The sequence below is a fragment of the Nocardioides xinjiangensis genome (assembly GCF_017916455.1).
GTDB classification, from domain to species: domain Bacteria; phylum Actinomycetota; class Actinomycetes; order Propionibacteriales; family Nocardioidaceae; genus Nocardioides; species Nocardioides xinjiangensis.
Window position 1 is genome coordinate 909499 of the sequence record NZ_JAFMSY010000001.1, and the last position, 57671, is coordinate 967169.

At 69.4% G+C, this 57671-nt stretch carries 46 protein-coding genes and 1 pseudogene (2 of these 47 only partly in view); 22 read left to right on the forward strand and 25 right to left on the reverse strand.

Translation table 11 applies throughout. The annotated features are described in order from the left end of the window. The 3 genes in view from J3P38_RS04360 to nagA are tightly spaced (at most 1 nt apart) and all read left to right on the forward strand, a layout consistent with a single transcriptional unit that may run on beyond the window. A protein-coding gene (locus J3P38_RS04360) for a GntR family transcriptional regulator (RefSeq protein ID WP_210502773.1) crosses the window boundary here: on the forward strand, positions 1-164 show its final stretch. The gene continues 607 nt to the left of window position 1, outside the view; the window shows 164 of its 771 coding nt (coding positions 608-771); its start codon lies beyond the left edge, outside the window; it ends in the stop codon at positions 162-164. Continuing rightward, the gene (locus tag J3P38_RS04365) at positions 161-1405 is read left to right on the forward strand and encodes a PTS transporter subunit EIIC (protein ID WP_210502774.1); all 1245 of its coding nucleotides are present in this window, start codon (positions 161-163) and stop codon (positions 1403-1405) included. Before J3P38_RS04360 ends, J3P38_RS04365 begins: the two co-directional genes overlap by 4 nt. A gap of 1 nt (position 1406) precedes the next feature. Further along, complete coding sequence (gene nagA / locus J3P38_RS04370) at positions 1407-2537, forward strand: N-acetylglucosamine-6-phosphate deacetylase (RefSeq protein WP_210502775.1); 1131 nt, start codon at positions 1407-1409, stop codon at positions 2535-2537. Positions 2538-2556: 19 nt separating this feature from the next. On the opposite strand, the gene J3P38_RS04375 is transcribed toward nagA, so the two are convergent. After that, positions 2557-2790 (reverse strand): hypothetical protein, encoded by a 234-nt coding sequence (locus J3P38_RS04375; protein ID WP_210502776.1) that lies wholly within the window; start codon positions 2788-2790, stop codon positions 2557-2559. 377 nt (positions 2791-3167) lie between these two features. Continuing rightward, a complete protein-coding gene (locus J3P38_RS04380; protein WP_210502777.1) occupies positions 3168-4748 on the reverse strand; it encodes an HNH endonuclease signature motif containing protein in 1581 nt (526 codons plus the stop codon). Between the two features lie 133 nt (positions 4749-4881). On the opposite strand from J3P38_RS04380, the gene J3P38_RS04385 reads away from it, so the two are divergent. After that, positions 4882-5505 (forward strand): class I SAM-dependent methyltransferase, encoded by a 624-nt coding sequence (locus tag J3P38_RS04385; protein WP_210502778.1) that lies wholly within the window; start codon positions 4882-4884, stop codon positions 5503-5505. A 33-nt stretch (positions 5506-5538) separates the two neighbouring features. Here J3P38_RS04385 and J3P38_RS04390 read toward each other — a convergent pair whose 3' ends face one another. After that, the gene (locus tag J3P38_RS04390; RefSeq protein WP_210502779.1) at positions 5539-10191 is read right to left on the reverse strand and encodes a family 16 glycoside hydrolase; all 4653 of its coding nucleotides are present in this window, start codon (positions 10189-10191) and stop codon (positions 5539-5541) included. 222 nt (positions 10192-10413) lie between these two features. On the opposite strand from J3P38_RS04390, the gene J3P38_RS04395 reads away from it, so the two are divergent. Continuing rightward, on the forward strand, positions 10414-12642 hold the full coding sequence (locus J3P38_RS04395) for an MMPL family transporter (protein ID WP_210502780.1): 2229 nt from the start codon (positions 10414-10416) through the stop codon (positions 12640-12642). On the opposite strand, the gene J3P38_RS04400 is transcribed toward J3P38_RS04395, so the two are convergent. Further along, positions 12573-12815, reverse strand: coding sequence for a hypothetical protein (locus J3P38_RS04400; protein WP_210502781.1), 243 nt, complete (start codon positions 12813-12815; stop codon positions 12573-12575). The genes J3P38_RS04395 and J3P38_RS04400 overlap by 70 nt on opposite strands. Positions 12816-12838: 23 nt before the next feature. Further along, the gene (gene mca, locus J3P38_RS04405; RefSeq protein ID WP_210502782.1) at positions 12839-13738 is read right to left on the reverse strand and encodes a mycothiol conjugate amidase Mca; all 900 of its coding nucleotides are present in this window, start codon (positions 13736-13738) and stop codon (positions 12839-12841) included. Between the two features lie 38 nt (positions 13739-13776). Between mca and J3P38_RS04410 the strand changes: the two genes are divergently transcribed. After that, positions 13777-14169: a DUF4307 domain-containing protein gene (locus J3P38_RS04410; RefSeq protein ID WP_210502783.1), complete on the forward strand. Its 393-nt coding sequence runs from the start codon at positions 13777-13779 to the stop codon at positions 14167-14169. A gap of 178 nt (positions 14170-14347) precedes the next feature. Continuing rightward, on the forward strand, positions 14348-14839 hold the full coding sequence (greA, locus tag J3P38_RS04415) for a transcription elongation factor GreA (protein ID WP_210502784.1): 492 nt from the start codon (positions 14348-14350) through the stop codon (positions 14837-14839). A 28-nt stretch (positions 14840-14867) separates the two neighbouring features. On the opposite strand, the gene ilvA is transcribed toward greA, so the two are convergent. The 5 genes from ilvA to J3P38_RS04440 form a co-directional block, all read right to left on the reverse strand. Next, positions 14868-16073 (reverse strand): threonine ammonia-lyase, encoded by a 1206-nt coding sequence (gene ilvA / locus J3P38_RS04420; RefSeq protein ID WP_210502785.1) that lies wholly within the window; start codon positions 16071-16073, stop codon positions 14868-14870. Further along, on the reverse strand, positions 16070-17551 hold the full coding sequence (locus J3P38_RS04425) for an AI-2E family transporter (protein ID WP_307807706.1): 1482 nt from the start codon (positions 17549-17551) through the stop codon (positions 16070-16072). Before J3P38_RS04425 ends, ilvA begins: the two co-directional genes overlap by 4 nt. Before the next feature lie 10 nt (positions 17552-17561). Further along, on the reverse strand, positions 17562-18956 hold the full coding sequence (locus J3P38_RS04430; RefSeq protein ID WP_210502786.1) for a glutamate mutase L: 1395 nt from the start codon (positions 18954-18956) through the stop codon (positions 17562-17564). 91 nt (positions 18957-19047) lie between these two features. Continuing rightward, the gene (locus tag J3P38_RS04435; RefSeq protein ID WP_210502787.1) at positions 19048-20208 is read right to left on the reverse strand and encodes a cystathionine gamma-synthase; all 1161 of its coding nucleotides are present in this window, start codon (positions 20206-20208) and stop codon (positions 19048-19050) included. A gap of 93 nt (positions 20209-20301) precedes the next feature. Next, the gene (locus J3P38_RS04440) at positions 20302-20979 is read right to left on the reverse strand and encodes a hypothetical protein (RefSeq protein WP_210502788.1); all 678 of its coding nucleotides are present in this window, start codon (positions 20977-20979) and stop codon (positions 20302-20304) included. A 137-nt stretch (positions 20980-21116) separates the two neighbouring features. Between J3P38_RS04440 and msrA the strand changes: the two genes are divergently transcribed. From msrA to J3P38_RS18505, 3 genes and pseudogenes are all read left to right on the forward strand, one after another. Continuing rightward, positions 21117-21767: a peptide-methionine (S)-S-oxide reductase MsrA gene (msrA, locus tag J3P38_RS04445; protein WP_210502789.1), complete on the forward strand. Its 651-nt coding sequence runs from the start codon at positions 21117-21119 to the stop codon at positions 21765-21767. 199 nt (positions 21768-21966) lie between these two features. Further along, positions 21967-23007, forward strand: coding sequence for a lysyl oxidase family protein (locus tag J3P38_RS04450; RefSeq protein ID WP_210502790.1), 1041 nt, complete (start codon positions 21967-21969; stop codon positions 23005-23007). A gap of 306 nt (positions 23008-23313) precedes the next feature. After that, positions 23314-23658, forward strand: a pseudogene (locus J3P38_RS18505) (DUF6281 family protein); the annotation flags it as partial. A 156-nt stretch (positions 23659-23814) separates the two neighbouring features. Here the strand turns inward: J3P38_RS18505 and J3P38_RS04455 are convergent. The 4 genes from J3P38_RS04455 to J3P38_RS04470 form a co-directional block, all read right to left on the reverse strand. Next, a complete protein-coding gene (locus J3P38_RS04455; RefSeq protein WP_210441325.1) occupies positions 23815-25005 on the reverse strand; it encodes a GNAT family N-acetyltransferase in 1191 nt (396 codons plus the stop codon). 761 nt (positions 25006-25766) lie between these two features. Further along, complete coding sequence (locus J3P38_RS04460; RefSeq protein WP_210441323.1) at positions 25767-26114, reverse strand: hypothetical protein; 348 nt, start codon at positions 26112-26114, stop codon at positions 25767-25769. A gap of 71 nt (positions 26115-26185) precedes the next feature. Further along, positions 26186-26464 (reverse strand): hypothetical protein, encoded by a 279-nt coding sequence (locus J3P38_RS04465; protein WP_210441321.1) that lies wholly within the window; start codon positions 26462-26464, stop codon positions 26186-26188. Positions 26465-26561: 97 nt separating this feature from the next. Then, complete coding sequence (locus J3P38_RS04470) at positions 26562-27323, reverse strand: hypothetical protein (RefSeq protein ID WP_210502791.1); 762 nt, start codon at positions 27321-27323, stop codon at positions 26562-26564. Positions 27324-27562: 239 nt separating this feature from the next. Between J3P38_RS04470 and J3P38_RS04475 the strand changes: the two genes are divergently transcribed. Together J3P38_RS04475 and J3P38_RS04480 are read left to right on the forward strand one after the other, a co-directional pair. Beyond that, the gene (locus J3P38_RS04475; protein ID WP_210502792.1) at positions 27563-27805 is read left to right on the forward strand and encodes a hypothetical protein; all 243 of its coding nucleotides are present in this window, start codon (positions 27563-27565) and stop codon (positions 27803-27805) included. Positions 27806-27932: 127 nt separating this feature from the next. Further along, entirely contained in the window at positions 27933-28667 is a 735-nt protein-coding gene (locus tag J3P38_RS04480; RefSeq protein ID WP_210502793.1) for a hypothetical protein, read from the forward strand. A gap of 199 nt (positions 28668-28866) precedes the next feature. On the opposite strand, the gene J3P38_RS04485 is transcribed toward J3P38_RS04480, so the two are convergent. From J3P38_RS04485 to J3P38_RS04500, 4 genes are all read right to left on the reverse strand, one after another. Further along, complete coding sequence (locus J3P38_RS04485; protein WP_210502794.1) at positions 28867-30846, reverse strand: hypothetical protein; 1980 nt, start codon at positions 30844-30846, stop codon at positions 28867-28869. 178 nt (positions 30847-31024) lie between these two features. Beyond that, positions 31025-31930, reverse strand: coding sequence for a tyrosine-type recombinase/integrase (locus J3P38_RS04490; RefSeq protein WP_210502795.1), 906 nt, complete (start codon positions 31928-31930; stop codon positions 31025-31027). Between the two features lie 624 nt (positions 31931-32554). Continuing rightward, positions 32555-33007, reverse strand: a complete 453-nt coding sequence (locus J3P38_RS04495) for a hypothetical protein (RefSeq protein ID WP_210502796.1) — start codon at positions 33005-33007, stop codon at positions 32555-32557. Between the two features lie 111 nt (positions 33008-33118). After that, positions 33119-33655: a hypothetical protein gene (locus tag J3P38_RS04500; RefSeq protein ID WP_210502797.1), complete on the reverse strand. Its 537-nt coding sequence runs from the start codon at positions 33653-33655 to the stop codon at positions 33119-33121. A 190-nt stretch (positions 33656-33845) separates the two neighbouring features. Between J3P38_RS04500 and J3P38_RS04505 the strand changes: the two genes are divergently transcribed. The 8 genes from J3P38_RS04505 to J3P38_RS04540 all read left to right on the forward strand — a co-directional run bounded on the left by J3P38_RS04505 (position 33846) and on the right by J3P38_RS04540 (position 47772). Beyond that, positions 33846-34247, forward strand: coding sequence for a hypothetical protein (locus J3P38_RS04505; RefSeq protein WP_210502798.1), 402 nt, complete (start codon positions 33846-33848; stop codon positions 34245-34247). Next, positions 34240-34713: a hypothetical protein gene (locus J3P38_RS04510; RefSeq protein ID WP_210502799.1), complete on the forward strand. Its 474-nt coding sequence runs from the start codon at positions 34240-34242 to the stop codon at positions 34711-34713. Before J3P38_RS04505 ends, J3P38_RS04510 begins: the two co-directional genes overlap by 8 nt. Positions 34714-35016: 303 nt before the next feature. Next, entirely contained in the window at positions 35017-41328 is a 6312-nt protein-coding gene (locus J3P38_RS04515) for a hypothetical protein (protein WP_210502800.1), read from the forward strand. After that, positions 41315-42067, forward strand: coding sequence for a hypothetical protein (locus J3P38_RS04520; RefSeq protein WP_210502801.1), 753 nt, complete (start codon positions 41315-41317; stop codon positions 42065-42067). The genes J3P38_RS04515 and J3P38_RS04520 overlap by 14 nt, the downstream gene beginning before the upstream one ends. A gap of 579 nt (positions 42068-42646) precedes the next feature. Next, positions 42647-43387 (forward strand): HpcH/HpaI aldolase family protein, encoded by a 741-nt coding sequence (locus J3P38_RS04525; RefSeq protein ID WP_210502802.1) that lies wholly within the window; start codon positions 42647-42649, stop codon positions 43385-43387. Positions 43388-43547: 160 nt separating this feature from the next. Beyond that, positions 43548-45182 carry an FAD-dependent oxidoreductase gene (locus J3P38_RS04530; RefSeq protein WP_307807708.1) on the forward strand — a complete coding sequence of 545 codons (1635 nt, stop codon included), beginning with the start codon at positions 43548-43550 and terminating at the stop codon, positions 45180-45182. Then, the gene (locus tag J3P38_RS04535; RefSeq protein WP_210502804.1) at positions 45182-46600 is read left to right on the forward strand and encodes an ATP-binding protein; all 1419 of its coding nucleotides are present in this window, start codon (positions 45182-45184) and stop codon (positions 46598-46600) included. Before J3P38_RS04530 ends, J3P38_RS04535 begins: the two co-directional genes overlap by 1 nt. Before the next feature lie 200 nt (positions 46601-46800). Continuing rightward, positions 46801-47772: a hypothetical protein gene (locus J3P38_RS04540; protein ID WP_210502805.1), complete on the forward strand. Its 972-nt coding sequence runs from the start codon at positions 46801-46803 to the stop codon at positions 47770-47772. Here J3P38_RS04540 and J3P38_RS04545 read toward each other — a convergent pair. Further along, on the reverse strand, positions 47754-49235 hold the full coding sequence (locus J3P38_RS04545; RefSeq protein WP_210502806.1) for a phospholipase D-like domain-containing protein: 1482 nt from the start codon (positions 49233-49235) through the stop codon (positions 47754-47756). The two genes, J3P38_RS04540 and J3P38_RS04545, sit on opposite strands and share 19 nt — an antisense overlap. 194 nt (positions 49236-49429) lie before the next feature. Here J3P38_RS04545 and J3P38_RS04550 point away from each other — a divergent pair, with 194 nt between their 5' ends. After that, entirely contained in the window at positions 49430-49792 is a 363-nt protein-coding gene (locus J3P38_RS04550) for a YciI family protein (protein WP_210502807.1), read from the forward strand. A 9-nt stretch (positions 49793-49801) separates the two neighbouring features. Here the strand turns inward: J3P38_RS04550 and J3P38_RS04555 are convergent, their stop codons facing one another. From J3P38_RS04555 to J3P38_RS04565, 3 genes are all read right to left on the reverse strand, one after another. Beyond that, positions 49802-50347, reverse strand: coding sequence for a hypothetical protein (locus J3P38_RS04555; protein ID WP_210502808.1), 546 nt, complete (start codon positions 50345-50347; stop codon positions 49802-49804). Between the two features lie 100 nt (positions 50348-50447). Further along, positions 50448-50735, reverse strand: coding sequence for a DUF1905 domain-containing protein (locus J3P38_RS04560; RefSeq protein ID WP_210502809.1), 288 nt, complete (start codon positions 50733-50735; stop codon positions 50448-50450). Positions 50736-50852: 117 nt separating this feature from the next. Next, on the reverse strand, positions 50853-52328 hold the full coding sequence (locus J3P38_RS04565) for a S8 family serine peptidase (RefSeq protein ID WP_307807710.1): 1476 nt from the start codon (positions 52326-52328) through the stop codon (positions 50853-50855). A gap of 105 nt (positions 52329-52433) precedes the next feature. On the opposite strand from J3P38_RS04565, the gene J3P38_RS04570 reads away from it, so the two are divergent. Further along, the gene (locus J3P38_RS04570; protein ID WP_210502810.1) at positions 52434-53786 is read left to right on the forward strand and encodes an ABC1 kinase family protein; all 1353 of its coding nucleotides are present in this window, start codon (positions 52434-52436) and stop codon (positions 53784-53786) included. 43 nt (positions 53787-53829) lie between these two features. Here the strand turns inward: J3P38_RS04570 and J3P38_RS04575 are convergent, their stop codons facing one another. The 3 genes in view from J3P38_RS04575 to J3P38_RS04585 are tightly spaced (each overlapping or abutting the next) and all read right to left on the reverse strand, a layout consistent with a single transcriptional unit that may run on beyond the window. After that, positions 53830-55827: a VWA domain-containing protein gene (locus J3P38_RS04575; protein ID WP_210502811.1), complete on the reverse strand. Its 1998-nt coding sequence runs from the start codon at positions 55825-55827 to the stop codon at positions 53830-53832. Then, on the reverse strand, positions 55824-56357 hold the full coding sequence (locus tag J3P38_RS04580) for a GNAT family N-acetyltransferase (RefSeq protein WP_210502812.1): 534 nt from the start codon (positions 56355-56357) through the stop codon (positions 55824-55826). The genes J3P38_RS04575 and J3P38_RS04580 overlap by 4 nt, the downstream gene beginning before the upstream one ends. Further along, a protein-coding gene (locus J3P38_RS04585) for a MoxR family ATPase (protein ID WP_210502813.1) crosses the window boundary here: on the reverse strand, positions 56350-57671 show its 3' portion. 76 nt of this gene lie beyond the right edge of the window; 1322 of the gene's 1398 nt are visible here — the last part of the coding sequence; the start codon falls outside the window, past its right edge — the gene reads right to left on this strand; the stop codon is at positions 56350-56352. The genes J3P38_RS04580 and J3P38_RS04585 overlap by 8 nt, the downstream gene beginning before the upstream one ends.

Sequence of the window (57671 nt, forward strand, 5' to 3'; positions counted from 1 at the left end):
CCCCGCTCCTCGTCTTCCGCCGCGTCTCGAGCGCGGCCGGGCGGCCGGTCGAGTACGTCGTCTCGCGCTACCGCGGCGACCGCTACCAGGTCCACATGAACCTCGGCGCCCAGCAGGGCGCCACAGGAAGAACCAGCACGATCGGAAGGAAACGATCCTCATGACCACCCAGGACGCCGCCGCGGGCGGCACCGAAACACAGAAGCGCAGGCTCAACCTCGCGCCGGTGCAGAAGTTCGGGCGCAGCCTCATGCTCCCGATCGCCGCCCTTCCCGTGGCAGCGCTGCTGCTGCGCCTGGGGCAGGCGGACCTCCTCGGCGAGGACGGCCTCGGCTGGGTCGACGTGGCTGCCGTCATCGGGGCGGCGGGCAACGCGCTGTTCGCCAACCTGCCGCTGCTCTTCGCGGTCGGCATCGCCATCGGCATGGCCCGGAAGTCCGACGGCTCGACCGCCCTCGCCGCCGTGGTCGGCTACCTGGTGTTCCGGGGCGTCGGCGACGCGATGTCCCCGGTCATCCTCGAGGGCGACGAGCTGATCAACTACGGCGTGCTCGGCGGCATCGTGTCCGGCCTCGTCAGCGCCTGGCTGTGGCAGCGCTACCACCGCATCTCGCTGCCGCCCTACCTCGCGTTCTTCGGCGGCCGCCGGTTCGTGCCGATCCTCACCGCCTTCGCGATGCTCGTGATCTCGGTGCTGATGAGCTTCGTCTACCCGGCGTTCGACGCCGGCATCACCTCGCTCGGCGAGTGGGTGACCGACAACGCCGTCCTCGGCGGCTTCGTCTACGGCACCATCAACCGCCTGCTGATCCCCCTCGGCCTGCACCACATCCTCAACAACCCGCCGTGGTTCATCTTCGGGGAGTACACCTCGGGCGGCGAGACCTACCACGGCGACATCGCGCGCTTCCTCGCCGGCGACCCGACCGCCGGTGCCTTCATGACCGGCTTCTTCCCGATCATGATGTTCGCGCTCCCGGCCGCCGCCATCGCGATCTGGCACGAGGCCAAGCCGCAGAACAAGAAGCTCGTCGGCGGCATCATGCTGTCGGCGGCGCTCACCGCGTTCCTCACCGGCGTCACGGAGCCGCTGGAGTTCGCGTTCATGTTCGTGGCGTTCCCGCTGTACGTCATCCACGCCCTGCTGACCGGCACCTCGCTGGCGCTGGTCAACGCCCTCGGCATCAAGGACGGATTCGGCTTCTCCGCGGGCCTGTTCGACTACGTCCTCAACTTCGGCATCGCGACCAAGCCGCTGTGGATCATCCCGATCGGTCTCGGCTACGCGGTCGTCTACTACTTCCTCTTCCGGTTCGTGATCCGCAAGTGGAACCTCAAGACGCCGGGTCGCGAGGACGAGGACGCCGCCACCGACGGGTCGGTCCTCCAGCAGGACAACGCCTGACGTGATCGTCTCGGCAGCACAGGTGGTCACCCCGGCGCGGATCCTCGCGCCGGGGTGGCTGGACCTCCGCGGCGAGCGGATCGTCGAGGTGGGCGAGGGGGCTCCGCCGCGCACCCCCGACGTCGACCTCGGTGACGTCACCGTCTCCCCCGGCTTCATCGACCTCCACGTCCACGGCGGCGGGGGCGCGTCGTTCGACTCGGGGAAGGCCGACGCGGCCGAGGTGGTGGCCGACACCCACCTGCGCCACGGCACCACGTCGATGGCGGCCAGCCTGGTGACCGACACGCCCGCCCGGATGGCGGCCGCCCTGCGCGAGCTCGCCCCCCTCGTCGACGACGGCCGGCTCGCGGGCATCCACCTCGAGGGGCCGTGGCTGAGCCCGCAGCGCTCGGGCGCCCACCAGCCCGGCTCCCTGGCCGATCCCGAGCCCGGGGCGATCGAGTCGCTGCTCGCGGCCGGCGACGGCACCGTGCGGATGGTGACCCTCGCGCCCGAGCTGCCCGGCGGGGTCGACGCCGTACGCCGCCTCGAGGCGGCCGGCGTGGTCGTCGCCGTCGGGCACACCGACGCGACGTACGCCGAGACCCGCGCGGCCCTCGACGCCGGCGCCCGCCTCGGCACCCACCTCTTCAACGCCATGCGCCCGCTGCACCACCGCGACCCCGGCCCGGTGGGGGCGCTGCTCGACGCCCCGGTCGACGTCGAGCTGATCGCCGACGGCGTCCACCTGCACCCCGCCGTGCTGCGCACGGTCTTCGCGGCCAAGCCGGGGCGCTGCATCCTCGTCACCGACGCCATGGCCGCCGCCGGCGCCCCGGACGGCGACTACCGCCTCGGGCCCATGGCGATCGAGGTGCGCGAGGGCGTGGCCCGGCTCGCGTCCGAGGGCGGCACGGGCGCGATCGCGGGCTCGACGCTCACCATGGACGCGGCCGTGCGCTTCGCCGTCCGCACCGCCGGCCTGCCGCTGCTGGACGTCGTGCACGCGGCGAGCACGGCCCCGGCCGCCGCCTGGGGCCTGGCCGACGTCGGCGCCCTGGAGGCCGGTCGGCGGGCTGACCTCGTGGTGCTCGACGACGCGCTCGAGGTCGTCCGCGTGATGCGGGCCGGAGCGTGGGTGCGGCACTAGCCCGCCGGGCGACCCCGCCTCAGTCCTCCAGGTCCTCGCCGTCGGCCGTCTCGGACCGGCGCCGTTCCTCGGGGTCGTCGTAGCGCACCGCCTCGTCGGGGAAGTCCTCGCCGGTCGGGTGGCCTCCGGCCGGCGATCCCTCGGCCGGGTCGTACTCGCCGCGCGCGGCCGCCCCCTCGGAGGTGGACGACGGCTCGGCCGCCTCCTGGTCGTCGTCGAGCCTGCCGAGCTGCTCGGAGCCGTCCTGGGTCATGTCGGTCCTCTCGGGTCGTCGGATGCCCGACCGGTTACCCGCGGGAGCGGCCTGCATGCGCCCGGGCGCCGGTCGTCGCGCCGCGCGGGTGCCGGCGTGCACTCTGGCTACCGCCGTCGTGGTGTCCCTGAGCGGCTGATCGCTCACCGGGCCGCTCCCCGCCCGCGGGCGGCGACAGCGCGCGCCCGTCGAGACGGTGTGGCGTCCGATGTGTCGTCCGGCTGTCGTCCCACAGCCATGGCCACGGCGCCGAAGCGACTCCCCCGCGGGCTTGTACCTCGAAGCTGAGGGCCTCGGACGCCGACGGCGCCCGAACCGCGACCGGGCTGCGCTCGACCGGGCGTGCCGGTGGCCCGATCACCGGGTGGGTGTCGGGCTCAGGGGGGCGGTTGGGGTCGTCGGTGGGGTGGGTCGGTGGTGACGGTGCGTCCGGACGGCAGGGTCCAGTGGTAGGAGCCGTCGGGTTGGCGGTGGTAGGTGAAGTCGGCGAAGGTCTTGGCGCGGTGGTGGCGCCGGCACAGCGGCGCGAGGTTGTCGGGGCGGGTCTGGCCCGGTGGTCCGCCGTCGTCGAGGGGGACGTAGACGGTGATGTGGTCGAGGTCGCAGCTCTGCGACGGGCGGCCGCAGTGGGGGTAGACGCAGGTGTCGTCGCGCAGCCGGACCGCTTCGGCCATGCGTGGGGGCGGGTCGTGGCGGTCCACCGCGGGGACGGTGGTGGTGTGCGGGTCGAGGTCCAGCACCGGGGTCACGGTCACGTTCGCGGCGGTGAGCAGCCACGACCGCAGCCGGCCCAGGAGCATCGGGCCGAGCCGGTCACAGCGCGCCACACCACGGCTCCCCATCGCCATGCCCATGCCCCTGCCCGGGTGGTCGAGGAGGTCGCGGTCGGTGACGTGCACGACCAGCCGCACCTCACCACCCTCACCACCTTCACTGTCTTCACTGTCTCCGTCGCCGCTGCCGGTGCTGGTGGTGGGGCGTCGGAACGGGGTGGCGGGTTCGTAGGCGACGTCCTCGGCGACGCAGACCCTGGGATCGTCCATGGAGAGCGGCGGACCATCTGTCTGCGTGACCGGGGCACCTGTCTCCGCGGCCCCGGTTGCCGGTCCGATGTCGCGTACCGCGACCGCGGCCACGCTCAGGAGGTCCAGCGCCTTCTGCGGGTCGGCGAGGACCCCGACCGCGTGCGCGCGGCGCACCCCGAGCTCGCCGGGGTGGCCCAGGCAGCGCATCGTGGCGGCCATCGTGGTCACGGTGTGGTCGAACGCGACCGCGTCGGCGGTGTCGAGCGTCATGAACACCGCGCTCGTGCCAGGGGCGCCGTCGTCGTGGTGCACCTCGACGCGCCGCGCCGCCAACGCGTGGTCGTGGTCGGCGACCGCCCGGTCCGGGTCGGCGTACAACCGCGCCTCGTGGACCAGCACCGCGATGCGGTGCGGGTTCAACCGCCGCGGCTGCCACACCAGCAGCCGGTCCGCATACCCCGCCGCCACCACGTCCAGGTCGCGGGAGACCCGCGCCGCCTCCCGCGCCAGCCGCACCGGCACCCCCAGCCCACGCGTCAGCGCCCACAGCCGCGGCAGCCGGTGGGCCAGGTCGAGCACGTCACCCACCAGCGCCAACGCCGCCTCGTGCGACACCCCCAGCACCGCCGCCAGCTCGATCACCGCGAACTCCGCCACCCGCGGCGTCCCCGCACCTGCGACCGGCAGCGCCCGCTCCCCGAACAACGCCGCAGCGCTCCCCACCGCCGCCACACCGGCCACGGTGTCCGAGCGCCACCCCGCCACCAGGTCGTCATCGGTGCCGGCCGGCACCACGTGGGCGTGCGCCCACGCCAACGCCGCCTCCACCACCTCCACGTCGGCCCGCCGCCGCGCCTCCACCGCCGCCACCGCACGATCCAGCACCGCACGGCTCGAGGGCCGATCAACAGCAGCCGCGGCAGTGGTGGACATGCGTCCAGTCTCCCAGACCCCACCGACGTCCTGACCTGCCCGAACACATCTGCGGAGAACTCTTTTCGAACACGCCGCCGAGTCGCCGGAGCAAGCGAACGCCGGACCTCGGACACCGCCCTAGGCTGGGCGCATGGACGCACGCGCATGGGACGAGCGGTACGCCGCGAGCGACCTGGTGTGGTCGCGCGAGCCCAACCAGCTCGTGGCCGCCGAGCTCGCGGACCTCGCACCCGGCACGGCGGTCGACCTGGGGGCCGGAGAGGGTCGCAACGCGATCTGGCTGGCGAGCCGCGGCTGGTCCGCCACAGCCGTCGACTTCAGCCAGGTCGCCCTCGACAAGGGCGCCCGGCTCGCGGCCGACCTCGGGCCGGCGGCGCCGGACGTCACGTGGGTCTGTGCCGACGCGACGACCTGGCGCCCGTCCGCGCCCGTGGACCTGGTGGTGGTCGCGTACCTGCAGCTGCCGGCGGACGAGCGGCGCCGGGCTGTCCGGGGCGCGGTCGAGAGCCTGCGCATCGGCGGGACGCTGCTGCTCGTGGCGCACGACGCGACGAACCTCACGGAGGGCACCGGTGGCCCCCGGGACCCGGCCGTGCTGATGACGGCCGAGGACGTCGTGGCCGACCTGGCCGGCCTCGACGTCGAGGTGGTGCGCGCCGAGCGCGTCGCCCGTCAGGTCACCGCGGACGACGGCCACGGCGGAGAGGTGCGTCGTACGGCCTGGGACTGCGTGGTCCGGGTGGTCAGGCGCTGACCGCAGCAGGTCAGCGCCCGACCACCCGGAGGTTCAGCGGGTCAGCCGCACACTCACCCGCTGGGTGCCGCCGTCCTCGAACCGGACGACGAGCACGGCCTTGACGGTCGCCTTCTTGCCCAGCAGGGCACGAGCCCGCTTGGTGAGCTTGAGGGTGACCTTGTCCTTCTCGAGCGAGTCGAGGTCGAACGTCCCGGCGCCGAGGCGCTTGCCGTCCTTCCCACGCGTGCGGAGGACCGCCTTGCCCTCGCACCCGACCGCTCCGCAGCGGACCGTGAGCTTGGCCTTGCGACGGCTGGGCGTCGCGTCGGCCTTCTCGCCCTTGACCTTCACCGACGGCGCGTCGGCCGGCGGGTTGGTCGGCGGGGTCGGGACCGGCGCGGGGGTCACGACCTTGACCTGGGCGGTGCCCTGGCCCGGGTCGTGCGCCACGTCTCCGGCGTACTTCGCGACCAGCTCGACGGTCCGTCCGGCAGCGAACGGGCCGACCTCGAAGGTCGCCTTGCCGTCCTTCAGCGTCGCGGCGGGCAGGTCGGTGCCGTCGACGGACAGCACCACCTCACCGGTCGGCGTCTCCTGTGCCGCAGACGTCACGGCGACCTCGACCTGCGCCTTCTTGCCCGTCTGGAGCTGCTCGGGCGCCGTGACGGTCACCGTCGCCGGCACGTTCTCCGGGTCGGCGAGCTCCTTGACCTGGACGTCGCGGTAGAAGACGGTCTCGCCGCCACCGTGGTTCTGCAGACCGATGTAGGACGGCCACTTCAACCGGTTCTCGTCGGTGCTGGTGAAGTCGTTCACCAGGACGTCGTTGAGGTAGATCCGGATCCGCTTGCCCTCCACCTTGATCTCGTAGTGGTTCCACTGGCCCACCGGCTTGAGCGCGGCGTCGCGCGCGGTCAGGTCGGCCGACTGGAAGTTGTAGATCGCGCCGGTCGTGCTGTCCGGGTCGTCCGTGGCGTCGATTTGGATCTCGTAGCCCTGGTTGACGGCCACCCACGGGTCGGTGCCCGGGTTCGGGAACCCGACGAACACGCCACCGTTGTCGTCCTTGACGAGCTTCCAGTCCAGCTGCAGCGAGTAGTCGCCCTCGAGCGGCTCGGAGTGCCACAGCAGGCCGAGGCCGCCGTTGGTCTTCAGCGTGCAGTCCGCCTCTCGGGTGAACACGCCGGGGCCGGCCATGTTCCAGTCCTCGAGGCTGTTCGCGGTGCCGTCGAACAGCGTCCGGTAGCCCGGGTCGGCCGTGGTGGCCTCGCAGGCGTCGGGCTCGACGACGACCTCGTCGCTGACCCGGAACCAGTCGAACGCGCCGACCTGGCTGCCGGTGCCGTTGTAGGCAGCGACACCGATCTTGGGTGCGACCAGCCCCGTGGAGGGGTAGCCCGCGCCCATCGACTGCCACGTCGTGCCCTGGTCGACCGACCAGCGGCCCTGGATGGCGGTGCCGGTCGAGACCATCTGCAGCTGCAGGTCGTCCGGAGCGGCGCCGTCGGGCAGGTCGGCGTTGGTGTAGACCATGTCGCCGTTGATCCGGCGACCCAGCTCGAGCACCCAGTCGCCGTCCGGCTTCTCCATCGCGACGAACTTGGCGTAGTTCGTGGCGCTGGTCCACGCGACCAAGCCACCCTGCAGGTAGTCGTCCGTGCCCGTCATCGTGAGCTGCGTGGTCGCCGCCCACGGGCCCTCGGCGGGCGCGTTCTGCAGGACCATGTTTTTCGCGTCCACCGCACCGCCGGACAGGTCGCCGGCCTGGGCGTTGATCCGCAGCTGGCCACCGGCCACCGCGACGCCGGTCGACGTCTTGTTCAGGATCGTGCTCCAGCGGCAGGTGTCGAGCGTGGTGCCATCGAACTCGTCGTCGGCGCCGGGAACCTGACCGGGAGCGCACGCCTCACGGGCACCGAGGTCGAGGTAGTCGATGTTGACGTTGCCGTTGTCGCCGGCGTCGCGCTGGATCTTGACGACGTTGGCGCCGGCGCGCAGCTCGAGCTGGTCGGTGACCGAGCCCCACTCCTTCCACGTGGCGAACGGCGGCAGCGACAGCTTCTTGACGAAGACGTCGTTGACGTAGACCGACATCACCTTGGTCTGGTTGGGCTGCGGGTTCGGCCCGTTGGCGTAGCCGAGCTTCACGTTGTGGTACCCGGCCGTCGTCGCGGTGACGTCGAAGGTCACGGACGCGCCGTCGACCTCGAAGCCACCGACGTACCCGGTGCCGCTGTAGCCGGCGTGCTCGGTCTGGACCCGGTTGCGGTCACCCGTGATGGTGCCGGCCTCGGCCTCGACGCGACCGCCGGTCGGGTCGACGAGCTTGACGTGGTCGAGGTTGACGTGGCCGTCGTCGCCGGTCTCGTAGGCGATCTCGACGCGCGTCGCGCCTGCCGGCAGCGTGACCCGGGTGGTGAACGTGCCCCACGTCTTCCAGTCCGCGAACGGCGGCAGCGAGATCTGCCGGCGCTCGTCGCCGATGTAGAGGCTCATCTTCTTGGTCTGGTTGGGCTGCGGGTTCGGCCCGTTGGCGTAGCGGATCTGCAGGTCGTACGAGCCGGCCCGCGGCGCCACGACGGTGACCGCGCTGCCGGACCCGACGGTCTGGATGCCGTCGACGAAGCCCGAGCCCGTGTAGCCGGCGTGCTCGGTGTCGATGCCGGCGGTGCCGGACAGCTCGCCGTCCTCGAGCTCGTAGATGCCGTCCGGAGCGGGCTCCGGCTCGGCCTCGACGTAGCCGGGGTAGCTGTTCAGGGTGTACCAGGCCTCGGTGCTCCAGAGCGTCTCGCCGGTGGCGGACTGGAACGGGCGCGGCGAGCGCAGGTGGACCACCCGGTCGGGCTTCATCCCGTCGACCTTGAGGGTGACCGTGCGGCCGTCCTCGCTGGCGGTCGCGCTGGTGACGGCGAGCGACTCCTCGTCGAGCTTGGGGCCGCCGTACTGCGCGGTGGCCCGGTAGCGCCACTGCTTGAGCTGGTACTTCGACGCGAGGTCCTGCAGCGTCGCGGGGGCGAGCGGCTGGGTGTACTCGATCTCGAAGCCGCCCTCGACGACGTCCATCGACTTCATGTCGAAGGGGGTGTCGCCGCTCAGGTCGAGCTTCTGCAGGCCGTAGCGCAGCTTGCCGGTCTGGCCCCAGTTTCCACCGGCGCCGAGGCCGCCGATGACCAGCGAGCCGTTCGGAGCCTTGAGCACGCGGCTGACGCCGGCCTCGAGGCCCTGGGTCATCCGGAAGAGGGCGCCCTGGTAGCGGCCGTCGACCTTCTCGAGGTCGGCGCGCTGGAGGCCGCCGTAGGTCACGTCGCCGATGAACATCTGGCCGGCGTACGGGCCCGCGTCGACGACGACGGGGGTGCTCGGGGAGTTGGCGATCTCGTTCTGCGGCATCCACAGCACCGGCTTGGTCACGGGCTGGTCGTCGAAGCGACCGGGCGTGCCGTCGGGCTCGGTGGTGAAGTGGTTGTAGAACTCGCCGCGCTTGATCTCGATCAGCTTGGAGGCCGGGAGCCAGCCGCCCTGGTTGTCGGTCACGAAGATCTCGCCCGCGGGACCCCAGCCCATGCCGTGCGGGGTGCGGAGACCGCCCGCGACGTAGTCGATCGCGCCGGTGGCCTTGTCGATGGTGATGTGCGTGCCGCGGTCGTGCGAGCCCTGCGGCACGGTGGTCGCGCCGCCGAGGTTGATCGAGACCGACAGGTTCACGTGGAACTTGCCGTCCTTGTAGAGCATCCCGAAGCCGAACTCGTGGAAGTTGCCGTCGAAGGGGTACTTCGCGATCTCCACGCTGCCCTCGTAGACGCCCTGGGCGTTCTTCTGGGTCAGCTTGATCAGGCCGGTCTTCTCGGAGACGTAGATCTCGCCGTCCACGACCGAGATGCCCTGCGGCTCCTTGAGGCCGGAGGCGATCCTGGTGTGCGTCACGTCAGCCGGGGAGTCCGCTCCCTGGACGCCGCTGAGGCGGTAGAGCTCGCCGAGCTCGACGTTGCCCTGGTCGTTGCCGTTGCCGCCCCAGGTGAGGACGAGGAGGTCGTTGCCGTCCCACTCCAGGCCGGTGACCTGGGGCTCGAAGCCGTTGGGACGCAGGTTGACCAGGTCGTAGGCCGGGTTGACCGAGCCGAGCTGGAGGCCGTCACCCTCCGAGTCGTTCTGGCCCTCGCACTGCTTGAAGCCGGGCGCGGTCACGCGGGTGACGTTGGCCTCGGTGCTGAGCACGGAGGTGGGGACCAGCGAGAAGGAGCTCGCCCCGGGCGGCATCCACTCGAGCAGCAGTCGCTCGCCGCCGCCGGCCTCGAAGTAGTCGATGCGCAGCTTGTGCACGGTGCCGGCGGTCAGCGTCGTGGTGCCGGTCTTGGCGGTGTCGCCGTGCAGGCCGTCGTGGTCGATGACCTCGGTGCTGTCGATGGTGAGGCGCGAGCCGTCGTCGCTGGTGAGCCGGAACTGGTAGGCGCCCGTCGTCTCGACGCTGAGGTTGGCCAGCGCCTCCACGACGAAGTTGTCCTGCAGCCCGCCGAAGTCGGCAGGCGCGTCCCAGTCGATCGTCGGCTTGAGCAGGTCGACGTTGGGGGTCTGCCCGGACTTGAGCGTGCACAGCTCGGAGATCGGCTGGCCGAGCTGGAAGGCCCGCATCGTGAGGCCGGGCTCATCGCCCGGCGGCACGGCGGCGGCGGCGCTCGGCATCACCGCGGCGAGGCTGGCGGCCACCGCGGTGGCCAGGATGGCGGCACCCGCGCGACGACGGCCTCGGGCCGGTCGTGGGCGGGAGAGGGAGGGGGACTTCGACACCTGGGGTATGACCTCTCGCGACCCCGGTGACGGAGCACCGGGAAGGATGTGACGTCCCTCACCCTAGGTCGAATCTGCCGGTTTGTGAACAACTTTTGTCCGCCGATCGTCATAAGGGTGCCGCCGGGCTACAGTGCCGCCGTGCTCGAGGACCTGGGACGTCGGCTGTACGGCGCGCGCCGATGGGTGCTCGGAGCGTGGGCGGTGCTGGCCGTCCTGGGCGGCGTCCTCGGCGGATCGGTCTTCGACGTCGCGGAGTCCCCGGACCCGCTGCGAGCCGGGGCGGAGTCGGCGCGGCTGGAGCAGCGGCTGGAGTCGGTCGACCCCGAGGGCGAGCTCGTGGTCGCCGTCCTCTCCGGCGCCGACATCTACGGCGTCGACATGATCGACCAGGCCACCCGGGTCATGCACGAGGTGCGCGAGCTGCCCGACGTCGTGGACGTCCGCGACCCGTGGACCACCGGCGCCCAGGACCTCGTCGCCCCCGACCGCTTCGGCACGGTGGTGACGGTGGAGATCGACCCGACCGTCGACCGCGACCGCGCCCTCGCCGCCGCGGAGCGGGTCGACGCGACGCTCCGCGAGGTCGCCATGCCCGAGGTGCTCGTCGGCGGACCGCTGTTCGCCGAGGAGGCGTTCGCCGAGCAGGCGATCCAGGACGCGGCCCGCGGCGAGGGCGTCGCGATCGTCGTGCTGGTCGGCGTGCTCGCGCTCGCGCTGGGCGGCCTCCTGGCGGGTGTCGTGCCGGTGCTCACGGCGCTCGGCTCGGTATGCGTGGCGCTCCTCGCCCTGGCGGGCCTCGCCCGGCTCACCGAGGTGAGCGAGTACGCCGTCAACGTCGTCACGCTGCTCGGGCTCGGCCTGGCCGTCGACTACGCCCTGCTGGTCCTCGGCCGATTCCGCGAGGAGCGGGCCGCGGCGACCGGGCGCACCGGGCGCACGGGGCGCACGGACATCGGCGAGGTGCTCGCCCGCACCCTGGCCACCTCGGGCAGGACCGTGCTGGTGTCCGGCCTGACCGTCGGGACCGCCCTCGCGGGCCTGTTGCTGCTGGGCGACCCGGTGCTGTCCCCGATGGCCCTCGGCGGCCTGGTCGCCGTGGGAGCGGCGACGCTGTCCGGGCTCACCCTCGCCCCGGCGCTCGCCGGCGTGGCGCACGCCCGCATCCCCGAGCCCTCAGCCGGCCGGGTGCTCGGCGGCACACCGAGCGCACACGCCCTCCTCCCCCGCCTCGCCCGGGTGGCGCAGCGGCGACCGTGGCCCGTCCTGCTGGGCTGCACCGCCCTGCTGCTGCTGCTCGCGACGCCGCTGCTGTCCCTCGACCTGCGCAACTCCGACGCCCGCTCGCTGCCCGGTGACAGCGAGCCGCGGCTCGTGCAGGAAGCGATCGAGCGCGGCTTCCCCGAGCAGGTCGCGACCCCGGTCACGGTGCTGGTCGAGGCGGACTTCAGCTCCCAGGAGACGGCGGACGCGATGGCGCGCGCCATGGCCGTGCGGGGAGTGGCCGACGTGATGCTCCTCGACCCCCTCCCCGGTGAGCTGAGCCAGATCTTCGTGGAGCCCGAGCCGGACGCGGCCGGCGACTACGACGGCCCGCAAGCGCAGGACCTCGTACGCCGGCTGCGGGCCGCCGACCTCGGGCCGGGGGTGCTGGTGGGCGGTCCGACCGCGGAGCTCGTCGACACCCGCGACGCCCTCGCCGACCGGGCGCTGGTGGCCGTCCTCGTCGTCGTCCTCGCGACCGCGCTGCTCCTGGGCCGCCTCACCCGCTCGGTCGTCGTACCGGTCAAGGCGGTGGCGATGAACCTGCTCTCCCTCTGCGCGACCCTCGGCGTCGTGGTCGCGGTGTTCCAGTGGGGCTGGGGCTCCTCGCTGCTCGGCTTCGACCCGTGGGGGGCCCTCGACGTCACCACCCCGCTGCTGCTGTTCATGTTCGCGTTCGGGCTCTCGATGGACTACCACGTGTTCCTCGTCGCCCGGATCCGCGAGGCGTGGGACGAGGCGAGGCGGGACGCCGACACCGCGCGCGCCAGGCGGCGCCGTCCGCGCCCCGTCGACCTGCGGGCGCTCAACGACCGAGCCGTGCTGACCGGCATCACCGCCTCGGGTCCCGTGGTGACCCTGGCGGCGGTGGCCATCGGGATCGTGTTCCTCGGCTTCGCCCTCGGCGAGCTGGTCGCGGTCAAGGAGATCGGCGTGGGCATGACCGTGGCCGTGCTCATCGACGTCACGGTGGTCCGCGGCCTGCTGCTGCCCGCGACGATGACCCTGCTGGGCCGGTGGAACTGGTGGGTCCCGGGTCAGGACCGGGCCTCGGGACCGGACCCTTCGTCCGTGCCGTCGCCGGGCGCAGCCGGCTCGTCGCCGTAGAGGCCCGCGTCCTTGGCCGCCTGGGCCTTGCGCAGCTGCTTGACGAGGCTGAACCCGAGCACGACCACCGCGATGATCATGAAGATCCACAGCGCGAAGCCCAGCGGTCCCGCCTTCACCTCGGTGTCCCGGGGCGTGGGGTCTTCGAGCAGGACGATCAGCAGGTCGAGCATGGCTCCATCCTCCCACTCGCTCCCTACGGAGCGGGGGTCGGGATGCCCGCGAAGAGGTCGTCCTCGGGCAGCGTGGTCTCCACCGTGGACTCGACGAGCTCGTAGTCCTCGGTCGGCCAGACGTTCTGCTGGATCTCCCGCGGGATGGCGAACCACATGCCGTCGGGGTCGATCTGCGTCGCGTGCGCCAGCAGCGCCTGGTCGCGCACCCCGAAGTACTCGCTGCACGGCACCTTCGTGGTGATGCGCTCGTCCCACTCGGGCTCGCGCTGCCAGGTGGCCAGCCGCTCGGTGTAGGGCGACTCCAGGTCGTGCGCGAGCATCGCCTCGTGCAGGGCGTTGGTCTTCGCCCAGCTCCAGCCGTGGTGGTAGTAGAGCTTCATCGGCTGCCACGGCTCGCCCGCGTCGGGGAAGCGCTCGGGATCGCCGGCAGCGGCGTACGCCGCGACGGTGACCTCGTGGCAGCGGATGTGGTCGGGGTGCGGGTAGCCCCCGCGCTCGTCGTACGTCGTCACGACGTGCGGGCGGAACTCGCGGATCAGCCGCACCAGGCGCTCGGCGGCCTCCTCGAGCGGGACGAGCGCGAAGCAGCCCTCCGGCAGCGGCGGCGGCGGGTCGCCCTCGGGCCAGCCGGAGTCGACGAACCCGAGCCAGTCCTGGCGGATGCCGAGGATGTCGCGGGCGCGGTGCATCTCCTCGCGACGGATCTCGCTGATGTTCTCCCAGACCTCGGGGCGGTCCATCTTCGCGTTGAGCACCGAGCCGCGCTCGCCGCCGGTGCAGGTCACGACGTGGACGTCGACGCCTTCCGCGACGTACTTCGCCGTCGACGCGGCACCCTTGCTCGACTCGTCGTCGGGGTGGGCGTGGACGTGCATCAGGCGGAGCCCGGCGCGGGGCCGGTCTGCGGAGGGCTGGGGCATGGGCCCGAGTCTAGGAGGCGCCGCTTACGCTTCAGTGCGTGACCACCGACCTCGCCGACCGCTACGGGGCACCCCCTCGGTGGCGCCGCCCGGTCACGGTCGGCGTCGCCGTCGTCCTGGCGGTGGCCGGACTCACCTGGCTGGCGTGGACCGCGTGGTTCCACAGCACCCCCGTGGTCACCTCCGAGGTGGTCACCTACGAGGTCGCCAGCGACCACGAGATGCGCGCCCGGGTCGACGTGGAGCTCGGCGCCGACGACGTCGAGGCCAGCTGCCGGGTCCGCGCCTACGCCGAGGACCACACCACCGTCGGCGAGCTGGCGTTCACCCCCGTCGACGGCACCAACGAGGTGGTCATCCGCACCGAGCGGCGCGCCACCACGGTCGAGAAGCTCGGCTGCACGGCCGAGGGCCAGCCCCGCCCTCGCTGATCCGCCGTCCTGCGCTTTTGCGTCAGGCTTGCTACTGTGGACGTTCTGCCCGTCCGGGTGCGCTGGCTCACGTCCCGAGCCGCGACCACCCCGATCGGACGGACGACGAACCACCGACCCGATCCGGGTGCGTTGAGGCACACCCTGATCCAGTACGACGCGAAGCAGGAGCAGTGACATGACCGACCAGGGCACCGTCTGGCTGACCCAGGAGGCCTACGACAAGCTGAAGGCCGAGCTCGAGGACCTCAAGGGCCCCAAGCGCCAGGAGATCATCGAGCGCATCTCCGCCGCTCGCGACGAGGGCGACCTCAAGGAGAACGGCGGCTACCACGCCGCCAAGGACGAGCAGGGCAAGCAGGAGGCCCGGATCCGCCAGCTCGAGGACATGCTGCGCAAGGCCGAGGTCGGCGAGACCCCGCCGAACGACGGCGTCGTCGAGCCCGGCATGGTCGTAACGGTCGACTTCGGCGGTGGCGACACCGAGAAGTTCCTGCTCGGCGCCCGCGAGAACCTCTCCGACGGCGACACCCTCGACGTGTACTCGCCGCAGTCGGCGATGGGCGCCGCGATCAACGGCAAGAGCAGGGGCGACGCCGTCACCTACACCGCCCCCAACGGCAAGCAGCTCAGCGTGACGATCGTCGACGCGGAGCCCTACCGCGCCTGATCCCCGGTCGTGCGCAGCGGGGTGCGAGTCACTGGACCCGGTAGCCCCGCTCGCGCAGCCGCGCCATCAGGTGCTCGGCGTGCGGCTCGCCGCGGGTCTCGAGCTGGATGCGCACCTCGACCTCGTTGAGGGTCAGGGACGGCGAGATCCGCTCGTGGGCGACCTCGAGCACGTTCGCGCCCTCCGCGCCCACCTCCGACAGCAGCGAGGCGAGCCCGCCGGGGAGGTCGGGGATGCAGACGCGCAGGTAGAGGTAGCGGCCCGCGGCGGCGAGGCCGTGCCGGATGACCTTGCTGAGCAGGAGCGGGTCGATGTTGCCGCCCGAGAGCACCGCGACGGCCGGGGTGTCGAAGCCGGTCGGGTTGTCGAGCAGCGCCGCTACGGCCGCCGCGCCCGCGGGCTCCACGACCTGCTTGGCCCGCTCGATCAGCGCCAGCAGCGCGCGTGAGAGCGACTCCTCGGACACCGTGATGATCTCGTCGACGTGGTCGCGCACCGCGGCGAAGGTGATGTCGCCGGGCCGGCCCACGGCGATGCCGTCGGCCATCGTGCTCATCGACTCCAGCGGCACCGGCTGGCCCGCGGCGAGCGACCCGGGGTAGGCCGCGGCGCCCTCGGCCTGCACGCCGACCACGCGGACGTCGGGGCGCAGCGCCTTGACCGCGATCGCCACCCCGGCCAGGAGCCCGCCGCCGCCGGTCGGCACCAGCACCGTGCGTACGTCGGGTGCCTGCTCGAGGACCTCGAGCCCGAGCGTGCCCTGCCCGGCGACGATGTCGACGTGGTCGAAGGGGTGGATCAGCACCGCACCGGTCCGCTCGGCGTACTCCTGCGCCGCGGCCAGCGAGTCCTCGAGGTAGCGGCCGTGGAACACCACGTCCGCGCCGTAGCCCCGGGTGGCCTTCTCCTTCGGGATGGGGGCGCCCTCGGGCATGAACACCGTCGAGCGGATGCCGAGGGTGCTGGCCGCGAGCGCCACCCCCTGCGCGTGGTTGCCGGCGGAGGCGGCGACGACGCCGTTCGCGCGCTGGTCGGCGGAGAGCCGGGCGATGCGGACGTAGGCGCCGCGCGACTTGAACGAGCCGGTGCGCTGGAGGTTCTCGCACTTGAGCGACACCGGACCGCCGACGAGCGCGGAGAGCCAGCGCGACTCCTCCATCGGCGTGGTGACGGTGACGCCCTCCAACGCTTCGCGCGCCGCCAGGACGTCGGCCAGGCTCACTTCCTCGGTCATGACGGGTCCTTCTCGTGGTCGGGGCCGGAGTGCCGACGGGGGGTGTCGCGCTCGTCCTCGGGCGCGTCGGGACCGGCGAGCGGGCTGTCGTCCCTGGGGACGACGTCGGGGGGCACGCCGTCGGTCGCGAGGTCGGCGTCGAGCGCCTCGTCGGGCTCGTCCTCACCGATGGTGGTGTACGACGCCAGGTGCTGGGCGACCGCGTTGCCGGCCGCGGCGAGGGGCACGGCGATGAGCGCCCCCGCGACGCCCGCGACGAGCACGCCGCAGCCGATCGCCACGATCACGCCGAGCGGGTGGAGCGAGACGAAGCGCCCCATGAGGAACGGCTGCAGGACGTGACCCTCGATCTGCTGCACCAGGATCACGCCGCCGAACATCAGCAGCGCCGTCCACGGGCCCTGGTCGACCAGCGCCACGAGGGTCGCGACCGAGCCGGCCACCGTCGCGCCGATCATCGGCACGAAGGCGCCGAGGAAGACCAGCACGCCGATGGCCATCACGAACGGCACTCCGAGGAACCAGGCGACGAGCATGATGCCGATCGCGTCGGCCAGCGCGACCAGGACCGTCGCCCGGACGAACTGCGTCAGCGACACCCACGCGACCTTGCCGGACGCGTCCAGGCGCTCACGCGCGGCGCGCGGCGCGATCCGGACCATCCAGGACCAGATCCGGTCGCCGTCGGAGAGGAAGAAGTAGGTCGAGAACAGCACGATGAACAGTCCCGCCACCACGTGGCCCAGCGCGGTGCCGACCTCCGTGACGCGGGTGACCATGCCGTCGGAGCCGGTGCTGTCGGTGATCGCGCCCTGCACCTCCTCGAGGTACCGGTCGAGCTGTGAGTCGGAGACGCTGAGCGGGCCGGTGCGCAGCCAGGAACGGACCTGCTCGAGACCGGTCACCACCGAGCCGGCGAGGTCGCTCGCGCCCTGCGCCACCTGCTGGCCGACGTAGGTGAGCAGCAGCGCGACCGTGCCGATGCCCAGCACCATCACGATCCCGGTCGCGGGGCCACGGGGCAGACCGGCGCGCCGCAGCGCGGTGACCACCGGCGTCGCGAGCGCCGCGATGAGGAGCGAGACCGCCAGCGGGAGCGTGATCACCGCGAAGTAGCGCAGCGTCCAAAGCAGGCCCAGCGACGCGACGACGATGACGATGAGCCGCCACGACCAGGCCGCGGCGAGGTCGAGGCCCCAGGGCACCTGGGCGCGGCTGAAGTTCGAGGGCCCCGTGGTGAAGGCCGGCTCCGGGCGCCGCTGCTCGGCGCGCAGCTGGGCCCACTGCTGGAGGATCCGCTCGGTCAGCCGGTCCTCGTCGTCGCTGCGGCCGAGGGCCAGGAAGAGACGCCGGCGCCGCGACTCCTCGGTCTCCCCCATCTCCCCGGCGTCCCGGGCATCCCTGGCCTGCTCGGAGTCCCGGTCGACCCGCCCGGGTGTCGCGGGCTCAGCCGGTCCGTGCGCCCGCTCCTCGCTCACGTCGCTCACGTTACCCACCGACCGCGCCGACGAGGCGGCTCACCAGCCGGTGCGCCGCGACGGGGTGCTGCTCGGCCAGCAGCCCGGCGGCGGCGAGCACGTAGTCGCGGTCGACGACGACCTGCGGGGCCCGCGGCAGCTGCCACCCGCCCTCGAAGGCATCCCCGGTCGCCGGCTCGAGCACGCGGCGTACGGCGTCGCACCCGCCGTGGCGCAGCACGCCGCCGGAGCCGACGAGCAGGTCGACCTCCCGGAGGTCCTTGCCGCTCCGCTCGACGACGCGGCCCTCGGGGCTGACCACGACCTTGCTCCGCCCGGCGTGGCGCTCGAGGGCGATCCGCACGGCGGCTGCGGCGATGTGGAGGTCGACGTCGCGCTCGGCGTCGCTGTCGGGCAGGTAGTCGGGGTGCCGGCGGCGGCGTGCCGCTGCGTCCGCCAGGTCGTCGCGCCCCGCGGCCTCGACGGTCGACACCGCCGACCACCGCATGCCGAGGTCGCCCTCGACGGTGCGGGTCACAGGGGTCGTGGCGACGACCTCGCGGGCCAGTCCGCTGTCCTCGGGGTCGAGCTCGACGACGCTGTGCACGTCGGTGGTCGCGCCGCCGACGTCGACGACGACCACGTCGCCGGCGCCCGGGTGCTCGTCGTCGAGACCGCGGGCGAGCAGCTCCACGCCGGTGAGCACCACGTCCGGGGTCGCGCCCTGCACCATGTCGGTGAAGGAGCGGCCGCGGGCGTCGGTGCGGCTGCTCAGGTGCTTGCCGCCGATGACGTGGCTGAGGAAGATCTCCCGGATCGCCCGCCGGGCGCCGTCGGGCGCGAGGACGCCGATCCTCGGGACGACGTTGTCGGCGAGCACGTGGGGCGTGCCCGAGGCCGCGAGCAGCTCGGCCACCAGGGGCTGGGAGTCGACGTTGCCGGCGACCACGACCGGGCCCGGCCAGGGGACGCGGGAGAGGAAGGCGGCGTCGCCCTCGAGGACCTCGGCGTTGCCGCCGTCGGTGCCTCCGACGAGCAGCACCACGTCGGGCGCGGCCGCACGGAGCCGGGCGAGCTTGTCGTCGTCGAGGCCGCCCGAGAGCACGAGCACCACCTTGCCGCCGCTGGACAGCGCGACCCGGCGGCCGGCCTCGGCGGTGACCAGCTCCTCGTTGCCGACGACCGCGACGCGCAGCCCGCCGCCCGCGCTGGAGCAGGCGACCACCTCGGCCTCGAGCGCGCGGGGGTCCTGCTGGGCCAGCGCGCTCACGCAGGCGTCGTACCCGTCGAGCACGTCGCCCTGCCCGGTCGCGTCGGGGAGGGTGGTCGGCGAGCTGGCCGTCGCGACCAGGTCGCCGCTGTCGAGGTCGACCAGCGCCGCCTTGGTGTACGTCGAGCCGAAGTCGACGCAGAGCACGGTGCTCACAGCAGCGCCGAGAGCCCGACGGCGGTCCGCTCGGAGGCGAGGGTCCGCTCGTCGGCGAGGGACGGGCGCGGGTCGAGGGGGTCGGGCGAGGTCATCCCAGGGCCCGGTCGAGGTCGGCGACGAGGTCGCCGACGCTCTCGATGCCGACGCTGAGCCGGACCAGGTCGTCGGGGACCTCGAGGTCGGTGCCCGCGACGCTGGCGTGCGTCATCCGGCCGGGGTGCTCGATCAGGGACTCGATGCCGCCCAGCGACTCGGCGAGGGTGAACACCTCGGCCCGCTCACAGACCGCAAGCGCCTGCTCGACGCCGCCCGCGACCCGGAAGGAGACCATCCCGCCGAAGCGCTTCATCTGCCGCGCGGCGACCTCGTGGCCGGGGTGGGAGGCGAGGCCGGGGTAGATGACCTCCGTGACCCGCGGGTCGGCGTCGAGGAAGGCGACCACCTGCTCCGCGTTGTCGCAGTGGCGGTCCATGCGCACGTGGAGGGTCTTGAGGCCCCGGTTGACCAGGAACGCGTCGAACGGGCCGGCCACCGCTCCCATCGCGTTCTGGTGGAAGGCGATCTTCTCGGCCAGGTCGAGGTCGCGCACCACGACCGCTCCCCCGACGACGTCGCTGTGCCCGCCGACGTACTTGGTGGTCGAGTGCACGACGACGTCCGCGCCGAGGGTGAGCGGCTGCTGGAGGTAGGGCGAGGCGAAGGTGTTGTCGACGACGAGCAGCGCTCCGGCGTCGTGCGCGACCGTGGCGAGCGCCTCGATGTCGCCGATGGTGAGCATGGGGTTGGTCGGCGTCTCGACCCACACCAGCTTGGTGCGCCCGGGCTGGATCGCCGCGGCCACCGCCTGGGTGTCGGCGACGGAGGCCGCGCTGTGGTCGGTGCCCCAGACCTTCGCGACCTTGTCGAAGAGCCGGTGCGTGCCGCCGTAGGCGTCGTCGGGGATGACGACGTGCTCGCCGGGACGGGTCAGCGCCCGGATCACGGTGTCCTCGGCCGCCAGACCGGAGGCGAATGCGAACCCGCGCTCGCCGTCCTCGACGGACGCGAGCGCGCCCTCGAGCGCCGTACGGGTGGGGTTCGCGGAGCGGCTGTACTCGTAGCCGCCGCGCAGGCCGCCGACGCCGTCCTGCTTGTAGGTGCTGCTGGCGTAGATGGGCGGGATGACCGCCCCCGTCGTCGGGTCGGGCTCGTAGCCGGCGTGGATCGCACGCGTCTCGAAACCGGACTTGTTGGCGCGTTCCTGGGTCACACGCCGAGCGTAGACCCCGCGCAGCCGGCGGGGCACAGCGGAACGGCCGCCACCTCGGCGAGGTGGCGGCCGCTGCCGCGTGCTCGGTCTGCGTCAGGACGGGGCGAAGACGGCGGTGAGCGCGCTGTCCGAGACCGTCATGTTGCCGGCGAACTCGTCGCACACGAGGTTCACGGTGACGAGGTTGCCCTTCGTGACCGGGAAGCCGCGGGTGCCGGAGATGACCTCGCTCTCGCTCACCTGGGCGGCCGGGATGTTGGCGTACTGGAGGAACTCGAAGTCGACGGCGTTGCCCGTGGTGAGCGAGCAGCGGGCTCCCCCGTCCCCGGCCCCGGACGCCCAGGCGTACGCGCTGGACGAGGCGACGACGGTGCCGTTGGCGGTCGGCACGAGGCTCACGGAGCGCACCACCTTGTCCGCGGGGTCCAGCGTGACGGCCTGGTCGCCCCCGGCGAAGGCCGCGACCGAGTTGGCGAACGGCGCGAGCCTCGCGTCGACCTCGGCCTTGGTGTAGGTCTCGGACTTCGTGTAGCCGGAGCCGGCGGTCTCGTAGCTGCCCTTGGGCTGGTAGCGCGCGTCGCTCTGCTTCTTGGTGTGGAAGGTCTTGGCCGCGAGCGGCTTGAGGTCCTTCTTCCAGATCTTCTTCCAGCTCGTGGCCGCAGCCTGGCTGACCTCGGCACCGGCGGGCGTGACGGCCAGAAGGCCTCCCCCGACCAGGACCCCGAGGAGGACAGCGACGACGAGCCGTCGTACCGATCGACGTGGAGACATGACGTTCCTTTCCGAAGGTGGGTGGTGTGTCACGCCACCGTCCTCCGGGCGCGGCCCTACGCACATCGGTGTGACTACGACGGTCCAGACCGCGTAGTCCTACGTACGTCGCTTGCCCGGCGCGCGACAATGGGGACATGTTCGGTTTCGGCAAGCCCACGACCCTGCCCAGCCCCGAGGAGGCCCTGCCCGGCCGCGCGGAGCAGCCGTGGGCCCTCGGGCAGCACCTCGTCCTCGGCACGCCCGTGGTCAGCGACGACGTCCCCGCCGGCCACGAGGTCGCCCTGCTCGGCCTCGGCTGCTTCTGGGGCGCCGAGGAGATCTACTGGCAGGTGCCCGGCGTGTGGTCGACGTCGGTCGGCTACGCCGGCGGCAGCACGCCCCACCCCACCTACGAGGAGGTGTGCAGCGGGCGCACCGGCCACACCGAGGCCGTCCGTGTCGTCTTCGACCCCTCCGTGGTGTCCTACGCCGACCTGCTCAAGAAGTTCTTCGAGATCCACGACCCGACCCAGGGCATGCGGCAGGGCAACGACGTCGGCACCCAGTACCGCTCGGCGATCTACTGGACCACGCCCGAGCAGGAGCAGACCGCCCGCGAGCTGACCAAGGTGTACGGCGACGAGCTCGCGCGCCGCGGCCTGGGCGAGATCACGACCGAGATCCGCCCCGCCAGCGAGACGCCGTACTACTACGCCGAGGACGCGCACCAGCAGTACCTCTACAAGAACCCGTTCGGCTACCGGTGCCACGCGAACACGGGCGTGAGGTTCCCCGAGACGGCCTGACGCGCAGGCGCGGCGGCCCCACATCCCCACTTTGAGTGACGTGGACGGTCCCGGGGGGCGCGGCCCGTTCCCGTGCCTAACGTGGAGGTCCGTCTTCGGGTAACGCGCTGATGGAGCTCGTTTGAGTCGCGACAGGGAAGCACCACGGACCGGCATCGCCGCGGCAGCAGCAGTCGGTGTCGGTCTTGCCCTGTGCGCCATGGCGGTGAACCTGGCCGGTCCTTCGCAAGCCGCGACAGAGAAGCTCCCGAACCTCACGCCGCTGCCGGCCAGGGACATCATCGCGGTCCAGAGCGGTGGCACCCTGGAGATGCGCTTCTCGGCCCTCAGCTGGAACAACGGGAGTGGCCGACTCGAAGTCTGGAGTGGCGCCGGGGACAGACAGTCCGGTCGACAGAAGGTGTACCAACGCATCTACTCCGACACTGGCACCCGGGACGTGCTGGCGGGCTCCTTCGTCTACCACGAGGCGCATCAGCACATCCACTTCGATGACTTCGCGGTGTACACGCTTCAGCCAGTGAACGCGCCGGGCGCTTCGCAGCGGACGAGCGCGAAGACCACGTTCTGCATCATGGACACCCATCACATCGATGCCCGACTGGCCGACTCCCCGTCCTCTCCCCGGTACACCACGTGTGAAAGTGACGTCCAGGGGATGTCTGTGGGTTGGGGCGACATGTACGGCAACTATCTCCCCGGTCAGAGCATCGACATCACAGGACTACCGGACGGCTCGTACAACCTCAGGATCGAGGTCGATCCGCACAACAGGATCGTCGAGTCCGATGAAGGCGACAACGTCAGCAACCGGGTCGTGACGAAGAGCGGCAACAGCATCACAGCCGAACCGACAGCCGACCCGACACCCGACCCGACACCCGACCCGACACCCGACCCGACACCCGTCCCGACACCCGACCCAACCGTTGCTGGCCCCACCAGCACCACGACGAGCTCGACCGAGCCCTCTGTAGAGGTCCAGTCACCACCCGTCTTCGGCACGCGAAGGCTGTCCCGCGCCGCGTGGCGGGAGCGCTACCGCGAGGTCGTGCGGTACTCGGGAGCCATGGAGTCCGTGCGGCTGCGCGGGCTGCCTCGCGGGCTGACCTGGACGGCGCGGCCGGGACGGATCGAGATCCGCGGGAAGCCCCAGCGACGGGGGCGTTTCGACGTGCGGGTGGTGCTGGTGGGCCCCGACGTGTCAGCCCGCCGGACGTTCCGCCTCACGGTTCGCTGACTGCGGCTGCACCCTGGCCGGTCAGCGCGGGATCGTCGTGCTCCGATGGGCGGAGAGCGCTCGCTCGTCTTCAGGGCTGGCAGCGGCAGCCGTCTCGCAGCGTCAATTGCGGCGGAATGGGTCACCTTTGCGACTGCGCGGAAAGCGGCAGATCCGGACATTCGCCGGTGGAGCCAGTCGCGTGTCCACGTCGCCGAACTGTCGTGATGGGGCGGCAGACTGACCGGGTGAGGTTCCTCGTGTTCTGTGTCGTCATCGCCGCTGCGACGGGGTTGCTCGGCGAGCGGTACCTAGTCGTCGGCGGACTGTGCTGCGCAGATCCGCGTGGTAGGCGTCGTGTACACGTCATACGGAATGACGAGCCGGGAGGCCGCTCGCCACGTAGAAGCGGACGAGGCAGAGTGTCATGACGTCGGAGCCGATGCCCAGGGCTCGGTGTTCGCAGACACCCCGCACCAGGTACACACATGGACGTTCAAGGGCTTCTCGCCAGACGAGGTACTAGGTGTCAGGTACGGCAAGAACGGCTTCGGAGTCTTCGTGGCCGACACTGGTGGCACCCGACGACCGAGGGCGCATCTACACAGACCTCTCCGGCGACCAGTTCTGACGCACGGATCTCGGCAGGTTCGTGCGCTCATCGCGGCATGAGCGGTCGCCTCGGAGGTGCTCGGACTGGCCGGCGGCTACGGTCAGTTAGGGAGTACCAGCACGGCAACCATCACGAGCCCAAGAACACCCAGCACCAAGGCGCCGCCCGTGCGTGGACGAGCGTATGCGTGAACCTGTGGCGGACCCCGCCGCGACTCAGAAGTGATCGCGGATGTGGATCGGCCGCGGCGCAAGCACCCGGTCGAGGGCCTCGTCGTTCTCCATGCCGCCAGAGAGGTGCCCGGCCATCCGGAGGTTGGCGCAGGTCTGGGCGCCGGCCCAGGCCAGTGCGAGCCCGCCGGGTGTCAGGACGGGACCGTCGGCGATCGCGGCCGGCGTGCAGGTGGCCTTTCCCCGCTCGATCACCAGGCGCCAGGCCCCGTTGGTCGTCCCGAGGTGATCCCCGGAGACGGAGAACGTGACGTCGCCGTCCACCGGCCAGTCGCGGCCGGCGAACGCGCCGGGCAAGTCGTGCACGCGCAGCATGTACGGCTCGCGCTCCACGGCCTTCCAGTGCGAAGACGGGAGCGACAGCCGGGCCACGTCGTGGCCCGACGTACGCAGCCGCACCTGGCCGACCACGCTGCCGAACGAACCGAGGACGTGCCACAGGGCGCCGTAGGCGTCGCCGCTCAGTGCGAGCAGATCGACGACCTCAAGGGTCGCGGAGTCGCCGGTCTCCTGGCCGCGGTCCCAGCTCGCGAAGCCGATCACCTCGCCCGCGTCGTCGACCGCGAGCGTGACTCCGGTGAACGCGTCGATGAAGGCCTTGGCGTCGGCCGGGAACGACGGGCCGCGGCGCGTGAGCGGGCCGTTCTGCGCGGCCGCCCAAGCGTCGTACACCTCGCAGAGCGCGTCGAAGTCGGCGGGCGTCGCCCGGCGGGTGCGCACGCCGGACGGGGCAGTGATACGGGCCAGCGTTGCTGCGGGGACCTCGACCGTGTCGTAGGACGAGATCACCTCGTAGCCGAACTTGCGGTAGATCCCGGGAGCGGTGCAGAACAGCGTCGACACTGCTTCCCCGCGCTCCCGGAGGCCGTCGTCGAGGGCTGCCCGGAACAGTTCGTCGAGCATCTTCTCGCCCCGCCGCTCGGCGGTCACCACGACGCCTGCGATGCCTCCGGTGGGTACGGCGCTGCCGCCGAACCACGAGTGGTACTCACGGGTTGCCAGCCGCGCCACGAGGTGGTCGTCGTCGAACGTGCCGTACGCGTGGTACCCGGGCCGCGGGGGATCGTCGGCGCTCGGCGGCGTGGTGCCCGGCGGTAGGTCGCCGAACGCTTCGCGGATGAGCGCCATCGACTGGTCGAAGTCGTCCCGGGCGAGCGGTCGGGTGGTCAGGGGCATGGCCGCAGCCTAGGAGGCGTCGCGGTTGTTCGCGCGGCAGTCACGTCGGGGGCCTCCCTTGCTTCCCATTCGACGTCCGCTCATCGGCATGTCCGGATGCTTGAGGTACGCCGTCCGGCGGCGGAATGATGCATGCTTACGAGCCCATCGAAGCTGCCTCACCGCCGTTTGCCTAGGCTGGGCAGCCCACCGGACACCGTGCGAACGCTCTTTTTTCCCCGCGCCCTCCAAGCCTTGGCCACCTTCACACTGCTTCCGGGACACTTGCCGGTACGAGAGTCATTGCGGTGAGTTCTTACGAGTCCGTTCGTTGTGATTGAGAACTCCCGCCCGCAAACTGGGCACTTCGCAAATCTGGTCGTGCCAACCGTTCGAACGCGAGCTACATCCGGGATCCGGGTCTCGCCTCTCGCCTTCGCCTTCCGGGCTCCTTGCGTCCCCTTGTTGACGTTGACACGCTCGCTCTTCCTAGTCGATGTCGCGAGCCGACGGCGCACTCCAGCGAGCAGTTCTCTTGCTCGTTTGAGGTCTCCGCCGTCAACGGCCTGCTGGATGGCGCGGCGCTCCGCCTCAGTGGCGCCACGGTCTTCCTGCTTCACCCGTACATATTGACAGTGCGCCGGGGCATAGCCGACTTGGTCGCTGGGGTGTGATGAGCCTGCCCGCGCATACGCAATGTTCACCGGAGTAACAGGCTGCCCTCGTTGCCACACGACTAGGCGGCGGAGTGACTGCACGCGGTGTTGCTGACCCGCTGCGAGCTAAGCCTGGGAAGCCAGCGCAAGGATGGCGGTCAACTCGGGCACGCGCTCGCGCAGATCAATCAGCTCCACTTCTGAGCCGAAGCTCGACGTGAACTCGCTGATCGGAATAGTCAGCGAGCCGAACTGCTGAGTGAACCGCTTTCGAAGGAAGGCGGACGAACGGTTCAAACCCCAGTCGGCACTTGATCTGGTGGTACGTAGGAAGTGAATCGGCTGCTGGCCTACCACGAACAGCTGTCGCTGCCTGCCCGAGTCGTCCAGCGCCAGATGCACCAGATCGGCGAACACTCCGCGCCTCCGCATCGCATCGGCGCCCTTCCGAATGGACACCTTGAACTCGGCCACGCGCCGATCAGTCTCGAGGTCGAACGGTCGGGTGGGATCGTTGCCAGCTGCGAGCGAGGGCCGATTGGAAATCACCTCGCCGGGCTGAGGAGGTGGCGCAGAGACTGGGCGATCACGCATGCGTGAATGACGTCGTTAAGGCGTCCGATCGTGTTGCGAACCTGCACTGCGGCTGCGGCCACTTCGATTGTCAGACCGATCGACCCCACCCGCTCGTCGAGCTTCGAGAGATCGGCTCCTAGAAGGAGGTGCTCAGCTTCAGAGACGCGCTGGGTCAGATCACCGGCGCCGAGAAAGTGAACCAGTCGGCCGATCGCGGCTGCCAAGTCGTCGTCGTGTGTTTCGGGCATCCTCATATTGTGCGTCCAAGCCGTCTTGACCGTCGGGTAGACAGCGTGCGCTCCGACCGGCACGCGGCGCTATGACGCACGACTGTTGGACCGAGACTTACCTCGCGCCCAAAGGTTCGCTCGCGAAGGCGGCATCGCACCATGCCTCAAACACCCGCCGGCGCTCGCGTGCATAGGCCGAGTCGTCTGATGGGTGAATGTGCTCATATGCAGCTGGGTAGGACCGGAGTTGAGGGGGCTTGGTGGCCGAGATGGACCAGGTCAACGTCGTCATGAAGATGTCCCCACTTCCAGTCCGGAAACCATGGATGGCCGGGACGTGTTGATACTCGTATGCAGCAATTTGAATGCGCCGCTCGGTGATCCGCTGCGCCTCGCTGTACTTGACGATCCTGGTCAACGTCTCGCGGCCTTCGCTTGCCCAACGCTGCGGACAAGATGGATTGACCGACGATGTAGTCGCAGCGAAGCGAAAGTCCCAACCGTCGAACTTGCCGTTGTCCAACCAGCGGCGCACAAGCGGCCAAGTGCTTGTCAGCGAGATGCCTACAACGTCCAGTCTCATCTCCTTGGTTGTGCGCGCTTCTTCCATGACCGCCTTTAGCGCGGTGAGAGCGTCGTCGTCGCTAGGGATGACCTTGGATCCGTGTTCAACGTCGTCTAAACGTCTGGTGATCTCGACGGTCTGCCACAACACGAGAGTCAAGATGATGGGCAAGATGACTCCGACGTTGAGCCACGACTGATTGACCCCGACGCTCGCCAACCACTCCTTCACAAGGGGCAGTTGCGTCGCCAGGTACAGGAGCACGAAGAAGACTGCAAAACGCACCTGCAAGTCCTGCCAGGCTGTCTTCAAGGGCTGCCATCGTGCTGCCCAGGTGGCCCACTTCCTCGGTCGGTCTCGTCGCGTATTCATTTGAACCCTTCGGTCGGTTGATTTGCGAGCATCCTGCCGTCAGTCGTCGCACGTCGGGCCGAATTGGCCAACTGTCTCAGCAGCAGACCGCTGAACGCCGATGCCAAAACGTAACCGAACGTAGGCACTGATCTTCAAAGCCCAGCATCTCCGTGACGTGCCCGGCTTAGCCTTCGCGCATGGGGAAGATCGCTCGGGGACTCGTGGTCCTCGTGTTGCTTGGCAGCTGCTTCGGGGGCGACGGGGACGTTGACTCGAATGATTTCGACTCTGGCTACGGCGACACCTACGACGGCACCCGGCACGACGACGTCAACGGCAACCCCGTACCCGACGACTGCGAAGCCTGGGCGGAATCGGACAGTGATCCGTTCGCCGACGGTGATACATACGGCCAAGAACTCTGTGAGGCGTGGGACTAGGCCTGATTGCCCTTCACCACGTCCCTTCAAGCGGCGCAATGACGCGCGGACCGGCCAGCCAAGGGCAACGCGGACGCCAGTAGCTGGAAGTCCCGCAGTGCTGAGCGTGACCATGGATAGTGGGCGCATGAGCGAAGAGGCGAGGCGCAAGCACATCGCGAGGTACGCCGGGGCGTCAGTTGGAGGGCTCCCCATAATTGGGCCCCTTGTCCAGGAACTGACTACGGATGCGATCGAAGTGGTCCTGGACGAACAGACACGTCTCCGATCCACCGCGCTGCGGGCTGCCGAGCGATCGGCGGGAATGACTCGAGAGGAGATCAGCGACGCTCTCATGGCGTCCCCCAACCTTGTGCCACTGGTGTCGCGAGTGCTGTGGACGGCCGGCATGACCGGACATGACGAGATCCTGGAAATCCTTGGCGGAGTGCTCGGAAGCATCCTGCTGACACCCGACGACACTGAAGAGGCCGAGCTCATTTTGGCCGGCATTACCAACTTGAAGCGGATCCATCTTCAAGTGCTCCGCAAACTTGGCGAGCAACCAATGGCTCGTGTGAAGACGGAGCATTCGTACAGTCTGGTCGAAGAGTATGAGGCCGCTCTAACGGACGAGGGGGCGATGCCGAGCAGGACGCCAGATGCCCAAGGGTATGTGCTCCAAAGCGCGGAAACATGGAATGCGGAGGCGTTGGCGTTCACAACTGGTCTGTCTTTGACTCGCACCCAGCTGGCTTTGGCGGGCTTGATGAACGCTGGATTTGCGCTATCGCCCCCCGTACTGAATGGCCCCGGCTATCTCGTCTCGCCAGCGGGCACCCTTGTCTGGGAGGCAATCCAGCGTTGGCAGGCCGAGTCCTAAGATCGTACCCACCGAAGTTGACGCCCGAGATCGTTCTCCAGTTGAGAGCGACGCGCGGTCGACAGGCGGCGTCAAGACGCAAAGTCGTGGTGCCGCGTACCGTGTTAGGGCTCCGCTTGGCTTCGGCACGGAGCAGCCCGAGAAAAGGACTGCTTCCGCCCGCTCCTGCAGGATGATGCGGCGAAGGCCAATGATCGAGTCAGAGTCGGGGATACCCCATGAGGTGGATCTCTTCACGGGTGCGGTGCCACAGGCCGGTTGCTTGGGACTGGGTAAATGTCCCGAGGGGACCGACGTTCGCAATGTAAACGTCGATATGCGCGGCGCCCCCATACTGGTAGTGACGTGGGAGTGACGCCCACTGGGCGTATTCGTGCGCTGCGACCAGTAGCGTGTCATTCGCGATCTGGACTGGCACGGGGTTGAGAGTGGTGCTCTTGGTTGAGTCCCGCCACGCCTGGGTCAGGTGTTCGACTAAACGGTAGGGGTCGTACGCGTCCCAGCGTGTCGTCCAGGCGTCGAGCATTTGTCGATCGAGGACTTCCGAGTCCAGGATTAGAACCTGTTGGACATCGCGTTGTGTGATTGGCAGGTCCGGGCTCGTATTGAGGAAGTCCTGCGCGAAGTTTCTCAGCGCGCCGCTCGCTTGGGCCCAGGCGAGAAAGTCGTTCAATTCCTCCGGTGTCCACCACCGGGCCACTAGGTCCAGCAAGGGATCGCTGGCGCTGCCGCGTCGACGCCATTCGGCCAGTCCGATGTCGGGTCGGATCCAGCCCAGTCCCCACGTGAGCAGGTGGAAGAGTGGCGCCCAGAAGGCGAGCATCTCTTCGGCGGCTTGTTCTCGCTGCCCCGTTGCGGGGACGCGGTTGGCCGGGGCGGGCGGGATTCCCTTGGCGCCCGCTGCCCAGGCTTGGGGCAACCATCGGTCTCCCGCGTGGAGCGGTGGGCGCATGTCGACCAGGCGCAGGTGTGTCAACGGGCCGCCGGCGGCGGGCGTGTCGCTCTTTGCGGAGGGCAAGACGGGGTCGGGCTCGGCCGTCAAGAGGGTGATCCCTGCGTCCTTGTATGCGCGGGCGGGGTTCGGACGCACGGATGCGTAGCCGAGCCGCCTCAGTTCGGCGTCTTCTTCCTTGGTTACCCAGGTGATCCACATGTGTTGGTCGATGATGTCGAGAACTTCCTCCGGCGAGGTTGCCTTGCTGATCCTCGACACGAACCAGTTGATCGGGGTCATGTGTTCGTAGGTGAAGGTCTTATAGCCGTCGATCTTCTTCTGCGAGTGCCACGTCGCGTTGCGAAGATCCACGCCCATCGATGATGCGATGGCGTTGGCGGTCTCGCTGATGCGAGGTGGCCGCGCAGCCGGCACGAGGATGTCGCACAACTTCCGCAGGTCGATGCTGATCGCTTCGCGCAGCCTCGATCGTTGGTGAGCGTTGAGGTCGAGTTCGTATAGGGCGTGGCACTTGTGGAGTAGTCCGGCCGCGAATGGTTCGACCAGGGAGGCGAAGTAGGCGGTCGGCATGTGCACCCCGCCTTCGACATCGTCAGGGATCAAAGCTGGACGTGTGGACTCCTTGTTTCGCGGCTGCGGCGGTGGGTCCATGGGCGGTGGTTCTGCCGGCGGAGGGCGATTCGAGGTCTCGCTATGAGGGCCGCGTCTGGCATCTTCTTGGTGGCGGGACTGGTCAGATTCGACTCTCTGACGGCCACTGGCTGCTACCGCAGAGCGCAGCGGAGCCGAGTGCCATTCACCATCGTCGAGCCGCCACGTCTGATAAGCAGGACCGTCAGGGAGCGTGGTGGGTGGGGAGCTGGGTTCGAAGTCGAGGCCGGCGACAGTCAGGGTTTCTGAGTACGTGCGCGACGTCTGCTGGTACTCGCTCTGGATGCGTGCCTTGTCCTCGGGGGTGGCTTCTTCCGGGACAACCATGAACTCCAATGGAGTCGCGGGTTCGGCCCAACTGAGTTCACCATTCGGTGTGATCGCATGCACGCGCTCATTGGTCATGCGGTGATTGGCCCGGAACAGGAGCGTGCCGTCGTCTTGCCATACGAATCGCACCGACCAACCGGCTGCGTGAAGTTGCCCGGCGACGCGACGTGCTACGGCCTCTTCCGGCAGAGTGAGTCCCCATCTGTCGAAGTAGTCGGCGAAACTGGCCTGCTGCGGGGTCATGAAACTCATTGTGGTCGACGGTCGGATATGGCGGGGAGCATCGATCGATTCACGTGTGGAGCTAGGAGAGCGTTGCCGACGTCAGTCCACGCACCGACATGGCAGTACGCGGGCGTGGTCATCACGGCCCCAACGCCGGGGGGAGATTGAAGCGCCACGGCACCAAGTCCCGCTCCGCTCATACGCCCGCGACGTAGGCGGTGAGGAAGTGGACTCCGTGGCGGTCGAGGTTTCCGCGGGCGCGGTCGTAGTGCTCTGTGGTGCGTGGGTCGGAGTGCCTCGCGAGAATCTGAGCGTCGCGTAGTGGGACGCCGGCGTCGAGGGCGTTGGTGATGGCTGCGTGGCGCAGCGAGTGTGGACTGATGTGTCGGGGGATGGCTGCTGCTTTCGCGATGCGGGCCACCATTCGGTAGGCATCTCGCCGGTCGATGGGGTTGCCCGACACGGGGCGCAGGATGAGCCGTCCCTCGGTACGGCTGCCGCGGCAGGCCTCGAGGACGCGCAGCACGGGCACGGTGATGGGCATGGTGGCTGGCTTGTCGCCCTTGCCGATGAGGTGCAGCACTCGATGTCCGCGGAGCGTTTCTGCATAGTCCTCGATCCGTACCGCGGCTGCCTCGGATGCTCGTAGGGCGTTGATGCCCAACAGGAAAGCCAGCGCTCCGTGATGGACGGTGAGAGTCTGCGCGACTTGGAGAAAGCGGATGAGCTCGAGGCGGTCCAGGCCTTGGGTGCGGGATTCGTCGCGGTGCACTCTTGGCAGGCGTGCGTAGACGGCCGGGTCGGACACGATGAGTCCGTCGATGTGGGCGTAACGGAAGTAGCCGCGGACGGCGTGCATCGAGGTGACGATAGAGGACGCGATCAGGCCGGCTTGTCCGAGGTGTCGGATGTAGAGCTCGATGTGGGCTCGCCGGATCCCGACGAGCGGATCGAGGGCGTTGGTCTCGCACCAGGCGAACCAGCGCCGCAGTTGGGAGGCGTACAACGTGTGGGTGTGCCCGGAGTAGCGGGCGAGGTACGAGACGGCCGCGAGCTGGGCTGGCGTCATCGCATCTGGCTGGAACGGCAGAAGGGTGTTCATCGGTGTCACCTGGCGGAGTCGGGCAAGCCCCGACCCGGTCCGCCGAATGAGGACGAGGCACTTGCCTGACGCTACGCCCGTGCCGTTGCCCAAAGTCAGGTCACGACAGGCATCGCGGCGGAATGGGCGCGTCTCGTAGCCTCCTGGTTCCGCCGCGCCTAACTCTGCCCGTCCGGACCGACGTCCGTCGACTCCATCGGATCTGAGTGCCGGTAGCTGATCCAACTGCCCTTCGTGTACCGAGCCAGCCGATTGCATGGACCCTCCACAGCAAGCCCGCCATCCTCCAACTCTTCGACACTTGGGTTCACGCGCGCCAGATGGTCGAATCGGTGACAGTTAAGGCAGATGACTCTCCCTCCTGCCCGCTGCTGCAGGTCGATGCTCCCGCACGCAGCGCACACCCACCAAGCGTCGTACGCCTCCTCAGCGCCGCCCTTCTTCGTCACAAAGACAGTCACACGGTCATCCTTGCAGGCCTTGAGGATGTCCGCTGACGACCACGCCAAGCAGCCTCTGAGGGATCGATCTGCTGCCGGAGATAGGCGGCGGAGTCACGCACGCGACTCGAAGTCAATGTCAATGCGGCGCAGCGAACTACGCATTGCCAGAAATGCGTGAGGACTATCCCTCGTACCGATATCCCGCAATGACCCGGCCCCCAGTCTTACGCGCGGCGTATTCTGCCGCTTTGTACTCGTACGGGTCGTTGGCCTGGTCGACGATCAGCACCTTGCCCTTGCGAGCGACGTAGCCGGGTTCGCAGGGCGCATCTTCGTAGTCATACGTCGTGCATGACACCCAGTCGCGATAGAAGTCGAGAGCACGTTCGAAGTTCCCCGGCCGCATGATGTAGTACTCGACCCGGTTCCGGCTTCCAGCCCCGACGACGCAGTGCCATCCGTCAGTGCCTCGCCCGGCTCCTGAAAGGGCATCGGGTTCTCCGTACTTGCACCTCATCTGCTTCGCGAGCTTCTTCAAGTACGGCGATGTCGGTGCCGCGCTATTTGAGGCTGAAGCAGGCGCGAGGGGGGCGCTAATGACCAGCCCGAGCAGCATGACGATGAGTCGCTTCATGGAGCGACTCTAATGTTGATGACGCTCTTGACTGGCGATCGGTGACCTCCGCGCAGCCGCTTGGCGCATCAAAGGTCGCGCCCCGGGACGGCAAGCGGCGGAATGCAGCGCCTACTGCTCGCTCGGATCCTCGGGGACTTCTAGGCCCGCTTCCGTCAGCCAGGTTCGCCAAGACTCGATGCCGTCCCACGCGACATCTACGACCTCGCGGTCCTCCTCCGAATCAGGGTCGTCGACATACACCCACACACGCTCGATGCCTTCAGGGTCGTCCGGGTCTCCTTGGCCGGCCCAGTGCACCAAGCCCATCCGGACTGACTCCGTGCGCGAGCCCCTGGCGGACAGCTGGACGTGTTTCGTTCCGTTCGCAAGATCAGCAACAATCATCAGAGCTGGATCGTTGTTTGCGAATTCTTCGATAGCCGAGACACTCAAAACGGACTGCCTGTGATCGTGCTTCAGCCAGTCCTTCAGGTGCCAAACGGCATGACAGAGCGCTTCTGAGAAGTCTTCGGTGTCTCTGGAACCCACGCCGGTGTCCCGCCCAGTTGCGTGCAGAGTCCGGTGATACCAGCGAAGGATTCGCAGCCACTGGTGCTCCCAGCGGTCGTATCGAGCGACACGACGAGGTTCGTCCATGAGCCGCACCTTCTCATCCTGTCGAGTTGCGCGAGACCGCGGGACGCCGTCGCGGCGCGAGCGACGGAGTGACGCACGCCGGGAGAGCAAAGCGGTAGATCGCTCGTCCAACACTGTCACTGAACGAGAGACTCGTACGAAGATGGGAACGCACGTTCGATTGCGGTGCGCGATTACTCCGGTGTAGAGATCTCGGATCATGGGAGAAGGACCGTCGAAGCTGCAGCCCGACCGCCTCGGGGACGACGAAGTCGTCACGCAACGCATCGCGAAAGGCGCCGGCTCGCCGCCTGTCATCAACGCCCCGCGCCCCAAGGACCAAGGCCGAGTCTCTGTTATCCGAGGACGGAAGTCGCCGTCGCAGGCGTATCACCTCGTCCGAAAGGGCGGGAGCTGTGGTCCTGACGACGGTGCTCGCTACGCCGAGGTGGGCGCTCTCCGTGACGCTGGCTTCATCGTCACGCACACGCCGAACAACCGGAACCCCGACCACTGCTCCGTGGCCTATCCCAGTGACTGGAGTGAGGACGTGGCGCTACTGTTTGAGATGTGTTTCGCGGACGAGTCGTGGAACGCGGCTGCAGAGGATACCGATGAGTGATCTGATCCAGCTCGTTCCGGGTTGTGAGCCTTGGCGGCCGTCGCCAGAGGCAGAGTCAGTGCGCGTGCTGGACGAGTACAACATCCCGCTCGCAGGAGTCGTCCGTCAGCACGGTCACGACTACTTCTACGTGTGCGCCGCAGGCGAGGAGCAAGAGTCGAACGTCTGGTTGTACTCGCTCATCGAAGCGCACGAACTGGAGACGCTTGGCTCGCTCATCGGCGGGGCGTTCGTGAACGGAATGATGGAGTTCTTGAAGCACAGACCGGTCACCGCGGCCATGGCCGACGACTGGAAGCTTGTCCTCTGGGAATCGTTTGACAGCGGCGACGAGCGCCCTGGAACGATGGTTCGACGATTCCTGAAACTTCTGGAAGCGCGCGTTCGTCGCTACGGGGACAACATCGGCCGTCTTGAGCGTGACCCCAGCATCGATGCTGACGATCAGCTGAGCCTGCACATCTGAATTGAGGCGGTCGCTCGAAGGCTTCCGACAGGCAGCCATGCTCCAGCTCGCCAACACGCTGCGCAATGCCGCACCCGTTGGAACCGGGCGGTTCGCCGCCAACCTCGCCTCACGCGAGTTCCCCGGCGCACCAAAGCCATCTCATCGCTCCAGATAGGCCGTCGTCGAAAGACAGGGATGCTGTGTCGCTGCCTCCGACTAGCGTTAGAAAGGATCCCGACTCCGGCGGATCCGGAACGACGCAAGGAGGAGGTCGAGCGTGCGAGGGATGCCGGCAGACCCACGGAGAGGTCATGGACCGTCGTGACCACGGTTGACGTACTCAGGAACAGCCGCGACGGCGACCAATTCCACTACACCTGGGCCGCGCGCCAAGCGCTTCGTCTCCTAAACCCGTACACCGATCTCCGTTGCCTCTACGTCGAAGCGGTCGATCCGAGCGAGTCGGGCGGCACGGACGCTGGCGAGGAGGTGATCGACCTTGCTGAGTATTGGGGTTCTGCCCATATCGAAGAGACGACCCGCGTGGTCTATCGCCAGTTCAAGCACTCGACAGCTCATCCCGATGACCCCTGGACACTGTCATTCCTGAGCAAGACGCTGCTGGGTTTCGCGCGAAAATTTGGGGCGCTCGCGGCCGCACATCCCAGCGCGTTGGATCGAGCCGAGTTCGAGTTTGTGACCAATCGTCCTATCGCGGATTCGGCAGTCGCCGCGTTGACGCATCTACGCCACGGCACGACATCCGCGGCAGTAGAACGCCTCCGCACCCAGCTCGAAGAACTCCTGAGCCCGGCTGAGGTCCAACAGTTCTGCAGCCAGTTGTCGATCGACCAGCGTGCGCCCTCGTTGTTCCAGCTGCGACACCTGCTCGACGAGGATCTCGCTGATCGCCTACCTGGGGCACCAGGGGACGAGGCACTACGTCTCCGGGAGATGATCGCGACGCGCGCCACCAACATCGACGGCTCACGTCCCAAGATTCGGCGCCAAGAGGTGCTGGCCGCTCTCAAGACCTCCGACGACCTGCTCTTCCCCGCTCCAAACCTGATCGCTCAACCCTCGAGACCAATCGTTCGTACCCAGTTCAGGCAGATCCTGGAGACGATTAGCGGCGAGTCTGGACATCCGATTGTGATCCACGGTCCGGGTGGCGTCGGCAAGAGTGTGCTCGCCAGCGTCTTGGCAGAGTCTGCGCCTCAGGGGTCCCTGACCATCACCTTTGATTGTTACGGGAACGGGTCATATCGGCGCCCCAGTCGCCAGCGCCACCAACCGAAACAAGGTCTCGTCCAGGTGATCAACGAGATCGCCAGCAAAGCACTGTGCCTTCCAATCATCCCGTCGGCAACAGCGACTGACCGCGACTACTTTGATGCGTTCGTGCGGCGTATCGACAAGGCCGCGGAGGCGTTGGCTGCGACTACAGCAGATGCGCTTCTGACCGTAGTGATCGATGCCGCGGACAACGCCGCCATGATGGCCAAGGAGGTCGACGAGCAATCATTTGTACGCGGCCTTGTGCGAGAGGTGTTCGCGTCAAACGTGCGCCTGGTATTGACCTGTCGAACTGAGCGACTCGACGAACTGGCATTGCCTAGTTCGTACCGCGGCATAGCGATGGATGGCTACACGCTCGACGAGACGCGAGCGATATTGAACGCCGCCTACGAGGGCGTCGAGGAACCCGACGTCCGGGAATTCCACCGGCGAACTAGCCGAAACCCCCGCGTCCAGTCGACAGTCATGGCCGCGACCGAGACCCTAGATGAGGCTCTTGCCTGGCTCGGGCCCGACCCTGCTAGCCCCCAGGACGCACTCGAGGCTGTGATTGCCCGACAGGTCGCCGAGATCCGAGATGGCGTGCACCTCGAATCGCACGAGATCGACAAGATCTGTGTCGGTCTCTCAGCACTTCGACCGATGATTCCTGTTCGCGTTCTCGCAGAACTAGCCGAGGTACACGAAGCCGTTGTCCACAGCTTCGTCGCTGATCTTGGACGCCCACTGCTTCTGCTCGATGGTGCCGTGCAGTTCCGAGACGAACCCACAGAGACGTGGTTTCGCACTCGGTACCGGCCCACCGGGACGGCATTGGACGCGTTTCTCGAACGACTCATGCCTCTTGCCCGCGACGACGCGTATGTCTCCAGCGCCGTTCCGGCACTGCTCTTCGAAGCCGGCCGCTTCGAGGACTTGGTCGAACTCGCCATGTCAGATGATGCACTTCCCGACAACTCGCTCCCCGCAGACGAGCGCAACTCGGTTCAACGTCGAGAGATTGCGCAGCAGCGCGCGCAGTTTGCACTACGAGCTGCGCTGAAGCGCGACGACGACTACTCAGCTGCCCTGCTAGCGCTCCGAGTCGGGACCTTGAACGCGGGTCGCACCCGGCGGCTGCGACTCATTCGCGAAAACACAGACATCGCCCCTCGATACATCGACGCCCAAGTGCTCGAGCACCTGTTGTCAATGCGAAGCATTGGCAGCGACTGGCTCAACTCCCATATCGTTTACGAGGGCGCGCTCCTTGCGTCCATGCCTGGCCAGTCCGATCAGGCACGGAATCAGCTGCGGAGTGCTTCGTCGTGGATGAGCGCTTGGACACGCCAAGCGGTCCGAGACGGCGAGCAATCCGGGGTATCTGACTACGACATCTCACAGGTTGCGTGGGGTCTCGCTTGTACCGATGGAGCCGCTGCCTCAATCAGGTTCCTCCGTGGCTGGAGGCCAAAGGAGGTGGCTTTCGAGGCGGGTGTGCACGTCTTGCGTCGCCTCGCTGACGCTGGGCGTCTCGAAGAGATTCGCGAGTTCGCGCGCTGCGCACGCGGGCGGCACCTGCGGTTCGCGGTCGCGCAGGTCTGTTCGGAGAGGGGGCTCAGCGTGGATGTCGTCTCACTACGCAATCTCTTGAAGCCGCTCCTCGGCGCGACGACGGTCTTCCAGCCCTCAAGACGAAACGACGAAAGCTGGGCCACGAACGACCAGTTCGTCCACGGCGGTCTAACGGCAGCAAGCTGGATTGTGATTCAGGCACTTCGAGCAGGGTTGATTGATGTTCCTACGGCTAAACGCATCATCCGTCCCTACGTCCCGCCGAATCTAGGTCATCACACAGGCGGTTGGAGCGATCGAGACATCTGGGCGCCAATCGCCGTACTTGCATTGTCGGCACGACTCGACGGACGTCTTGTGGGCATCGACGAGATCCAAGGAACGCGTATCGCCGAAGCCCGCGCCAAGCAGAAGCACGTCTACAGCAGCGATCTCCGCGACTTTGACGCGAACGTCAAGCCCCTTGCATGGTGGGCAGACTTATGGGTGCGGCTTCAGATTCAGCCCACCGAGGCCGACGTAGATGAGTTCCGCGAGGGCGCGCGCACATTCTTAGCCCAGCGGCACCCTGGAAGACGCGACGACGACTCCGCTCAGACCTACCTCAACGTCGCGCTCCCATTGATCCTTCGCATCGCGACGGAGTACCCGGACGCGCTCGAGGTCGGCGACTTAAATGAGTTCTGGATCGACAACCGCCCCAGGCTGTGGCGTGGCACACGGATTCGCTTGGTCCGCGAGGCCGCGCGCTGTTCGAAGTTTCATGCGTTCGCTCACGAGGTCGCCGAACGCTGCTACGAAGGGACGGTCGCAGCCCAGGAGGATGCGCAAGGACGATCGGACGACCTCGTAGCCTTGGCGCGGGCTGTCTACACGCTTTCGGCAGCCGACTCGGCTGCCTACTTTCAGAGCGCCTTGACCATCACCGATGCGATCGGTGATGACGCTTGGGCGCGGTGGGGGACGTTCGTCAGACTCGCACCACTGGCAGCCGATGGCACAGAGTCGCACCAGCGTGCGTACCGGCTCGGGCAAGTTGCCGAAGGGCTAGAGCCCTACCTCGGCGACGGTCTCAACCATGTTGATGCGCTAGTCGCGACGGCAGCTCTGTCAGTTCCGGAGGCGCTGGCACTGGGCTCGCGTTGGCGTGACCGTCGGTTCGCGCCGATCGGACGGCTCATCGCAGCTCTCGCGAAGTCTGAGCAAGGTCTTCGCGCCGACGAGGTCGTCGCATTGCTTCCGCTCTGCGACAGCTACTTGGACGACGACGAGTTGGCGTCTGGCTTGGCGTTCGAGAGCGGGACGGAGCTGAGTACCGTAGCGGCGCTCCTGCGGCATCGACGATCCAGTCCGCTTCGGCAGGACGCCTTCGAGACCCTGCTAAGGCGTTCTGGAGTTACTCGCAGCCAGATCCAGCAAGCTGACCCTTCGTTGCGTTTCGACTACGAAGACCGCCCCGAGCCGGTCTCCGACCGGTCGTACACGAGTCGATTTGAACCCGGGCCGTCGCCGACCTTTGACGACATCGACTTCCGCACGCCTGAGGGGTGGGCCGCCGCCCTCGACCGCGCGTCCGGCCTGCACCGCGAGCTTGTGTTCGAGCACCTCGTTGAGACAGGTCAGCTCCGCGCAGAAGTCTTTGCAGCGTTCGCGGCGAATCCGGACATGAATCGATTCGACTTGGACGCGCTTGTCTCGGCAGTCGGCGACCGCCGACTGTCCTTAGGATCAAGAGGGGCACTCGACCAGGCGTACGTCGAGGGCTTGAGTCGCGTGGCCGTCGACAACCTTCTCGTCGCGTGGCGGAAGATGGACTACGCGCGGATGAGGGTTCAGACCGGCCGGTCGACGGACTATGAGCACATCGCCAGCCGCGCGTTGGTTGCACTCAACACGTTCGACGCGGAGCAGGCCTACGCACTGGCGGGACACCTCGCGCAGCGACTAAGTGTCGATAAGGCACAAGATCTGTTCGACGCTGCAGCCGACCTCTTTCTGGACTGCGTTCCGCTTGATTTTGGCGACGGTCACCACCCAAACGGGATGGCATCGACAGAATCGACCGCGAGCGCGCTGGCAGCAACCATCTGGACGGCGCTTGGTGATCCAGCAATCGCAACTAGGTGGCGCGCAGCTCACTCGGTGCACCTCGTTCTTGAATTGCATCTCGTTGAGGTAACCGACGCACTGATCGAGCTCGCGGGAAAACGCAAGGACGCGAGCTCGTATCTCGACTCGCGGTTGGGCTTCTACGACCGCCACGCGCGTCAGTGGCTGCTCTTCGGCTTGAGGCGGGCGTCGGTCGATGAGAACGCGTTAAGTTCGCTCCGTCGGTTTGCTCCGTGGTTGCGAGAAACCCTGACCGAGCCGTCGCACGCAATCAATGCTCCGTTAGCTCGCGACATCCTGTTGCAGCTCCACAGTTCGGGATACCTCGATGGTGAGCCGACCGAGACCAACGCGCTCGTCGCGATTGGTAAGCCGACACAAGTGGTGCGAAACGATCATCGCTCTCCAGCGCGGAGCGTTTCGTCCTTTGGCGAACTCGACTGGCCCGCATCCGCACCCACCCCCACTGAGAGTGACGAGGACGAGAACGACGAAGAACCCCACGATGACAGCTTCAGGTTCTTTATGGACTTCGGTCCGTACTGGTGCAACTGGGTTGGCGATGCCTTCAACCTCACTGAGCGTTCAGTCGAGCGACTAGTCGAGGAGGTTCTGCTTCAGGATTGGAGGGTCACGTCCAGAGGACGAATCGAGGACGACCCTCGCTACACGCATGAGCTATACCGGCGCAACAGTCATCCGCGGAAGACAGATTGGCCTGAAGAGGAGGACCTCGACTTCTACCTCTCTGTGCAAGCGTTGTACGAAGTGGCCGGCCGACTCCTTGAGCGCCTGCCAGTCCAGGACCGCTACTCGGACGACGAGACAACCGATGCCAACGACTACACCCGATTCCTGGACGTACACATGCCCACGCGTGTTGACGGACGCTGGGTCGCAGACCGTAGAGACGCTCCACCGTTCCACGCACAGCTCAGGTCGGATATCGCGATCTACGGAGCGCGAGAGAAGTCCGATCTCGACTGGACCTTCGAGATTGCATCCGCGATGTTTGAACGTGAGGTATTCCGACAGGATGGTCGTGTCGCCGTGTCTGTCACTCGAGATGTCGCTGGCTCCTCGCGTCGTGAATCCGTTCGGGTAAGCAGCGCCCTCGTGTCTCCGCCCACCGCGCACGCGCTACTCCGCGCCCTCCAGACGGCCCCGGACAAACACGCTTACCGCCTTCCAGAAGTCAACGACCGCGAGTTCGAGTTGACCAACGGAGCCTTCAAACTCATCGGCTGGATTGAGTCACGACCGGAGCGCTCGGGACAGGACCGGCACGACCCGCTTGCAGGTGACATCGCCTACCCACCCGATCACCCGGGCCAACTCGTAGACGGCCTTTTTCCGTCGGAAGATATGAGGGCTTGGTACGACGAACATGGCGCGATTGCAATGACATCTCTCGTCTGGTCTGAGTTGAACGACAGCAACTCGTCACGGGGCACGAGTGGCGAGGAGCTTCTCGCAGACAGCGCGTGGTTAGGCGATCAACTCAAGCGATTGGACCGATGGCTAATCGTCGAGGTAGAGATCCGTCGGCGCTGCGACGACTCGCCGTCAGGATTCGCCATGCGAGAGGACGACGAAAACATCGGCTATCTGATGCCGTATACAAAGTACTACCTGATCGACAGCGACGGAGGCGTGCATGAGCAGCACTGAGCATTCGGCGATCTTGAAGCTCGGTCGCAAGATGGCAGATGCCCTCGATGCAAGCGACCTTGCAGGCCGCTGGATGGCGCATCACCTCGCCGACCTGATCCATCAAAGCGAGAGCGCACCTGAGGACGAACTCCTCGCCTCGGCGACCCGAGAGGCCATCCTGCAGTTTTGGGCGCACAAGGCAGGAGCACCGTTCCGGCGGCGCCCGTTCGAGAACCTCGACGCAGTGTTCGCCGCGCTAGAACGTCTAGAGCCGGATCCTCCACCTTGGGCCTACTACCGCACTTTCTCGGAGACTTCGAACCCCTCTCCGGCGGCCTTGACCACCTACCCGCTCTTGCCAGCCGCGATCGAGCTCGAACGAATCACTGCTGAGGTCGTCGGATTCACCGTCGCTGTTGTCGGTAGCGACGCTATTGATCTCGAGGAAGACTGGGTGGTCACTGCGACGGCGATCGCCGACACGAAACGAGATCACGCGACACGGCTTCTTCAACGAGCGGTCCGTCGCATGCGCCAACTCGCGCAACGCGACCCCCGTGAACTGTTGGTCGTGGACCCGTCGTCGCCTGACGAGCCATTCGATGCCACTGAATACGAAGGCATTGCGGACGGCGAGTCCGACTCAATCGCGGAGGAGGTCGAGGATCCGTTGCGGGTAGCGCTCCTCGCAGCGATCACATCGTGTCGCCTGGCATTGGACACCCTCGAAGCGAACACGCGTCAAGTCGAAAACTAGTGCTCGGGGCAGTCTCACGTGTCTGGGCCTGGAGCCAAGCCAGATCCGGCTGCGGAGCGGGGCTGGCCAGATTGCCGTGCAGGACCGTCACGAACTCCAGAGACACCACCGGATGGCTCGTAGATTGAGAGCGTGAGTTTGGCAGTGGCGTTCCCGTTGAACGCGTCTGGTCTGCTGAGCCAAACAGCGTCATTCTGGGCGGACTGACGCCGCTCGGTCGAGTCAGCAGCAAGGTCGCAAAAACTTTCTCGCTACCTGTCCCACCCGAACCCGCGCGGGCAGTTCGAGGCGAGTTGGCACCGTCGACCGGGACTCGGCCACGACGAACGCACGGCGGCTCGGCGTCGGCTGCTCGACCGGGCCAACGCAGGCCGATCTGAGCCGACTCGAGGATCGGGTCGGGCCACGTGCAAGGACGCGGGCTCGGCGCAGAACAGGACGTCGTGAGCCGCAGGCGGCACGTCCTGGGTCGCGGCCTCGCGATGAGGCCCCACCTGGAGCATGCAAGATGGTCCCCACAGCGTCCGCCGATGCAGCGATTGGCGACGACAACACGAGAGGGCTGATGTCACCGTGGCGATGAGCGAGGTCGACGTACGGAGGCGGTGGTCCGAGGGGGACGCGTGCCACGGGCTGTGGAGCCTGCTCGGCGGTGTCGTCACCGCGGACGTCCTGGCGCGGACCGGGGCCGACTTCGTCGTCGTGGACCTGCAGCACGGCGCCGCGGCAGACGTCGACCTCCCCGGGATGACGGCAGCCATCCGCGCCGCGGGATCGGTCCCGCTGGTCCGCACCCGTAGCCCGTTGTTCGCCGACGTCGGCCGACCGCTCGACCTGGGCGCCTGCGGCGTCATCGTGCCCAACATCCGCGACGCGGAGCACGCCCGCGAGGTCGTCGCTGCGACGACGTACGCCCCTGCCGGGGGGCGTTCGATCGGGCGACTGTCCGGCGGCGCCGATCGGCCACTGGTGATCGCCATGGTCGAGACGGCCACGGCGCTGGAGGACCTGGACGCGGTGCTGGCCGTCGAGGGGCTCGACGGCGTGTACGTCGGCCCGGGGGACCTCGCGCTGTCGCTCGAGCTCGACGGTGCGGACCGCTCCGCGGAGCTGCGCGACGTGCTGTCCTCGATCCTCGGCCGGGCCGTCGCTGCCGGCGTACCGGTGGGTGTCCACGCCTACAACGGCGCGGACGCCGCCGACTACGCCGCTCAGGGCGCGACCATCGTGACCGTCGCCGTCGACACGGTCTCGCTCGCGGAGGTGATGGCGGGCCACCTCGACGCCGCCCGCACCGGTGCGGGCGCGCACGGTCGCTAGTCCGGCCGCAGCAGAGCGAACCCGCGCGGCCGAGGCACCCCCGCCGGCGACGTAGGCCCTAGCCAAGGCGCGGGAGCACTGGCAGGATCGAGCTGCTCCACCAGGCGATCGCTCCGCACGAAGGGGGCCGAGGTTGGCCACGAAACCGACCATCCTCGCCGTGGACGACGACCCCGTTGTCGCACAGGCGATCGTCAGGGACCTGCGCGGACGCTACGGCGCCGACTACCGCGTGATGTCCGCGAGCTCCGGTGCCGCCGCGCTGGAGATGCTGCACGAGCTGGCCCTGCGCGACCGCTCCGTCGCCCTGGTGGTGTCGGACCAGCGGATGCCCGAGATGACCGGCATCGAGATGCTCGCGCAGGTGCGCCAGCTCTCCCCGGAGAGCAAGCTGCTGCTCCTCACGGCGTACGCCGACACCGACGTCGCGATCCGGGCCATCAACGACATCGCGCTCGACTACTACATGTTCAAGCCCTGGGACCCGCCCCAGGAGCAGCTCTACCCCGTGGTCGACGGCCTCCTCGACGACTGGGCGACCGAGCACCCGGCCGAGAGCTCGGTGATCCGCGTGCTGGGCCACCGCTGGTCCCAGGCCAGCTACGAGGTGAAGACGTTCCTGGCTCGCAACCACGTGCCCTACCGGTGGCTGGACGTGGAGCGCGACGAGGAGGGCCGGCGCCTGCTGGAGCTGGCCGGCCGTACCGTCGACGACCTGCCCGTCGTCCTCGTCACCGAGGGCGACTCCCTCGTGGCGCCGACGAACCGCGAGCTCGCCGACGCCCTGGGGCTGCGCACCCGCGCGGAGCAGCCGCTCTACGACCTCTGCATCGTCGGAGCCGGGCCGGCGGGACTCGCCGCGGCGGTCTACGCGGCGTCGGAGGGCCTCAGCACCGTCGTCGTCGAGCGTGACGCGCCGGGCGGGCAGGCGGCACAGAGCGCCTCGATCGAGAACTACCTCGGCTTCCCCAAGGGTCTGTCGGGGGCGGACCTCACGCACCGGGCGGTCGCCCAGGCGGCGCGCTTCGGGGCGGAGACGGTCCTGGCCAGCGACGTGACGGGCTTCGAGGAGCGCGGCCCGGTGCGCGCCGTCCTCCTCGAGGGCGGGGGCTCGATCGAGGCCCGCGCCGTGCTGATCGCCACCGGGGTCTCCTACCGGCGCCTCGAGGCGCCCGGCATCGAGGAGCTCGGGCTGAAGGGCGTCTACTACGGCGCGTCGGCGAACGAGGCGCTGCAGTGCGAGGGCGAGGACGTCTACGTCGTGGGCGCGGCCAACTCGGCGGGACAGGCGGTCCTCAACTTCGCCCGCTACGCCAAGCGCGTGGTGCTGCTCGTCCGCGGCACGAGCCTCGAGGCGAGCATGTCGCGCTACCTCATCGACCGCATCCGCGACACCCCCAACGTCGACGTCCGCCTGCACACCGAGGTCGGCGCCGTCGGCGGCGACGGCCACCTCGAGAGGCTCACCCTCGTCGACCGTGGCTCCGGGGCTCGGGAGGAGGTCAGCGCCAGCTGGCTGTTCGTCTTCATCGGCGCCTCCCCCCGCACGGACTGGGTGGGCGACAAGGTCGCCCGAGACGACAAGGGCTTCCTGCTCACCGGCAACGAGATGCTCGGCGCGCCGGGTGCCGGGTCGTGGCCGCTCCCCCGGTCGCCGTACAGCCTGGAGACCAGCGTCCCCGGCGTCTTCGCCGCCGGGGACGTGAGGCTGGACTCGATGAAGCGGGTCGCGTCCGCCGTGGGCGAGGGTGCCATGGCCGTCCACCTCGTCCACCGCTACCTGGCGACGATCTGATGGGCCCGCAGGAGCTCCGGCGGCTGACGCTGTTCGACAGCCTCAGCGACGCCCAGCTCGCCGAGCTCGTGGAGGTCAGCACCGAGAGACGGGCGGAGCCGCAGGAGGACGTCTGGCACGAGGGACAGCCGGCCGACAGGTGGTGGGTGCTCCTGGAGGGGTCGGTCACGCTGCTCAAGCGGGTGGGCAAGGAGGAGTCGCCCGTCGGCAAGATGACCACCCCCGGCCAGTGGGCCGGAGGCTTCGGTGCCTGGGACCCCAACGGCATCTGCTTCGCGACCGGTCGCGCCGCCGAGCGGACGCGGTTGCTCGAGGTGCCGGCCGCGGAGCTCGCGAGGCTGGGCAGCGAGTGGTTCGCCTTCGGCGTGCACTTCATCCGCGGCCTCGTCGACACGGTACGCCGCGTCGAGTCCACGGCCCGCCAGCGCGAGGCGCTCGTCGCCCTCGGCACGCTGGCTGCGGGGCTGGCGCACGAGATCAACAACCCCGCGGCCGCCGCGACCCGGGCCGTGGACTCCCTGGCGACCACGTCAGCCTCGTCGGTGGCGGCCACGGCGCGCCTGGCCGCCCACGGCATCTCGACCGACCAGTTCGCCAGCCTCGAGGCGTCGCGCCGCGCGCTCGTCCCTCTCGGCCCCGGAGCCGACCCCCTGGCGGCCGCGGACCGCGAGGACGAGCTGGCGGACTGGCTGGTCGACCACGACGTGGCGGAGGGGTGGCTGCTGGCACCCTCCCTGGCTGCGTCCGGCATCACCACGGCGTGGTGCGACGAGGTCGCCGACATCGTGGGCCCCGCGGCTGCCGGTGCGGCGATCGAGTGGGTCGGGCACTCGCTGACGATGGACGCGCTGCTGGGGGAGGTGAAGGACGCTACCGGACGCATCTCCGCCCTCGTCGGGGCCGTCCGGTCCTACTCGCAGCTCGACCGGGCCGCGGTGCAGCTCATCGACGTGACCGAGGGGCTCGAGAGCACCCTCGCGATGCTGGCCTACAAGCTGAAGTCCGTCACGGTGGAGCGCGACTTCTCGAGCGACGTGCCGCGGATCGGCGCGATCCCGGGCGAGCTGAACCAGGTCTGGACGAACGTGATCGACAACGCCGTCGACGCCATGGACGGAGTGGGGACCCTGCGGCTGTCGACCCGCCTCGACGACCTGGGAGGCGTCGTCGTGGAGATCGAGGACAGCGGCCCCGGGATGCCGGCCGACGTGCAGGCCCGCGCGTTCGAGCCGTTCTACACGACCAAGGACGTCGGCAAGGGCACCGGTCTCGGGCTCGACATCTCCCGTCGAATCGTGGTGGAGCGCCACTCGGGGGACATCGCGATCGAGTCCCGCCCCGGCCGGACGGTGATGCGGGTGACGCTCCCCATCGGGGGGCAGCTGCCGGGCGAGCAGGACTCGACGACCGGACGCTGACCCGCGGGCGGCGACCACGACCACCGACGAGCCGCCTCCGACCTCCCACAGGTTGGGTAACTATCCGTCAGAGGGGGCCAAAACCGGTCCTGGCGCATAGCAGGCTGTTTCGGAGGTCGTTGGTCGGGTACGAGCCGGTTGTGCCGAGTCCATCCGGTCGCGACGGTCCGGTCGCGACGGCCATCTTGGAGGCAGTCACCATGAACAACCACCCGAACTTACCCGCCGTACGACACGCGCTGCGACGCGCGGGCGTCGTCGCCGGAGCCACCCTCTGCCTGACCTTCGCCAGCGGTCCGGCCGCCCACGCCGACGGGCTCCTCGACGGCGTCGGCGGCGTCCTCGGCGAGGTCGACGAGCAGGTCGTGCAACCCGTCGTGCAACCGGTCGTGCAGACCGTGGAGCCGGTCGTGCCGGAGCCCGTGGGGCAGGTCCTGGAGCCTGTCGTCCAGCAGGTCGTGCAGCCCACGGTGCGCGAGGTCGAGCAGACCGCCGGCGAGACCGTGCGCACCGTCGAGCAGACGGTCGAGCCGGTGGTCGCGGGCGTCAAGCCGACTCCCCCACCGCCCGTCCAGCCGCCCCCGGTGAAGGCCCCTGACCCGGTCGAGGAGTCCGCACAGGCCCCCTCCGCTCCTCAGGCCCCGGTCGGCGCGGCCACCAGCAGCGGCGGTGACGCTGGGTCCGGGCACGACGCGGGCCAGCAGGCAGACCACTCAGCCGGCTCCGCGACCGGCCAGGGCGCCGGCGCCGTCGGCGGCCAGAGCGCCGGCCACGGCGCGAGCCACGGAGACGGTCACGCCGACGCGCACGCGAGCGCGGTGCCCGGACGTGCGGGGTCGCGGCTCGCCGCCCCGTCCGCCCGCCGGGTCGCCCACTCCGACCTCGCTCCCCGTGCCGCGGCAGGACCGCTGGTCCCGCGGCAGGCCTTCTCCAGCGACGCCGCGAGCCGGGAGCCGCAGGACGCGTGGGACGTCGCGAACGCGCTCATGCACCTGTGGGCCACCCCGCACGCCGTCCACGCGGGCCTGCCCGGCGCTGTGGTGCAGGCCGTCACCTCGCAGGCCGTCCCGCTGCTGACCATCCCGCTCCTGCTCGGCCTGCTCCTGGGCTGCGCCTCGATGGTCCTCGCGCGGCCGTCGCGGCGACGCGTGCGTCAGTCGGCCTCCCAGTAGGGCCCGGGCAGGTACCGGTCCGGCTCCACCGTCGTGACCGGGCGCCGCACCGTCACGTACGTCGTGCGCAGCGTCCCGTCGGGCGCTCGCACCGTCCGCGGGACCCGGAAGTTCGCGTACGTCGTGGTGTAGGCGTTGCGTGAGTTGCGTCGGTGGTCCCACTGGTAGTTGAAGTTCGCCATGTACTTCCGCGCCACGACCGTGCCGCGCACGGTGAACCAGATCTCGTCGTTGGCGGTGCTGAGGCTCGACCAGTTCACCGAGCCGGTCAGCACCATCTCGGTGTCGGGCACGCCGTTGTAGGTGCCCCGGACGACGAAGTACTTCTGGTGGCTGTAGTAGTCGAGGATCAGGTCGTCCACGCCGTCGTTGTTGAGGTCGAAGTTGTCCTCGGTGTTGTAGTCGAGTCCCGTGGACCGCAGGGGGATCCGCCCGCGAGCGGTGGGCGCCCCGAGGATGCCCTTGGTGTGGTAGCCGATGAGGCCGTAGCTGACCCGCACGTCGCAGCCCTGGATGAACTTCCTGCGGATCGCTGCGGCGAGGTAGTTGCCCCGGTCGCCGCGCATCGTGTGCATCGAGAGGGCGAGGCGGGTGCGGGTGACCTTGCCGGTGGCGGGATCGGTCGTGCGGCACTGGACGCGGTCCAGCATGTCGAGCACCAGGTCGTTCTTCGGGCCCGAGACGCGGGGGAACGCCCACGCCGTGTGCTTGTCGACGGAGTCGTCGCAGGCCGCGCCCAGCGGTGTGCCGCAGAACTGCATCGGCTCCTGCCGGGTGTCGTAGTCGCGCCGCATGTCGTTGAACAGGCCCACGAACTGGCGGAACAGCTCGTGGTCGCCCTCGGTGAAGTAGAGGTCGTTCCACTGGTGGATGGCGGCGTTGCGGGTCATGTTGGCCGAGCCCACGGCGATGACGTCCTCGGACCGGCCGGCCTCGCTGAAGAGGTAGAGCTTCGAGTGCAGGTTGTTGAACTCGTTGGCCGCACCCCGGCAGCTCTGCCGGCACTTGTAGATGAAGCTGTCGCGCCGGCGGTCCTTGCCGATCTCGGCGCGGATCACCTTCATCGCCGGGGTCTCCCAGTGGTCGTTGAGCAGGATCTGCACCCGGACGCCGCGGCGGTGGGCGGCGGCGAGCGCCTGGGCCACGGGCATGCGGTCGAGCGAGTAGATGGCGATCCTGATGGTCGACCCCTTCCGGGTGTGCCGGATCGTGTCGATCACCTTCCGCTCGATGCGGAAGTGGCCCGCCGCGAGATGGGGGTCGTTGAAGAAGGGACCGCTCGGCGCCCGCCAGCTGCGCGACCCCGGGCGCGGCTCGTCGGCGGTTGCAGCGGCCGGCGCCCCGAGCGCCGCGCCCCGCGCCGCAACGGGCGCCGCCGCGGCGGCCGGGGCCGGAGCGGTGACCCCCAGCACCACGCACAGCACCGTCCACACGGCAACGCCCCACCTCGACGACCTCGTCACGTCCAGCTCCTCGCGTCCTGGTGCGCTCGTCCTGCGGCGCGCGTCCGGCCAGCATAGGAACGCCGGGCCGCCAGCGGTGCGCGCCGACCCGACGTCCCACGCCTCGAATCGTTCATCTCGGTTGTCGATCCCCGGGCTGTCGGTCCGTCACAGTGGTGACAGGCCGCACCGGGCGGCCGCAGCCGAGGAGCGACATGACGCAGTACGCCATCTACTTCAACCAGCAGTGGGTCGGGGACCACGACCCGGAATGGTTCCTCAGCCGGGTCGAGCCGTCGATGGCGGTCATCCACGACATGGAGGCCGCCGGGGTGCTCGTCTTCGCCGGCGGCCTCGAGGAGGACCTCTCCCAGGCCTTCAGCGTCGACGGCACCAGCGGCACGACGTCCGTGACCGACGGGCCCTACACCGAGACCACCGAGTTCCTCGGCGGCATCACCGTGATCGACGTGCCCGACCTGGAGACGGCGAAGATGTGGGCCGCCCGGGTGGCGGAGGGGTGCGGCTGGCCCCAGGAGGTCCGGGTCGTGAAGTCGCGACCCGACGCCGCACCCTGACGCGCGGTCCTACTGCGCGACCCACTCGGTGAACGCGCGAGGCTCACGGAGCCAGTCCACCCGCGTGTTGCTGCCGTCCGGGCGCGTGCCGGCGACCCGGACGGCGACGCGGACCTCCTCCGGCGAGCCGATCGCCTCGCGCGAGATCCGCATCCGGACCCGGTCGAGGTCGTAGTCGACGCGCATGCGGTAGGAGCCCTGGACCGGCTCGCCCCACTTCCCGCTGCCGAAGCCCTCGACCTCGAGCAGCTGGTAGTCGGTGCCGACGAAGAAGCCTCCGGCGAAGACGTACTCCGGGCCGGTGTCGGTGGGGTCGGTGTCGAGGAACACCGCGCCGGACGAGCCGGAGCGGAAGGAGCGGCGCAGGTCGGTGTGCGTCGTGGTCACCACGACGTTGTCGGCCGTGTGCCGCACCTCGACGGACCGGAGGTCGGCGCCGTGGTCGAGGTCCCGGGGGTCGCGGACACCGATGGCGTCGGCGCTGGCCGGGGCGAGCTGGGTCAGGGTGAGGGCGGCGACCGACAGGGCCGCGGCGCTCAGGATGGTGGTGCGCATGGTGCTGTCCGTTCTCGTGTGCTGCCTCCCGGGCGGGGGGCAGTCAGGAGACGCCGGATCCCGGCCGCAGGTTGCATCCCGCCGGCCGGTCTGGACCAGGTCAGTCGCGCCCCACCTGCATCCGCACCTCGACCGGGTCGCCGAGGCCGAGGCCCTGGGCGCGCCGGACAGCCGCCTTCACGGGGAGGAACCAGGTGCCCTCGCGGGGGAACATCGCCGTCGTGAGCTCGGCGTCGCCGATCCAGGCGCGCACCGGCACGACACCCCAGTAGGCGACGTCTGCCTTGACCTCCTCGACGAGGTCGGCGGCGACGGGCGGGAGCGGCACGAAGTAGAAGGGCGCCGGGCCGCGCCACTCGACCAGCTCGCCGACGAAGTCGAGCTCCATGCCGGCAGCAAACCAGAGGCGGGCGGGAGTCCGCGACTCCCGCCCGCACCACCGCGCCCCTGTTGCACGATGGCCCTCCCCTGGAGGGTCTGGGTCAGCGCTGGGCCGAGCGGGTGCTCAACCCAGGGCTGCGACGGCCGCGACGACGTCGACGAGGCCGTGGCCCTTGTCGTACGACGTCCCGCCCACGTAGGCGGCGCCGTCGGTGAACTGGTGGGCCGAGGCCTTCAACGCCCGCTCGATGTCGGCGGGGCTGGCGTCGGGCCGGGCCTGGAAGAGCTGGGCGACGATGCCGGCCACGTGCGGCGCCGCCATCGAGGTGCCGCTGATCGTGTTGAACGTGCCCAGGTCGAGCGCGCCGGGACCGTTGCGGGGGTCCAGGCCGGTGGCGCAGACGGCCAGGTAGAGGCGGCACGAGGAGGTGATGTTCTCCCCGGGGGCGGAGATGTCGGGCCAGGTCGAGGCGTCGGTGCTGAGGCCGCGCGAGCTGAACTCGGAGACGGTGCCGTTGCGCGTGCCGGTGTCCTGGTCGAAGTACGACGCCACCGACAGGATGCCGCCGGTCGGGTCCTGGCCGGGCGGGTTGGTCAGGCTCTGGGTGCCGTCACCGCCGTCGTTGCCGGCCGCCCACACGGTCACGACGCCCTCGGCGGCCAACGCGCGCTGCAGCTTGACCGTGGCCGACTCGGGGTCGAAGGCGCCGCCGCCGGAGGGGCCGTAGGAGTTGTTGGTGACCTTGATGGGCGGGCAGGTGGAGGCGGGGACGCCCGGACCGCACGGCGCCTCGTGGTTCTCCAGCACCCAGTTGAGCGCGGAGTCGGCCCCGAGGATCACGATGCCGGCGCCGGTCGAGATCGAGACGATCTTGGCCCCGGGGGCCGCGCCCTGCAGGGTGCCGCCGTCGGCGAGCGTGGTGGGGCGGCCGGCCACGATGCCGCTGACGTGGGTGCCGTGGCCGCCGACGGAGAGGGTGTCGGTGTCGACGAAGCCGGGCACGCGCTGCACGGAGCACAGCTCGCCGACCGGGGCGCACACGGCCTTGAGGTTGGCGACGACGGCGCTGGAGCCGTCGGCCTCGCGGAAGTAGGGGTGCGTCGGGTCGACGCCGGAGTCGATCACGGCCACGCTGACGCCCCTGCCAGTGAGCGGCGTGCCGTCGGCGCCGCGCAGGGTCGCGGCCGCCTCGGCGCCGCGGGTGGCGGTGTTCGAGGTCTCCTGGAAGAACTCGATCGGCTGGGCGCCGCCCTCGACGTAGGTCACGCCGGGTGCGCTGCGCACCGCCTCGACCTGGCTCTTCGTCGCTCGCGCGACGACCACCCCGATGCCTGCGAACTCGCCCGTCTTGCGCATCCCGGTGGCCGCGACGGCCTCGCGGGCGGCACCCAGCGACGTGCCGTGCACCATCACGGTCGTGCTGCCGGTGAGCCCGGGGAGCTGCTCGGCGAGGAAGTCGGACAGGTCGGCCCGCTGGGTCGCCGACGACGTGGCGGCGGACGTGGCGGCGGACGTGGCGGACGCGGTGCCGCCGGCGGCGAACGTCGCCGACGCGACGAGCACGCCGGCCGCGCAGGCGAGAAGGGGGTTGGTCTTCACTGGTTCCTCCCGAGGTGGAGTGGTGGTCCTCCCTCAACGAGCCAGCGGGTGCGAGGTCACGCGTGGCGACGCGGACCGCGTTGCGCGGGCAGGGACAATGGGGCCATGACCGAGCTCCCGCGCAAGGCCGCCGCCCGCACGGTCCGTCTCGCGGCGCTGCCGCTGGGGTACGCCGGACGGCAGGCGGTCGGCCTGGGCAAGCGGCTGGGCGGCAAGCCGGCGGAGGCCGTGCTGACCGAGGTGCAGCAGCGCACCGCCGAGCAGCTGTTCCGCACGCTCGGCGAGCTCAAGGGCGGCGCGATGAAGTTCGGCCAGGTGCTCAGCGTGCTGGAGTCGGCGCTGCCCGAGGAGGTCGCCGCCCCCTACCGCGAGCACCTCACGGCCCTGCAGGACTCCGCACCCCCGATGCCCACCTCGACCGTGCGGCAGCAGCTCGCGGCCAACCTCGGCGCCGACTGGAAGGACCGGCTCGTCTGGCTCGACGGCGCCCCGACCGCCGCTGCCTCGATCGGGCAGGTGCACCGCGGGCGCTGGCTCGACCACGTCACCGGGGAGGAGCGCGACGTCGCCGTCAAGGTGCAGTACCCCGGCGCCGGCGAGGCGCTGCTCGGCGACCTGCGCCAGATCGCCCGCCTGGCCCGCGGGGTCGCCCCGGCCTTCCCCGGGCTCGACATCAAGCCCCTCGTGGCCGAGCTCCAGGCCCGGGCCGCCGACGAGCTCGACTACCACCTGGAGGCGGAGGCGCAGGCGGCGTTCGCCGAGGCGTTCGACGGCGACCCCGACATCCTGGTGCCCGCCGTGGTCTCGGTCGGCGAGCAGGTGCTGGTGACCGAGTGGATGGACTCCCCGCACTCGATGGCCGAGGTCGTCCGCTCGGGCACGCAGGAGGAGCGCGACCACTACGGCGAGCTGCTCGTGCGGTTCCTCTTCGAGGGTCCGCACCGCACCGGGATGCTGCACGCCGACCCGCACCCGGGCAACTTCCGCGTGCTGCCCGGGCCGGACGGCGGCCTCGGCCGCCTCGGCGTGCTCGACTTCGGGGCCGTGGCGCGGCTGGAGGGCGGCGGGATGCCGCCGGCGACGGGGCGGCTGATGCGCATCGCCCTCGACGCGGACGAGCAGTCCCTCGTGGCGGGGCTGCGCGCGGAAGGGTTCATCAAGGACCGGATCGAGGTCGACCCGGCACTGGTCCTGCAGTACCTCGCGCCGTTCGTCGAGCCCGCCGCCGAGGAGCGCTTCACGTTCACCCGCGAGTGGATGCGCGAGCAGTTCGAGCGCGTCAACGACCCGCGGTCCGAGACGTTCACGCTCGCGACCAAGCTCAACCTGCCGACGTCCTACCTCCTCATCCACCGCACCTGGCTCGGGGCCATCGGCCTGCTCAGCCAGCTCGGCGCGACCGCGCCGTTCCGCCAGATCCTCGAGGAGTCGCTGCCGGGCTTCGCCGACGGGTCGTGAGGCCGCGCCGGGGTCCGGGGTCCGCCCGGCCGGCCGGCCGCCTTCAGGCCCAGAACCCCCGCCCGCCGCCGTACCAGTCGCCGAACTGCTCGCGGTACGACGACGCCGGCCCCCGCGAGCCCAGATAGGACCCCACCACCGCGGCACCGAGGTCGTCGAGCTCCGGGCTGACCATCCGGCCGTCGACACGGCGGGCCATGGAGTCGATGAAGCGCGCCAGCCCGGGGTCGTCGCCGAGGCGGAAGAACGTCACCTGGGCGCCCAGCCGCGACGTCGCGTCGAGCTCGCGCACCGACTGGGCGATCGTCAACGGGTGCGGCGGGTAGGAGAACCAGACCTCACCGTCGGGCTCGAGGTGCGCGGTCGGCTCGCCGTCGGTGACGACGAGCAGCACCGGCTGGGCGTTCGGGTGCTTGCGGAAGAACCGGTTGGCCAACAGCAGCCCGTGGTGGAGGTTGGTGCCCTTGTCCCAGCGGGCGTCCAGGGCGGTGAGCTCCTCGATCTCCATGACCTGGGCGTGCCGGCCGAAGGCGATCAGCTGGAGGTCGTCGCCGCGGAAGCGTGAGCGCACGAGCTGGTGCAGGGCCAGCGCCGTGCGCTTCATCGGCACCCACCGGCCGTCCATCGCCATCGAGAACGACGTGTCCACCAGCAGCGCGACGGCTGCCTGCGTGCGGGCCTCGGTCTCGGTGACCTCGATGTCGTCGACCTGCAGCCGCACCGGCGTGGCGCCTCCCGAGCGCAGCACCGCGTTGGTGATCGTGCGGGGCACGTCCCACGGCTCGGTGTCGCCGAACTCCCAACGCCGACTCGAGCCGGTGGGCTCGCCGGCCAGACCGGTCGTCCGGGTCTCGCGGGCGCCCGTGCGTCCGCTCATCCGGTCGGCCACGTCGCGGAGCAGCGCCTTGCCGAGCTGGCGCATCGCCTTCGGCGAGAGCCGCAGCTCGCCGTCGGAGCCGCGCTTGAGGTAGCCGCTGTCGCGCAGCGCCTGCTCCAGCTCCTGCAGCGTCCTGGCCGCGACCGCGGCGTCCTGGCCCAGCTGGCGGGCCAGCGCGTCGAGGTCGACGTCGTCCATCCGCGCGCCGTGGTGGGACTGCGCGAGCTGGTCGGCGAGCGCGTCGAGCTGCGCGAGGTCCTGCAGCGCCCCGGTCCCGTCACCGAGCCCGAGGCCCTGCTCCCCCTCGAAGCCCTCGGAGCCCGACCAGTCCTCTCCGGGCCGCAGGGCCTGCAGGTTGGCGTCCATCCGCGCGAGCTGCTCCATCAGCTGGGGCGAGCCGAACGCCTGCTGCGAGAGCTCCATCAGCTCCTGGCGCTGCTCGGGCGTCATCGAGTTCAGCATGCGCTGCGCGGCCGCCGCCCGCTGCGCGAGCGAGTCGAGCAGCTCGTCGATGTCCTTGGGCTGCTCGGGGAAGAAGTCCCCGTGCTTGTCCATGAAGTCGGCGAAGTCCTCGTCGGTGTCCTCGCCACGCGCGTGCTTCTCGAGCAGGTCGTTGAGGTCCGACAGCATCTCCTGGACGGCCGCCCGGTCCTCGTCGGTCGCGCCCTCGAGGGCCTGCTTCATGCCGGCGAAGCGCTGGTCGAGCAGCTCGCGGCCGAGCAGGTCCTTGATCTCCTCGTAGGCCTCCCGCGCCTCCCGGGACTGCCAGTCGTACGACGACAGCTCACCCACGGCGGCGGGGGTCGAGGCGGGGAGGTCGTCGAGCATCAGCTCGCGGAACGCGCGGTCGCCGTCGTCCATCGTGATGTCGCGGGCCAGCTGGCCGCGTTCCGCGAGCACGGCCTTGTCGAGCAGCTCGCGGACCTCGCGCATCGTGCCGTCGAGGTCGTGGCGCTGCAGGATCTCACGGCGCTTCTCCGCGACCCGGCGGCCCAGCTCGTCGAGCCCCGCCTGGTCGGTGCCTCCGCGCCGCAGGAACTCGCGCATCGCGCGCTCGGGCGAGTACCCCGCCATCACGTCCTGGCCGATGGCGTCGAGCGCCTCGGACAGGTCGACCGGTGGGGCCAGCGGGTCGCCGCCGTCGTACCTGCGGAAGCGGCTCATCGCGAGCCGTCCCGCAGCCGCTTGCGGAGCCAGATGTCGTCGGGCCACGCACGGTCGCCGACCCGGTGGACCTCCTCGAACCCGTGCGCCAGGTAGAAGTCGTAGGCGTGGTCGTTGCCGTCGACGACCTCGAGCCACAGCTCGTCGCCCTCGACGAGGGTCTCCACCTCCGACAGCAGGCGGCTGCCGATGCCGAGCCCCTGGTGCTCGGGGTGGACGTAGAGCTTCCACATCACCTCGCGGTCGCCGGTGACGTAGGGGAAGTCGCGGTAGGACCGCGACAGCCGGCCGAAGCTGCTGAGGGCGACGAGCTGCCCGTCGCGCTCGGCGACGAGGTGGGTGTTGCGGGCCAGGGACTTCTCGAAGACCTCCGCGACCCACCACTCGTCGAGCATCCGCTGGGCGTACGCCGCGTCGATGGGCCCGTAGGTCGGCGGCACGACTGCCTCACCCAGCGCGCGGAACGCGGGGATGTCGTCGACCGTGCCGCGCCGGACGGTGACCGCCGGCGCGGACGTCGCCTCAGCCATAGACCGTCTCCCCGGCGTCGGTGTCCTTGCCGATCTTCCGCGCCAGGTAGAGGCCCTCCAGCGCGAGCTCCAGCGCGGCCGCCCGCTCGCCGTCGTTGGTGGCCCCGAGCCGGTCGCACACCGTGTCGTACAGGTCGGACTCGCCGAGCACCGGCAGCCCCGCGAGGAAGTCGCGGGCACCGACACGGGCGCCGGTGCTGACCATGGCGCCTGCCTCGATGGCCTCCACGAGCAGGCGCAGGTCGATGCCGGCGAGGTGCGCGCGGACCGTCTCGGCCACCGCCGTGCGGAGCAGGTGGGTGAGGATCTCGGTCTCGCGCCCCTCCTCGCCCGTCTCGAACTCGATCTTGCCGCCGAGCACGTCGACCGCGGTCTCGAGGTCGACCACGCGGGCCACGGCCTCGTCCTCCCCCTGCGTCGTCGCGCGGTGCAGCGCGGCCGCCGCGATGGTCTCGGCGCCGGCGATCGCGAAGCGGGCGCTCACCCCGGAGCGCTGGTCGACGGACTGGGAGTCGCGCAGGTTGCGGGTGAACCGCGCGAGCACCTCCAGCAGGTACGCCGGCACCTCGGCGACCAGGTCGGCCTCCTGCTCGATGACGGCGATCTCCTCCTCCACCTCGCGCGGGTAGTGGGTGCGGATCTCGGCGCCGAAGCGGTCCTTGAGCGGGGTGATGATGCGGCCGCGGTTGGTGTAGTCCTCGGGGTTCGCGCTGGCCACGACGAGCACGTCGAGGGGCAGCCGCAGGACGTAGCCGCGGATCTGGATGTCGCGCTCCTCCATCACGTTGAGCATCGCGACCTGGATCCGCTCCGCGAGGTCGGGCAGCTCGTTGATGGCCACGATGCCGCGGTGGCTGCGCGGGATGAGCCCGAAGTGGATGGTCTCCGGGTCGCCGAGGTGGCGTCCGTCCGCGACCTTCATCGGGTCGACGTCGCCGATGAGGTCGGCGACCGACGTGTCCGGCGTCGCCAGCTTCTCGGCGTACCGCTCGTCGCGGTGGCGCCACGAGATGCGCAGGTCGTCGCCGTACGTCGCCGCGGCCCGCTGGGACGAGACCGTGATCGGCTCGTAGGGGTGCTCGCCCAGCTCGGAGCCGGAGATCACCGGGGTCCACTCGTCCAGGAGGCCGACCAGCGACCGCAGCAGCCGCGTCTTGCCCTGCCCGCGCTCGCCGAGCAGCACGATGTCGTGACCGGCCAGCAGCGCACGCTCGATCTGCGGGATGACGGTCTCGGCGAAGCCGTGGAGGCCGGGCCACGGGTCCTCGCCGGCGGCGAGGCGGGCGAGCAGGTTGTCGCGCAGCTCCTGGCGGA

Bases quoted from the DNA above. Each gene is read 5' to 3' on its own strand.
- J3P38_RS04525 (WP_210502802.1), top strand. From the start codon at position 42,647: ATGAGCGAGGTCGACGTACGGAGGCGGTGGTCCGAGGGGGACGCGTGC.
- msrA (WP_210502789.1), top strand. From the start codon at position 21,117: ATGTTCGGTTTCGGCAAGCCCACGACCCTGCCCAGCCCCGAGGAGGCC.
- J3P38_RS04365 (WP_210502774.1), top strand. From the start codon at position 161: ATGACCACCCAGGACGCCGCCGCGGGCGGCACCGAAACACAGAAGCGC.
- J3P38_RS04400 (WP_210502781.1), bottom strand. From the start codon at position 12,815: ATGCTCGACCTGCTGATCGTCCTGCTCGAAGACCCCACGCCCCGGGAC.
- J3P38_RS04385 (WP_210502778.1), top strand. From the start codon at position 4,882: ATGGACGCACGCGCATGGGACGAGCGGTACGCCGCGAGCGACCTGGTG.
- J3P38_RS04555 (WP_210502808.1), bottom strand. From the start codon at position 50,347: ATGCGCACCACCATCCTGAGCGCCGCGGCCCTGTCGGTCGCCGCCCTC.
- J3P38_RS04485 (WP_210502794.1), bottom strand. From the start codon at position 30,846: ATGACCCCGCAGCAGGCCAGTTTCGCCGACTACTTCGACAGATGGGGA.
- J3P38_RS04480 (WP_210502793.1), top strand. From the start codon at position 27,933: ATGAGCGAAGAGGCGAGGCGCAAGCACATCGCGAGGTACGCCGGGGCG.
- J3P38_RS04550 (WP_210502807.1), top strand. From the start codon at position 49,430: ATGACGCAGTACGCCATCTACTTCAACCAGCAGTGGGTCGGGGACCAC.
- J3P38_RS04455 (WP_210441325.1), bottom strand. From the start codon at position 25,005: ATGCCCCTGACCACCCGACCGCTCGCCCGGGACGACTTCGACCAGTCG.
- mca (WP_210502782.1), bottom strand. From the start codon at position 13,738: ATGCCCCAGCCCTCCGCAGACCGGCCCCGCGCCGGGCTCCGCCTGATG.
- J3P38_RS04575 (WP_210502811.1), bottom strand. From the start codon at position 55,827: ATGAGCCGCTTCCGCAGGTACGACGGCGGCGACCCGCTGGCCCCACCG.
- J3P38_RS04475 (WP_210502792.1), top strand. From the start codon at position 27,563: ATGGGGAAGATCGCTCGGGGACTCGTGGTCCTCGTGTTGCTTGGCAGC.
- J3P38_RS04465 (WP_210441321.1), bottom strand. From the start codon at position 26,464: ATGCCCGAAACACACGACGACGACTTGGCAGCCGCGATCGGCCGACTG.
- ilvA (WP_210502785.1), bottom strand. From the start codon at position 16,073: ATGACCGAGGAAGTGAGCCTGGCCGACGTCCTGGCGGCGCGCGAAGCG.
- J3P38_RS04570 (WP_210502810.1), top strand. From the start codon at position 52,434: ATGACCGAGCTCCCGCGCAAGGCCGCCGCCCGCACGGTCCGTCTCGCG.
- J3P38_RS04380 (WP_210502777.1), bottom strand. From the start codon at position 4,748: ATGTCCACCACTGCCGCGGCTGCTGTTGATCGGCCCTCGAGCCGTGCG.
- J3P38_RS04440 (WP_210502788.1), bottom strand. From the start codon at position 20,979: ATGTCTCCACGTCGATCGGTACGACGGCTCGTCGTCGCTGTCCTCCTC.
- J3P38_RS04490 (WP_210502795.1), bottom strand. From the start codon at position 31,930: ATGAACACCCTTCTGCCGTTCCAGCCAGATGCGATGACGCCAGCCCAG.
- J3P38_RS04505 (WP_210502798.1), top strand. From the start codon at position 33,846: ATGGGAGAAGGACCGTCGAAGCTGCAGCCCGACCGCCTCGGGGACGAC.
- J3P38_RS04450 (WP_210502790.1), top strand. From the start codon at position 21,967: ATGGCGGTGAACCTGGCCGGTCCTTCGCAAGCCGCGACAGAGAAGCTC.
- J3P38_RS04375 (WP_210502776.1), bottom strand. From the start codon at position 2,790: ATGACCCAGGACGGCTCCGAGCAGCTCGGCAGGCTCGACGACGACCAG.
- J3P38_RS04535 (WP_210502804.1), top strand. From the start codon at position 45,182: ATGGGCCCGCAGGAGCTCCGGCGGCTGACGCTGTTCGACAGCCTCAGC.
- J3P38_RS04540 (WP_210502805.1), top strand. From the start codon at position 46,801: ATGAACAACCACCCGAACTTACCCGCCGTACGACACGCGCTGCGACGC.
- greA (WP_210502784.1), top strand. From the start codon at position 14,348: ATGACCGACCAGGGCACCGTCTGGCTGACCCAGGAGGCCTACGACAAG.
- J3P38_RS04520 (WP_210502801.1), top strand. From the start codon at position 41,315: ATGAGCAGCACTGAGCATTCGGCGATCTTGAAGCTCGGTCGCAAGATG.
- J3P38_RS04560 (WP_210502809.1), bottom strand. From the start codon at position 50,735: ATGGAGCTCGACTTCGTCGGCGAGCTGGTCGAGTGGCGCGGCCCGGCG.
- J3P38_RS04495 (WP_210502796.1), bottom strand. From the start codon at position 33,007: ATGAAGCGACTCATCGTCATGCTGCTCGGGCTGGTCATTAGCGCCCCC.
- J3P38_RS04580 (WP_210502812.1), bottom strand. From the start codon at position 56,357: ATGGCTGAGGCGACGTCCGCGCCGGCGGTCACCGTCCGGCGCGGCACG.
- J3P38_RS04510 (WP_210502799.1), top strand. From the start codon at position 34,240: ATGAGTGATCTGATCCAGCTCGTTCCGGGTTGTGAGCCTTGGCGGCCG.